A 57,671-nucleotide genomic window follows, 5' to 3' on the forward strand; every position below is an offset into this window, starting at 1 on the left:
ATTTTTCCTTTTTTCGATATTTTTAGCAAAAGACCGCAACACAGCAGGGCAGATCTGTCTGTTCCATCTATTGTGTGCGCCTTATATCATCATGTGTTTTTATGGCGGTATCATTTATGAAATTCGGTTGTATGTGCCTTTGTTCGTAGCTTCACTTGTACTGGCGCGTCTTGAATTTTCGCGTGTATCAATTAATTAATCTATTTTTGAGTTAAAATTTTAAAATTTTATGAGCGAAACTCCGCAGCAATGGACAGAAACTATTGAAGCACGCCATTCACTCTTCGACCTGAAACTTCGTGAAGTATGGCGTTACCGCGACTTGGTCTACATGTTCGTGAAGCGCGATTTTGTGGCCGGATTTAAACAGACCATCCTAGGCCCGCTGTGGTTTTTCATCAACCCGATCCTTACTACCATCGTTTATCTGGTCATCTTCGGAAACATCGCGAACCTCTCTACAGACGGCGTTCCGAAAATTCTTTTCTATCTGGCCGGCGTTACCCTTTGGAATTATTTTTCAAGTTGCCTCACCGGAACTTCAAATGTCTTCACAGGCAATGCGGCAATCTTCGGTAAAGTGTATTTTCCGCGGCTCGTGATGCCGCTCACGATCGTGATCTCCAATCTGATGCGCTTTGGCGTACAGTTTCTGCTGTTTTTAATTGTTTTTATTTATTATTTAATTCAGGGTGAAGTGCAGCCAAATCTTTGGATTTTGGCGACACCTCTCTTAATATTTTTAATGGGTTGCTTCGCACTTGGGATGGGGATGATCTTTTCATCACTCACCACAAAATACCGCGACCTGCAAATGCTTTTAGGCTTCGGCGTAAGTCTTTATATGTACGCGACACCCGTGGTTTACCCGCTTTCAGCACTCTCTGGAGTGTGGAAAAAACTGGCCTACTACAATCCGCTAACCGGAATCTTTGAGTGTTTCAAGTATGGCTGGCTTGGGTCCGGAGATTTTTCACCCGCTCTTTTGGGCATCAGTTCAGCCATTATTTTTGCATTATTAGCTCTCGGGACGGTGGTTTTCAATAAGGTTGAGAAAAGCTTCATGGACACTGTGTAAAGAGCTAGGGAAAAAGTAAAAAGAGTAAAGTATTTGGTTTAAAATTTAAACACATTTGAACCAGCTGCACTACGTTAAATCACAATAGAACTAAAAAAGAATGCTTGCATTAAAAGCTGAAAATATCTCAAAACAATACCGTCTCGGCCAGGTCGGGACCGGCACGCTTTCGCATGACCTCAACCGTTTTTGGCACCAATTGCGGGGCAAGGAAGATCCGTATTTAAAGATTGGCGAGGCCAATGACCGCAGTACAAAGGGCGACTCGGAATATGTGTGGTCGCTGCGCGACATCAATTTTGAGATTGAACAGGGCGACGCTGTCGGCATCATCGGGCGTAACGGTGCGGGAAAATCGACGCTACTGAAACTTTTAAGTAAAGTCACCAAACCTACCACGGGAAAAATATATACAAATGGCCGCATCGCCTCACTACTCGAAGTGGGCACAGGTTTTCACCCCGAAATGACAGGTCGCGAAAACATCTACCTCAACGGCGCCATCCTGGGGATGACCCGAAAGGAAATCATGCGAAAATTCGATGAAATCGTAGATTTTTCAGGTGTTGAAAGGTATATTGACACGCCGGTAAAAAGATACTCTTCCGGAATGTATGTACGCCTGGCATTTGCGGTGGCGGCGCATCTGGAGTCGGAAATCCTGATTGTTGATGAAGTTCTGGCTGTAGGCGATGCCGAATTCCAGAAAAAATGCCTGGGCAAAATGGGCGTTGTGAGTAAGGGCGAAGGTAGGACGGTGCTTTTTGTGAGTCATAATATGGCAGCCGTGAAAAACTTATGTGATACTGGGATACTTTTAAAAAACGGACTCATAAAAACCCATGGGAATATGGATCAAGTCCTGAACACCTATGACTTGGAGTTTGTATCACAAGACAAAATCTTTGAGGTAAAATACGAAATACAACACAATCTGGAAATGCAGCTTCTACATGTAAACCTTGAAAGACCTACTGAACACAGCAGACTGTTTACTGATGATAGTTTAATTTTTAATTTTCAGGTTGATGTAAGAGTCCCGGTGCCTAAGGCCTACATTACTTTAGACATTAAAGATCAGAATGATGAATTGGTTTATTGGACTGCCGATTACCCAACAGAACGCTTTTTAAAAAATACTGCGGGCAAATTTAATTTAAAATGTACCTTGCCGTCATCTTTGTTGACCAGTGGATTTTATACCGCAACATGTGCCATTTACTCACCATATTCAAATAAAGTAATTCATAACGAACCAGAATCTAAAATAAGATTTGAAATTGAAGAGGGCGAAAGTTCGTTTCTTCATCAATTTGGGATTTCGCGCCCTGGAAAAACCGGGATGGAAAGCCGATGGGCAAGCACCGAAATACTATGATATCAATTGTAACAGCTTATTACAACAGAAAAAAACTGTTTAGAAGAACACTGTTAAGTATAAAGCACCAACAGGTGGACTATAGTTTTGAGGTTATTGCTGTAGATGATGGAAGCGATGATGAGGAAAGGCTGGAAGACCTGGTTGTGGAATTTCCATTCTTAAAAGTCATCCGCCTCGAAAAGAATAACAAATGGTATCACAACTCGTGCATACCATTCAACATTGGTTTCAAAGCTGCCAAAGGTGATAAAATAATCATTCAAAACCCTGAATGTCTGCATTTTGGGAATATCTTGGATTATACAGATAACCATTTAGATGAGCAGAATTATTTAAGTTTTGGCTGTTTTTCTTTAGACGAGGATATCACGGAAAATTATGAGAAATTTTCTACAGAATATTTAAATAAAACGATTTCCGAAAATTCGCACACTATAGAAAAAGACGGTGCATTGGGCTGGTACAACCATTCCGTTTACAGACCGAAGGCGTATCATTTTTGTACAGCAATTTCGAAAAAAAATCTACAGCAATTACACGGTTTTGATGAGCGGTTTGCTTTTGGGATTGCGTATGACGATGATGAATTTATCGAAAGAGTGAGACAGAAATTAAGAGTAGACTTTGTGGATCACGTAGTTGCTTTTCATCAAAACCATTACCATCCCTCGTCCACCTCATATCAGAACCGGGCTAACATTGAACTCCTGTATAAAAAAAATGCTTTTCTAGCGAAGAAACGAAATATGCATCTTAACCCAACCAGTTTCTCAAGACATCTTCCTGTTTCGCTAAAGAAACCATTTCTCTACCTAGAGTTAAAAATGGAAAGTTTGATACGAATATTACAAAAAAAATGAAAATTTCTGTCATCGTTCCTTGTTACAATCAGGCGGAGTATTTAGATGAGTGCCTACAATCCGTATTAAATCAAACGGATATGAACTGGGAGTGTATTATTGTAAACGACGGAAGTCTTGATAACACGCATGAAGTCGCAAAAAAATGGCTGGCAAAAGATGATAGATTCAAATATTTTAAAAAAGACAACGGCGGCGTAGCGTCAGCACGGAATTTTGGCATTAGCAAAACAGAGGCTGAATGGATTTTGCCCCTGGATGCAGATGACAAGATTGCAGAAAATTATCTTGAAAAAGCCATCGAAAGTATTAAAAAAGGATATAAAATCATTTATTGTAAGGCCGAGTTTTTTGGGGAAACTACACTTCCTTTCCATCTTAAAAACTATAGCTACAAGCAACTTCTGAAAGAAAATTTAATCTTCGTATCAGCGTTTTTCAGGAAACAAGATTGGGAAAAAGTAAATGGCTATGATGAAACTTTTACTTTTGGATATGAAGACTGGGAATTCTGGATTAAACTATTAAAAGACATACCGGATGAAGAAGTGCTCAGACTAGATTTCACAGGCTTTTTCTACAGAAGAAAGGAAATGTCCCGCGACATCTGGATTAATAAGAACAAACTTGAAAAACAAAGGACGCTTGCTGATATTTACTACAAACACGCAGAAATCTATCATAAGAATTTTGGCGTTTACCATGATTTAATTAACAGCAACGAAGAATTAAGGTACGAACGCGACGAATTAAAGAAGAAAACTGATACGCTGCTGCGAAAAATTCGAAAGAACAGCATTTCAAAATTGCTATTCAAACTGATCGAAAAACTATAATGCTCTCCATCATCATCTCCTCATACCAGCCCCATTACTTCTCTGCGCTTGAAAAAAATATCGCGGAAACAATTGGCGTACCGTATGAGCTGATTAAAATTGACAACCCCGGATTAATGGGTATTTGCGAAGCCTACAACAAAGGAGCGAAACAGGCAAAAAACCCGTTTCTGCTATTTGTACACGAAGATGTGGAGTTTACAACTCACCATTGGGGCGAAAATCTCATCAAGCATCTCAAAAAACCGAACACAGGTGTTGTCGGGCTAGCCGGAAGCGTGTATGTACCGAATGTACCGTTCGCGTGGTGGGATAATTTAAGTGACCGCCGAATACATTTAAAACAGTATCAAGATGAAGAATTTTTGGAGGAGTTCCGGCTTTCCCAGACCGAAAATTGCTACGCTCTTGATGGGGTCTTTCTTGCCTGTCGAACAGATGTCTGGAAACAGATTAAGTTTAGTAAAAAAATTAAAGGTTTCCATGCTTATGATGTGGATTTTTCAGTTAGAGTTAGCTATTTTTATCAGAATATTGTGGTTACAGACATTGCGTTAAAACATTTTTCACTTGGAAAACCAGATACACAGTGGTGGCGCGATATGTTAAAAGTGAGAAAACATTTCAAGAAGCCTCCCAACCAGAAAATTGATAAAAAAAAAGAACTGAGGTATTATGTTTTCTTGAATTCTAATATGTTGAAATTCTATCCGGAAAAAAGGAAACTGGTCTTACTAAAATATTGCAAGCCGCAATATATCGGTTATAAGGCTGCATTAAAAAACTTTGTAGAACTCTTAGCCAAATAATGCTCTCCATCATCATCTCCTCATACCAGCCCCATTACTTTTCTGCGCTTGAAAAAAATATTGCGGAAACCGTTGGCGTACCGTATGAACTGATTAAAGTTGATAACCCTGATCTGATGAGTATTTGCGAGGCCTACAATCTCGGTGCAGCAAAAGCGAGATTTGAGAATATGCTATTTCTACATGAAGATGTAGAATTTCGTACGCAAAACTGGGGCGAAATTGTGGTTAATTATTTAAGGAAAAGAAACATTGGCATAATCGGCGTTCTGGGGAGTGATTATGTGCCGAACGTTCCTTTTGCCTGGTGGAATTTGTTTGAAAACAATTTCAGCCACTACACACAATATGAAAACGGCACTTTAATCGGCGACTATAATCTAACTGAAAATAAAAAAGCATCGGTCATCGACGGTGTTTTCATGGCGGTACGAAAGGAGGTGTTTAACGAATTCCGGTTTAATGACAAAATTTCTGGATTCCATGGCTACGACGTTGTTTTTTCGTTAAATGTTGTAGCTAAGTATCAAAATATCGTAATCTCAAATATAAAAATTGCGCACTTTTCATACGCCGTAAATTCGCTGAACCGCGAGTGGATGGACACGCTGATCCACTCCCGAAAATTTTATTCGGTTCCCCGCGGACAACAAATCAATAAAAAAAAAGAAGTGTTTTCATTTTTGAAGTTTTACGCTTACCTCAAACAATTTAGTTATCCGAAAACAAAAATCATAGTTTATTTGCTTAAATATTCTAAATTTTCCACTTTGGGTTTTCGCGGTCTTTTGAAGTCTTCAAAACTTATATTTAAAGAAATACTTGCCTAATGGTTCAACTCTCCATCATCGTCCTCGCTTACAACCACCAGGATTTCATTGGAAAAAATCTTGACGGAATTTTCATGCAGGACTTCCAGGGAGAAATCGAACTGATCATTTGTAATGACGCGTCCACCGATGATACCGACTCGGTTATCCGCCAGAAAATCGCGGAGGCGCCTGCCAATTTCAATGTTAAATATTTCAGTCATCCGCAAAATATTGGCGCCACACCCAACTTTTATTTTGCTCTAAAACAAGCTACGGGCAAGTATCTCGCGTTCTGTGAAGGTGATGACTACTGGACGGATCCCGAAAAACTTTCTGTACAAACCAGCTTTCTGGATCAGAATCCGAACTGTGCCCTCACTTTTCATCAGGTGACCAACGTTTCGCCACATCCTGAATATGACGGTAAGATTTTCGCGCCTGTGGAAGACCGCGAATATTCAGCAGAGGAAATCTACCGTCACTGGACCATACACACGGCTTCGGTGGTGATGCGGCGCGATGTGTTGGAGTCTGAAGCCTTTAAAAAAACACTTCAGGATCCGAAGTTGCTTTATTTTGACACGATTCTGTTTTTAGCCGCTTCCACCACAGGAAAACTGTACGGAATCAGTCGGACAATGTCAGCTTACCGAAGGCATGAACAGGGAATTTCGTTTGGCTTCAATTTAAATAAAGACTTGGTTCACAATATTTTAGATCAGACCATTGGGAACTACCATCGTGGTAAAATTAAAAGTATTGCAGACTGGCAGATTTTCACGCGCAGCAGAATTGGCTATCAGTCAGCGCTGAAAAACCGCGACTTTACAACCGCTTTCAAGTTTATCATCTGGATTTTAAAAAAATATAAGATCCTGAGAATTTATTTAATGAAGAAATGGCAGCAAAAATAGCTTTTCTCAGCAGCCAGCCGCTAGATGATCGGCGACACTGGTCCGGAACGATGTTCAAGATGTACGAAGCTTTGCAGGAGCAGGGTTTTGAGATTATCTGGGTGCCAACCGCTACATTTTCGGCTTCGGAAGAAAAGGTTTTTTCTTTTATTCAAAAAACGTATGAACGTGTTTTCAGACGCAGGTTCAATACGCACCATTTTGTGTTAAAGGCATTTCTCGCCTCCAAAAAGACTGAAAAAGCACTTCAAAAAATTGATTTTGACCTGCTTTTTTCGCCTACCTATCTCAACGAAATCGCCTTTTTAAAAATCAATAAACCGATCATCTACCTGAATGACGGAACTTTTAATAAACTGATAGGGTACAATCCGGGGTTTATGGGAATAGGCTGGCTCTCCAAAAAAATCACGCGTCTTCTTGAGGAAAAAGCCTTGAAAAATTCAACTCATCTCATTTTTTCTTCGGAATGGGCCGCGGACGATGCGCACAAAACGTACGGAATCCCTACCGAAAAGATTTCCGTCGTTAAGTTTGGCGCCAATCTCGGCGTACCGGAAGTTCCACTGCATGAAAAAAATTATTCCGAACCGCTGAATGTGCTTTTTTCAGGTGTCGGTTGGGAACGTAAAGGTGGAGATATTGCCCTCGAAGCCATCAAAATTCTGCATAAAAAAGGTTATTGTCTGAAATTTAAAATTATGGGCTGCACGCCTGATGTGGATGAAGATTTTGTGGAAATTATTCCGTTTTTAAATAAAAATAAGCCCGAAGAATTAGCTGAAATAGAACGTCATCTTGCCGAAGCACACCTGATGTTCGTGCCGACACGCACCGACTGTTCGCCGATTGCTTTTTGCGAAGCGGCCGGTTTTGCAATTCCTGTCCTGAGCACCAATACAGGCGGTGTTTCGTCCATCGTAGAAGACGGCAGAACTGGTTTTTTGTTACCGGAAAAAGCGTCTGCGCAAGACTATGCCAACCTCATAGAACGCGAAATCCTGCCCAATCCTGACCGCTTGAAACAAATGTCTGAAAACGCGCGCCGAAAATATGACGAAGAACTGAACTGGAAGATTTGGGGTGACAGAATGAAATCGATATTCACCGGAATTTCAGAAAAATATACGCAGATAATTCCTTAGGCCCAGTTTTCGGAAAATCCAAAACCGACTGTAACCATTGAGCTGCGCGATGGAATTGAAATTTCTTGCCGCGGTTTTCTTCGCTTCGCGCGGAATATCATATTTAAGCAATTCACTGAAATACAGCAGTGTCCCTTTCGGATTGTTTTCCATCAGCTTCCTGTAGTTGCTTGATAATCCTTCCGGCTGATACTCGCAGTGGCAAATGACCTCGTCAAAATATAGCATTTTATGATGTTGTGCGATTCTGAACCAAACCATTGATTCAGTTACGAATTTTTCACCCTTAAAAACTGGAAACGGAAAATTTTTAAGAATGTCGGTCCGATAAACTTCTGCAAGGTCAACCGCAATACCATATTGATATCTAATCTGCACTGGCGTGCAGACCTTTTGATCAAAGGGAAGATTGACAGTTTTATTGCCTACAGATTTTTTTCCGCATACACCGGCCAGCCCTGGTTGTAGGTTGCGGCAAAATTTTAAAATGATCGTCAGCGCATCAGCAGGCAGCCAGTCATCGCTGTCAACAATATAGAAAAATTCTCCGCAAGCTTCCTTCACACCCAGATTGATCGCTGCATGCTTACCCTGATTCTGCTGCCAAAAGTACCGGATGGGGAAATGTGCAGTGGAAGCAAACTCAGAAACTACGCTTTTAGTTTCATCGGCCGAACCGTCGTCTGCGATGAGCCATTCAAAATCATGGAAATCGAGTTGCATCAAACTCCCGAAAAGCCGGGGAAGCAAATGTGCACGGTTGTAGGTAGGTGTGAAGATGGTGAATTTCATGTATGTACAAATTTAGTTACTTTTACCCTCTGTATGAAAAAAACTATTCTGTTCGAAGTCGATTTTAAAGACTGGGCTTTTTACTTCATGGTGAAATCATGGTCGCTTAAATTAGCTGATGAGTATGATTGCTACTATGTGTGTAACGAAGCTTACCGCATCAAAGAAGTGAAAAAAAGGGGTTCGGTTCAGATCTTTCTGTGGAACCTGCTTGCGGCGATCCGTCTTTTTTCCCTTAAAATATTCTCGTGCGACAAGCGCAAGGTGCAGTTCATCCATCCGTCCGGCAACTACTCTTTTCCGCGATATACAAAAAACCTAGTCGTTCCCTTCGAAGATGAAAGCCGTGAGATTGAAAAAGTGAACTTTGATTTTTTGGTTTCAATGGCTTATTTTTTCCAATACAGCTCAGACATTCCGTTTAAAGGAACAAAGAATTTAGTTGGTATTTTCAATGACTGCTTTCCGCATCTTGGTCCGGCATACGACATCAAGACAAAAACCGATGTCAACGCGCTATCCCGTGGCGAATTTTTTGAGCGCTATCTGAAACATTATGATTTTTTGCTGCTTGCCAATGATAATCTAATCAATGCGTACAAAGAATACACACATAACTTGGAATTTGCGCTCGGCATTTACAAAGAGGAATGTTTCGGCGTTAAGAAAATAAAAAGTGAAATATTCACATTAGGCTGGACCGGAAACCCCCACCGCCCCGTGAAAGGTTTTTTCGAGGTCATCGAGCCGGCCGTGGAAAAAGTTCTCGCTACTGGACGACAGGTTCGCCTGAAAACTTCGTTTAATGCTTCTTATGAAGAAATGATCGAGTTCTATAATGACGTAGATCTTGCGGTGATAGCGTCAAGTGGTGACGGCGCACCCACGATGTTCTGTGAAGCCTGCCTTTCGCATATCCCTTCTGTTTCTACATTTATTGGTTTACCTTCAATGGTTATTCAGGATGGTGTAAATGGAATCTTCATCAACCGTGATATAGATGAAATGGCCAACGCGATTATTTATCTGTACGATAACCGTGATGTTCTGGAAGCTTTTTCAAAAAGGATAAAGCACGATTATTGCGAAATCATGATCAATGAGAAAAACATCGCAAAGATCCGTAATGTGCTTAAAAAGCTGAGCTGAGAAACAGATTATGTGCTCATCTCTCCCGATTTTCCGGGTAACGGTTCATTTAATGCCAAAGTTTCACAATGTGCTTTTTTCAGGAAATAATTTAATTTTAAAACTCAGATGAATTCATCACCTCTAATGGATCCAAAAGTCTCCATCATTGCAACTTTCTACAACTCAGTTTCATTGGGAAATTTTGTGCACAAGGCAATGGAATCGCTGCTTAGCCAAACTTATACAAACCTTGAATTGATCTGTGTAAATGATGGATCGAAGGATGACACACTCGCACAGCTGAAAACCTATGCAGCAAAAGATCCCAGAATTGTAATCATCGACAAACCGAACGAAGGCACTGCCCAATATGCGAAAGCGGCCGGGCAGGATGCCGCCACTGGTGAACTGATAATGCTTTTTGACCATGATGATCTTTTGTCGCCCAACGCCGTCGCGGAAGCCGTTGACACCTTCCAAAAAAACCCGGAACTGGACATGGTGGGAATGATCGTGAAGACCGTTTATCCGGATGGGAAAATTAAAAATATCCACTCATTGCATTTTTCGCTCCAGAATGAGGCAGATTACAAGCCCCTTCAAATCAGTGGTGAAGACGCTCTTAGACTTACAATCGGGCGTTATGACTTTCATTTCCGTGGTCTGTACCGGCGCGATATCTTTAAAAAAGTTTCATTTCGATTTACGGAAAAACTGCTCAACGCCGACGAGATCGTAGAGCGGCTGATTCTGCAAAATGTTTCCGCCATCGGCTCCTGCAGCGGGATTTACACCCATTTCGTGCACCCGGATTCTTCGGCCAAAGCGTTTAACATAAAGAAAACAGATCTGGTGGCAACAGATATGTACATGCGGCGTTTTGCCAGAAAAAACGGCATTTACAAGGAACGTGAAGCAGTTTTTGAACTGGTTGCCTACAAAAATTTGATCGATGCCATGAAAGCTTTCCGACATTTCCGGAAAAACTTGCCGCCAGAGGAGCGTGAGCGCCAGGAACTGCGGCTACAAAAGGCTTTTAGCGAAATTGAAAGGGCAATACTCTTCAAAAATTTCTCCGGCTTTGTGAAGCGTTTCCATCAGGTTTTACTGTCGAATTTCAATTTGTTCAGCCTGTACTATACTTTCAAAAAATAATCAGCGGTAATACATCCACCGGAAAAGCCGTACGGCGATCTGTGGCGGTAGCATCAGCTTTAGCGACTTTTTTTTCACGGAAGCACTGAAACTGCCACTGAAATAATCGGTAAAACGCAGATTTGGATACTTTTGGTAAAGTTTAAAGCTGTAAAGCCACTCATCGGAGTCCTGTTTCGCCTTCCAGTTCATCACCAGAGTCATCGTTTTATAGTTCACGATATGGGCGCGGATTAGATTCCGGATTTCGTTATCTTTAACGGTTTTTAGTTCAGTGGCGAAATGGCCGATAATCGTAGCCCAGTTATCGAAATGCCGACGGTTTCTGTTGTGAATTACCGATTTTTCGTGCAAAACATAAGTGTATGTCAGCTCTTTGGTGATCGCAATTTTCTTAAGTTTCAGCATCATATGAAACGTCCAGAGTTCGTCCTGCGCATAAAGACCCGGCACAAACCAAATTTCGTTCTGGCGTATAAAATCCGTCAAAATCAGTTTGTTAACAGCATAGGTCACCAGTTCGCCGCGCGCAAATGCCGTCATTACCGCCACATTTCCTTCGATTATTTCGTGCGGAGACGTAAGTGGTATACAGATAGATCTTTGGCCGGTCTGCAGCTGCTGACATTCCAGCTGTGCAACCGTCATTTCAGCCTCGGTTTTCTCCGCGATATCTACCAGAAGTTCGATGCAGTTGGGTTTTAGGTAGTCGTCACTGTCCAGAAAAAAAAGGTATTTACCGGTCGCAGTTTCAATTCCTTTGTTGCGAACTACTGACAGTCCGGAATTCTGGTCTAAATGAGAGATCTGCCAGTTTTGCAGTTGGTGTTTTTGAATAAAATCTTTTGCAATACGCACGCTGTCATCAGGCGTTTGGTCATTGATCAGCGAAACTTCAATATTTTTATAAGTTTGCGTCCGCACAGATTCCAGACATTTTAAAATAAAATCTTCACAACGGAAAACCGGAATCGAAATGGTGACTAATGGAGGCATTTAAAGTGATATTTTGCCAAAAATACTTAAATATATTTTCAAATCATTAGTTTTGTCTGCACCGCAAAGACACTCATGATGGCAAAATCTTTATTTGCAAAAACGGCTTCGAAAATTTACGAAATTCTGCACAGCCTGCTGTCGTTCGCGCAGCGTCAACAGTTTTTGGCCAACGCGCAAAGCCGCGTACACAGAAGTTTCCGGCTGGGCAAACACAACCGGATTACGGTGGATGCAAAAGCTGTTATCGAAATCGCAGAAAATGTCAGTATTAACGAATATAATTTCATCACCGTTAAACCCGGTGCCTCTTTGATCATAGGCAAAGACACCTATATTACGCGGGCGACGATTTCGTGCCTCGACCGCATCGAAATCGGCGAAAACTGCATCCTCGGCGAAGGTCTGAAGATTTTTGATCATAATCACAAATACACTTCTGAACCGTTTTCAGTTTCTAAAACCGAATTCAATACCGCGCCGATTAAAATCGGGAATAATGTGTGGACCGGCGCCAACTGCATCATCCTGAAAGGCGTTACGATTGGTGATAATGTGATTTTGGGCGCGGGTTGCGTGGTTAGAAAAGATGTACCCTCAAACACAAAACTTTTTACAACTCAAATTATGTAACGCAAACTAAATGGAACTAAAACCGTTAATTACGATTATTGTACCCATCTATAATACCGAACAGTTCCTGAACCACTGTATCGAATCTATATACCTACAAACTTATAAAAACTGGGAGTGCCTTCTGATTGATGATTGCAGTACAGACAATTCTGCAAAAATTGCAAAAGAATGGTGCAATACAGACGCACGCTTTAAACTTTTAAGTACCGGCACTAATTCTGGTGTAAGCCGGGCACGGAATTTAGCCATCCGTAACGCAAATGGTGATTTCGTAAATTTTATAGATAGTGATGATTGGGTAGGGCCTACATTTTTGCAGGATTATCTGTATCATACACCATCAAAGTATAAGCTGGTAGTTCAGGACTTAATTAAAAAATTTCCGAATCATATCGAAGAACGGACACAAGGTTATCGTAACGAAACTTTTAATTTACCCCTAGAGTTACAGAAAGTTATTACAGATTACAAAAAAACACAGGGCTATGTATCTAATAAACTTTTTAATCTGCTACTAATCCGCGAAAAAAAACTATACTTTACCGACGGTGTCACTAATGAGGATGAAATATTTTTCCATAATTACCTTATAAATGTTAAAGAAATCGTTTTTCTGCAAACCGCCTCTTATTTTTACAGACAATTACCCAGTTCACTAAGTAAAAGACCTCAGAGCGAACAATTCATCAGGTATCTTTATCATAAAAAAACATTTCTTGATTTTATAATTAAATCTGATACTGTAGAAAAAGAATATGCTATAGATTACAAAAACCAGAAACTATCTGCCATACTTTTACATTGCCTTCAATTGTTGTGGCAAAGCGATGAAAATTTAAACACGAAACGCATTTTGAGAAAGATATATATCATTATGAGACAGAATAAACTGCTGCAAATCTCATTTCCAAAAGCTTCATCAAAAAATAAAATATTGCTTATCTTACTGAAGTTTAAAATTTTTAAAACCGCTAGCCTTTTTCTAACACTGAAAAAAAGTTTATGAAACCGAATATACTTTTTAGTCATGTTGCTTAAGGTAAAACCACCCTTAATTAGCGTGGTGATGTCCGTTTACAACGCCGAAAAATTCCTTCACGAAGCAGTGGAATCCATTCTGCAGCAGACTTATCCGTATTTTGAGTTTATCATAATCGAGGATGCTTCCACCGACGGTACTTTAAGAATTCTGGAGGAGTACGAAAGCGCAGACAAACGGATAATTTTAATTAAAAATAGCCAGAACCGTGGCGCGGCTGGTTTCATTAAAAATTTAAACCGCGGTTTAGAGCAGGCAACAGGCGATTTTATCGCGCGGATGGATGCAGACGATATTTCGGCACTCGACCGTTTCGAAAAACAGGTGAACTATTTATCCGAAAACCCGGATATCTTCATGGTCGGAAGTGATTTGGATGTCATCGATGAGAACGGAATGTCCTTTAAAAAACTGACAGCTCCGCAAAGCGATGCGGAAATCAGGCAAAATATGCTGAAAAACATTTCGCTTTTTCACCCCGTGCTGATGTGGCGGAACGATAAAAAGACCTTCTACCGCGAAAAAATGATCGGTTGCGAAGACTACGACCTCTACTTTAGGCTGATGGCTGAAGGGCATAAATTCGGGAATATCAAAGAGCCGCTTTTGAAATACCGAATTTTAGACTCGTCAATTTCCCGAAAGTCAGAGAAACTGGTACGCTGGATTTTTGTAGAAAAAGCGCGTGCATTTTATCTTGAACGAAAACGGACGGGTGAGGATTCGTATGACACTTTTGAACCTGATGTATTTTTAAATATTTTAGATCCGCAAGCTAAGCAAACTGCGGAAAATCTGTTGTTTGCCGCTAAAACTGCGGTGAAATATCAGGATCGCGAGGGTTTAGCTATTATTTTAAAGAAAGCCGAACGCGACTTCCCGAATGACAAAAGATTCACCCAGTTTCTTTTTCATCAAAAACTGCCGGCAAAATTATCTTCGTTCCTATTCAAAATTTCATCTAATAAAGCACTGTAAATCAAACTCATGGCTTCAAGAAAAATAAAAGTCCTTTTTCGGCACCGCTCTATGGAAATGGGCGGTGTAGAGAAAGTGTTGCTGAGTTTGTTGAATAATCTGGATCGGAAAAAGTTCGATTTCACGGTACTTTTAAGTCTTGATCAGGGCGAATTGCGCAACGAAATTCCGGCACACGTGAAGAAGATTTCCATTGCTCGCGGAAAGGAAGATTTCAGCAAAAATCCTTTTGTCTTTAAAGCGCAACTCGTGCTGCGCCGCCTGAAACTTGAATTTTTAAAAAGATTCCCGCAACTTACCGACCGCTTCCTGCTCAAAGACAAATTTGATGTCGAAATCGCGATGGATTGGCGGGATTTCGGCAAAGTTTTGAATTCTTCCAACAAAAAATCGAGAAAAATCGCGTGGTTTCATTCGGAAATTAACGAAAAGAAAATCGCCGTGCTGGTACCACAGATTATCAGGCAGTTTCCGCAGTTTGACCACATCGTGTACTGTTCAGATAATATTAAAAAGTTGATGCACCGTGAACATCCGGGCCTTCAGTACCCGCCGGAAAGCGTGATAATCAACGCCGTTGCCATTGAAGAAATAAAGCAGAAAGCCGCCGGGCCGCGTCCGGAAATGCCTTCGGCACCGGTTTTCATAGCTGTCGGTCGCCTGCACACGCGCAAAGGTTTCCATAAATTGATGGAGGCGCATGCCAGGTTGATTTCCGAGGGTTTTAAACATTCGGTGATGATAATCGGCGATGGTGAAGAACGCGCGAACCTCCTCCAACAGCAGAAAAAACTCGGCGTAGAAAGAACTTTTTTGCTGGCGGGCAACAAAATGAACCCGTATCCCTACATCAGCAGCGCGAATTTCTTTATTTTACCTTCGGAATCTGAGGCGTGGCCGCTCGTTATCGCGGAGGCGCTCATTCTGCAAAAACCGATCATCGCGACCGATACCGGTGATGTGGGTTTGATGATTGAAAACCGAAAAACCGGCCTGCTTATCAACTGTAACACCGAGGAAATCTACCGCGCGATGAAGGAATTCTTAACGGACGAGAATTTAGTTTTAAATATTAAGCAAAACCTCTTAGCCATTGAAAACCAATTTGATAACCAAGATATTTTTAATGCTGTCGAACAGGTTTTGATCAATCTAACGGATAAAAAATGATATTTTCATACAGAATCATCCTTAAAATCAATACGCTGTGGCGCAGCCTTTACAACCGAGCTTACATTGAAGTCTGCAAGGCGCGCGGCCTGAAAGTAGGAAAGGAAGTTATTTTTGTGGAAGCCCCAAAATTCGGGTCGGAACCTTACCTAATTGAAATCGGTGACCGGTCGAAAATTACCGCCAACTGCACCTTCATCAACCACGATGGCGCGATGTACGTCATCCGTTCGATGGAGAAATATGCGGATGCACGAAATTTCGGCCGTATAAAAATCGGTAAAAACTGCTTTATCGGCAACAACTGCACGATCTTGCCCGGCGTGGAAATGGGCGACAACTGCATTCTGGGCGCAGGTTCTGTCTTAAGTTCTTCGATGCCACCAAATTCTGTTTACGCGGGTGTTCCGGCCAGATTTATCTGCACGGTTGAGGAATATGGCGATAAATCTTTAGCGAACAACACGCTTTATCCAAGGGCGCTTGAAGCCCACCGCCCATCACTGGACGCATATATCAAAGAAAATTTACCTTACACGTATAAATCCGTAAAATAACCTGTGGCGAAAAAGAAAATCCTTATCCGAATCGGTTCGCTGCGGCACGGTGGCGCAGAAAAAGTGCTGGTGACTTTTCTTAAAAATCTGCCGCCTGATAAATATGAGATTGACCTTTTGCTCAATCTTTATTCGGGGAAATATTTGGCTGATGTGCCTGATTTCGTGAATATTCTGCACCTGAACAAAGGCGAAATGATTACCACAAACCGTCCTCAGGATTTGCCGGAAAAACTCTTCCGTAAGTTGTATCAGGGATTTTTAAAAACATTCCCTAAGGTTCTTTATAAAACTATTTTAAAAGGTAAAAAATACGATATCGAGTTCGCGGCGATACACGGGATGCGCGACGAAATCCTCAATTCACCTTTGAAATCTTCAAAAAAAATTGTCTGGATTCATAATGATTTGCGAAAAACGCACTTTCACAAATACGACGATGCAGAAATACGTAAGTTTTTCGGTTTCGATAAAATTCTGGTGATTTCAGATCATATCAAACAGGACTTTGAAAGTGTGGCCGAAAACGATGTTGAAAAGCAGAAAATCTGTCGGATCTACAACCCGCTCGACACATTAGAAATCCTGAAGAAAGCGGCTGAGCCTTTAGAACCCGCCAAAGACAACCTGCCGCTATTCGTTTCTGTTGGTACTGTTTTTCCGCAAAAAGGATTCGACAGGCTTCTGAAAGCTCAGCGGAGATTGCTGGACGAAGGTTTTGGTTTTAAAGTGAAGATCATCGGCGACGGTTACGATTTTGAGAATATCAAAAAACTTAGAAATGACCTTAAATTAGATGATCATGCAGAAATGACAGGCTTTAGCGACAATCCGTATCCGCACATCAAGGCAGCTGATTTTTTTGTGTTAAGCTCCAGGTATGAAGGTTTCCCGACCGTCTTGTTTGAGGCCATTACTTTAAAAAAGAACATCATCGCCACTGATGTTTCGGGCGTTCGAGAAATGCTGTGTGACGGGCAACTCGGACTGATCATGGAAAATTCTGAAGACGGAATTTATACGGGAATGAAAACGGCATTGCTGAATCCTGAAAAATTCCGTGATTATCAACGAAACCTCGGAAACTACGAAATCCCATTCAGTCTGGAAAAATCGGTGGAGAAAATTATCGGAATAATTGATGGTCTTTAAAAAAAATAACTGAAATTTGTACTGATGTCATCACCCACCATCATTCAAAAAGATTTCTACCGGGAGAGCGGGAAAATGCTTTCTGCCACACATATCTGGGCAAAATGCATCAATCCGAACCTGCATTTCATTTATTTGCTGCGCAAATGCCAGCGACACCCAAAAAAATCGTTATTAGGAATGTTTTGGCGGGTCGTCCTGAGACATTATCAAATAAAATATGGTTTCCAGATCTATCCCGAAACGCAGATCGGTGAAGGATTTTATCTCGGGCATTGGGGCGCGGTAGTCATCAATCCGAAAGCGGTCATCGGTAAAAACTGCAATATCGCGCAGGGCGTCACCATCGCGCAGGCCAACCGCGGAAAAAATGAAGGTGTTCCCACGATCGGAAACGAAGTCTGGATCGGGCCCAACGCAGTGTTGGTAGGTAACATTAAAATTGGAAATAACGTGCTGATCGCGCCGAATGCCTATATCAATTTCGATGTTCCTTCAAATTCGGTAGTAATAGGAAACCCAGGTGTCATCACCTCAAATGAAAACGCGACCGCCGGCTACATCAATCATAAAATTTAAGTATCTATCATGTCGAAAAATTACGAAACCATCTTCGAAAACAATAAAAAATGGATTGCCGAAAAACTAAATGCTGATCCCGAATTTTTTGATAAACTCGCGGCTGGGCAAAACCCGGAATATCTGTACATCGGCTGTTCTGACAGCCGGGCAACCGCTGAAGAACTGATGGGCATGGCACCGGGCGAAGTCTTCGTACACCGCAATATCGCCAATGTGGTGAATACGCTGGATATGAACTCTACCGCAGTCATAGAATACGCGGTGGAACATCTGAAAGTGAAACACATCATCGTTTGCGGGCATTACGGCTGCGGTGGCGTAAAGGCCGCGATGACACCCGAGGACCTCGGCATCCTGAATCCGTGGTTAAGGCTCATACGCGATGTTTACCGCATCCACCAAAAAGAACTTGATGCTATTGAGTGTGACCAGCAACGCTACAACCGTCTGGTAGAACTGAATGTACAGGAACAATGTATCAATATCATCAAAATGGCCTGTGTGCAAGAGCGCTATATCCTGGATGATTACCCAATTGTACACGGCTGGGTATTCAATATGAAAACTGGCAAACTCATTGATTTAGAGATTGATTTTGAAGAGATTCTTGCGGATATACAGAAGGTTTACGACCTAACAAACTCTACTTGGGTAATGGGTAAAAAATAATAAGCGCCATTTCAAACAATAGATGCCGCGTATTAATAATTGTTAATATTTAGTCAAAATCTATAATTAGGGTTTGCATTTTTATTCATTCCCCTTATATTTGTAGCTGAAAATTTGTGAAGTGAGATATTTTTGGAACATATTGGTTCTGGCGATTTTTATCAATTTTATGGCTGCACCTACGGTTGCGCTTGCCTTTGGGGTAGAGCTGCCACAGACCAATATGATGATTTCTGAAGAAGAAACCCATAATTCACCAATCACTTTTTCAGAAAAAACACTTCCGGCCACACTGAATGTACATGATTTCCTAAAGTTCTTTCAGTCCTCCGGCAATCAAAAGGCATTTCTTTCCGCTGATGAGCATCTTGCGGCATCACCTTACTCCTCTGTCATTTCCCCTCCTCCAGAAGCTTAATTTTTAACATCATTTCGGGATATTTTGCTCATTTTTTTAATAACTGAGACTGTCCCTCTGTGTAAAAAAAATTAAGTTTTAATATGTATGGTTGATTTTCAACATATTGACAATTAACCACATAACATCATTTCTTTTCTTAAAATGAAACAAAATAAAAATATATTTGAGGGGATTAAAGAGAATTTTCCTTCAGGAGTTGTTGTATTTCTGGTCGCGTTGCCTTTATGTTTGGGGATTGCACTGGCCTCCGGCGCGCCACCACTTTCTGGCGTCATCGCAGGGATCGTGGGCGGCATCGTGATCGGCTCACTATCAAATTCAAACATTTCAGTCTCAGGTCCGGCAGCGGGTTTAGCGGCTATTGTACTGTCTGCCATTACCGAACTCGGCGCGTTCGAGCTTTTTCTTTGCGCTGGTCTTATTGCAGGTTTGTTACAGTTGGCTATGGGTTTTTTCCGTGCGGGCAGCATTTCCAACTACTTCCCAAACAGTGTGATCGAAGGTATGCTGGCGGGTATTGGGGTTATTATCATCCTGAAACAAATTCCGCATGCGCTGGGTTACGACGCGGGTTCTTTCAGCAGCGAACGTGTTTTTGAAAATGGCTTTAGCCTCACAAACATAAGCACTTACATCGGCAATGTAGCTTCGGCGCTTCATCCGGGTGCCATCATCGTTACGGTTATTTCTCTTACGATACTTCTGGCCTGGGACAACATTCCTTCGTTAAAAAAACTGAAACTACTACCTGGCGCTCTGGTAGCGGTAATTGTAGGGATTTTAGTGAATGAATTTTTCAAAATGACCAGTAGTTCATTGGCTATTTCGCCTGAACATTTGGTGACACTCCCGGTACCCACTTCAGCGGCGGAATTTGCAGCGCTTGTCACCATGCCCGATTTTAGCGGGTTTACAAATCCACAGGTATGGATTGTTGGCGCCACCATCGCGGTAGTAGCTTCTATCGAAACGCTATTATGTATTGAAGCGGCCGACAGACTCGACAAGCAGCGCAGGATTACAGACACCAATCTGGAACTTCGCGCACAAGGCATCGGGAACCTGATCAGCTCGCTGATTGGTGGGCTACCGGTAACATCAGTGGTGGTACGTACTTCCGCAAACGCCAATGCAGGCGCTACTTCGAAGGTTTCTGCCATCATCCACGGGGTTTTATTGCTGGTATGTGTATTAAGCATCCCTTTCCTGCTGAATCTCATCCCTCTTGCCACGCTGGCTGCGGTATTACTTTTGGTAGGTTATAAATTGGCAAGTCCGCAGAAGATAAAGCATTTTATGGCGAAAGGTAAATTTCAGTATCTCCCGTTCTTAGCAACCATTTTGGCGGTAGTATTTACAGATTTACTTACCGGCGTTGCCATAGGCATGGCCATTGCCATATTTTTTGTACTACAGGGAAATATGAAACGTGCTTACTACTTCAGCCGTGAGGAACTGGAAGAAGCCGATGAAATAACCCTGAAACTGGCTGAGGAAGTCTCTTTCCTGAATAAAGCCGCGATTAAGAAAACCCTAAAAAACATCCAACCGTTCTCACGTGTGACCATCGACGCGAAATCAACCTCTTACATCACCTCAGACGTACTTGAAATGATACAGGAGTTTGCCAACATCCGTGCAAAAGAGGACAATATAGAGGTACAATTGATTGGTTTCCGTACGAATTATAACGATTACGCGTCCAACCAGCACTCACACATCACCATCGACCACCGTCGTGCGATGTAATACTTAAAACAATTTTAATAAATAAAATAACGCCCACCGTGGCACATAGAAAATACGATGAAAGCACATACTTCTGAAACCCAATCGACCATCACCCCAGAAAAGGCTCTGGAATTTCTGAAAGAAGGAAACCAGCGCTTCGTGAACAACCTTAAGGTAAACCGTAACCTACTAGAGCAAGTAAACGATACGCGTGAAGGCCAATGGCCGTTTGCTGTAATCCTAAGCTGTATCGACAGTCGTACATCCGCTGAACTAATTTTCGATCAGGGTTTAGGTGACATCTTCAGCATCCGGATTGCAGGTAATTTTGTAAACCAAGACATATTGGGTTCCATGGAATTTGGGTGCAATGTAGCCGGCTCCAAACTGGTTGTGGTATTAGGGCACAGCAAATGTGGCGCTTTGAAAGGCGGATTGGACGCACCGAAAATCGAAGGTTTAGGCATGGATAATCTTAACCATCTTATCTATCATTTCGATCCCTGCATACAAGAGGTGATAAAAGATGGGGAAGAACGTTCCTCCAAAAACGAGGATTTACTTGAAAGACTGAATATCTGCAACATACAGCGCACCATCCAAGACATACGCCACCAAAGCTCTACCCTTAACAAGATGGAACAGGAGGGCAAAATTAAGATTGTAGGCGCCAACTACTGTGTAGAAAGCGGCACGGTAACATGGCTGTAATTATTTACCGTTAAAACCTGTCATGGCATTCTGTATGCCTGCAAAAACAAAAGACAAACAGGCTTTAGAAAACTTCTCGATTCTTTCGGGAAGTTTTTCTTTTTCCTCCTCTGTCCATTTGCCGAGTACATAATCCACCTGCTTTCCTTCGGAAAAATCCGCGGAAATACCGAATCTGAGGCGTGGATAGTCCTGTGTCTGCAATTCTTGCTGGATACTTTTAAGACCGTTATGGCCCGCATCGGAACCTTTCATCTTCATCCTTAAAGTGCCAAAAGGCAGCGCAAGATCATCCGTAATCACCATAATATTTTCAAGCGGAATATTTTCTTTCTGCATCCAGAATCTTACGGCTTTCCCGGAGAGGTTCATATATGTATCGGGCTTCAGTACCAATACTTTACGGCCTTTGTATTTACCTTCAGCCAACCACCCGAAATTGGCTGATTTGAAGGGCGCGTCTATTTCCGCCGCAATCTTTTCAGCTACTTTAAAACCGATATTGTGGCGCGTTTCCGCATATTCTTCGCCTTTGTTGCCTAGGCCGATGATAAGATATTTCATGTAAGTTTAATATTGATTGTACGGTAAATAAAGCGAAACAGTATCCCCAAACGCCAGTCCCTCATTTTCAGGCACGTAGAAAAGGGTAACCGTAACTTCTTCATCGCGTACCTCTGTCATGAAATCTTTCAAAATAACAAAGTTCTCTTTCATTAAATCGCTTCATTCAGGTTTTTTCCAAAGATACTTATTTCCCTAAAATCCGCTCCAACACATTGGTTACCTCATCTACGTGCTGCACATTTTCTTTGCGCATCATCAGTTGATTGCCCTCTTTGGATTGTTTCTCCTTTAAAGTGGCTTCGGAGGGATTGGTGGTTAAATAAGCAATGATTTTTTTAAATTTTTCGCTATGATAGAACTTATCTTGTGGATTTGCAGGGAAATAGCCTAGGAAAACGCCGTTTTTCACCACAATTTTCTCGAAACCAATTTCGGCCGCCAGCCACTTCAACTCTACGGATTTCAATAAATTTCTTACTTCCGGAGGCAACTTGCCAAAGCGGTCTATAAGTTCATTTTCAAAGGCTTGCAGTTCGGTTTTACTTTCAGTTTCAGCCAGTTTTTGGTATAGTGATAGGCGCTCTTCTATACTCTGCACATAGGAGTCGGGCAGCATCAGTTCCAAATCCGTATCAATATTGACTTCTTTGTTTGATTTAAAGAGTTTTTTACGGTCGGCTTCATTTTCAAAAAGATTTTCAAATTCCTCTTCGTTCTGTAATTCCTCCAAGGCTTGCTGCATGACTTTCTGGTAAGTATCAAAACCCATTTCGTTGATGAAACCGCTTTGTTCGCCACCCAGCAAATCCCCGGCACCACGTATTTCAAGGTCTTTCATCGCAATCTGAAAACCACTGCCCAAGTCCGAAAACTGCTCTATCGCTTCCAGCCTTTTGCGTGCATCAGAGGTCATCATATCAAATGGTGGTGTAATGAGGTAGCAAAATGCTTTACGGTTGCTACGCCCCACCCGGCCGCGCATCTGGTGCAGGTCTGCCATCCCGAAACGCTGCGCATCATTGATGAACATGGTATTGGCATTCGGTACATCCACGCCACTTTCTACAATGGTGGTCGAGACCAGTACATCGTATTTGCCTTCCATAAAATCCAGTACATTGCGTTCCAACTGTTTGCCATCCATCTGCCCGTGCCCTGTAATCACCTTAGCATCAGGCACTAACCGCTGTATAAGCCCTGCGATATCCTTTAGGTTCTCGATACGGTTATTGATGAAATATACCTGCCCGTCGCGCTGTAATTCGTAAGAAATAGCATCGCGGATGATTTCTTCATTAAAGCCTACAATACTGGTTTCCACGGGTTGACGGTTTGGTGGTGGTGTTTTGATGACCGAAAGGTCACGCGCCGCCATCAGCGAAAACTGCAGTGTTCGCGGAATAGGCGTTGCAGTAAGTGTAAGTGTATCAATATTGCTCTTGAGGGTTTTGAGCTTGTCTTTTACCGAAACACCGAATTTATGCTCTTCATCAATAATCAACAGACCGAGATCTTTGAATGCTATATCTTTCCCTACCAGTTGGTGTGTACCGATTACGATATCAATCTTACCGTTTTTCAGGCCTTCCTTGGTCTCTGCTTTTTGTTTTGCGGTACGGAAACGGTTGAGGTATGAAATCGTTACCGGGAAATCCTTCAGTCTTTCTTTAAAACTTCGGTAATGCTGAAAGGCAAGGATGGTTGTCGGCACCAATATAGCGACTTGCTTACCATCTGTGGCGGCTTTGAAGGCGGCACGTACTGCGATTTCTGTTTTACCGAAACCTACGTCACCACAGATCAGACGATCCATCACGGTATCGTTTTCCATGTCTTTTTTCACATCAAGTGTCGCTTTTTCCTGGTCTGGCGTGTCTTCATATAAGAAACTGGCTTCCAGCTCATTCTGCAAGTAAGAGTCGGGTTTATAAGCGAAACCTTTGGCCGTTTTGCGTTGTGCATAAAGCTTTATCAGATCAAATGCGATTTGTTTTACCTTGGCTTTGGTTTTCTGTTTCAAAGTCTTCCAGGCGGGCGAACCTAATTTGCTAAGGACAATCTCTTTACCGTCGGGTCCGTTGTATTTTGAGATTTTGTGTAAGGAATGAATGCTGACATACAGCAAATCGCCGTTTTTATATACCAGTTTGAAACATTCCTGCACTTTCCCATCATTATTTACTTTTACCAACCCCATGAATTTACCGATACCGTGGTCGATGTGGGTGATGTAGTCGCCCACTTTCATCTGCATCAGGTCTTTCAGCGTCAGTTGTTCGGATTTTGCAAAAGTGTTCTTCGCCTTAAACCTTTGATAACGGTCAAAGATCTGATGGTCGGTATACACTGAGATTTTATGCTCCGCATCGATGAAACCTTCATGCAGCTCGGACCTGAATGACTTGAACGGTATCTTCGAAGCCTGCTCCTCATCGGAAACAGAAAGAATTTCCTCAAAGATAGCTTCCAGACGTTCCTTCTGTTTTTCACCCGAAAAAGAAATCCACAATCCGAAACCGGCTTCGCGCTTTTCACGCAAATCCTCCATCAACAGTTCGAAATTTTTATGGAAACTGGGTTGCTGTGTCTGGCTGAGTTGTATTTCTGTGGCTTTCACATGGTCATTCAACGCATCCAGCGTAAAATCTATATGCTTGAGTTTTGAGAGGTCATTTATAAATTCTTGCTCCGAAACAAAAAGTTCAGCCGGCGTCTGGTGCTTGATGTCTTTGCTGAGTGTATCGAATTTCTGATGCGCCTTTTCAAAGAAAGCGGTGATTTTCTTTAAAGCCAGAAAAGCGTTTTTTGATACGACGAAACTGTCTTTAGGCAAAATTTCAAACAGGGTAACCTTACTGCCAGAGACCGCGAAATTCATGTTCGATACCAACTGAAATTCATCCACCTTGCCGTTGGTAAGCTGCGTTTCTATATTGAAGGTCTTAATACTTTCGATTTCATTCCCGAAAAAATTGATGCGGTAAGGCTCTTCATTGGAATAGGAAAATACATCGACGATGCCGCCGCGCACTGAAAACTCGCCCGGCTCTGACACGAAATCGGTCATCTGAAAGTTAAACTGATGCAGCAATTCTTCAGTAAAATCAAAATCGAGACTTTCCCCAACTTTAATTTTATGTGAAATGGCACTGAAGTCTTCCTTTTTCAAAACTTTTTCGGACAGCCCGGCAAACGGTGCCACTATGACTTTGGGTTTTTTATCCGCGTTCAGTCGGTTAAGCACCTCGGTACGCAGCACCAGATTTGCGTTCTGTGTTTTTTCAATCTGATAAGGGTCCAGGTGCGTCGATGGGAAATACAACACCTGCTCCTTGCCTAGCAGGTCCTCTAGCTCGGCGGTCACATAAAGTGCTTCTTCCTTATCCTCGATCAGGAAAAGTATGCTTTTTTGTTGAGTAAGAAAAAGTTCAGCGGCGAATATGGAGGGTGATGAGCCGGCAAAACCCTTTACGGTAACACGCTGTGAGGTTCGTAGATTTTCAAAGATTTCTTTCCCGAATTCTTTCTGAAGCATTTCCGGGAGAAAAGCATCGCGGATTGATTTTAACTGCATAAAATTAATATAAGGCCGTTTTTGGTGTCGCATGAACGGCAAAAACGATTCCGGAAAGTATCCGGAACCGTGAAAGTACTGGCAAATGTAAGGTTTATTTCGAAAACCACTGCCAATCAACCAATTATTAAAAGCTAAATTATTAGCGGAACAATTACGAAAAGTAAAATATAATATGAGATGTTATAAAAATAAGTTAAAATAAAACAGCAATATTTAGCTGGCACCGAATTTGAAAACCGAACCTCATCATTCAAAAAATTTAAAAATGAAAGAACTGATCAAAGAAAACCGTTTTTACGGATATGGGAAAATTGCCCGTGTGCTGGGAGCCTTACTTTTAATCTTCTCATTCGCTACACTGATATCCTGCGACCGCGACGACGACCCCTCGGATAACGACTTTTTTGCAGGGACGTATAGAGGAACGTTAACTTTTGCCGAGGGCACCAAAGAGGTGAATACAAGTAACGGGAGCGTCTTCGTAACGAAAATTGGCAGTGCTACGAAATATAATTTCCGATTCTCGGACGGAATCCCGGATATTAACGGGCTTGAGTTTCAAAAAGAAGGCGACAATACAATGACGATGGTAGGTTCTACAGGTGCATCCTACATCAGAATCACCAATAATAACCTGACGGTGCTCTATAGCCACAACGGAAAGACATGGACTGCAAACGCCACCAGATAAGCCTAATCAATGCTAGATAAAAAAATGACTGCCTCCTTTTTACGTGAGGCAGTTTTTTGTATTTCAGCAAAATACATCCGCAATAGAAAAGGCTTTTGGTTAGTTTTAACATTAATCCTTTCGGTGTTAGGTTATAGGAACGACGCTAAGGAAATCTAGAAATACAGCGGTATTATACTCGCAATTTTCTTGCTAAGCCTGGCGGCAGGCTATCGCTTTCAGTTTTAACCATTATTTGTCCTAAAATCTGCTAAATTTGCCTTATGATACAATTCATCAAGAAAAAAATTGCCTTTGCCTGGGCAAAAAAACACGTACGGGAAACCGAGAAATTCAAGACAAATGCAGTTGAAGACCAACAACGCTTATTGCTGTCACTCGTGAAAAATGCGGAGAAGACCCTATTCGGCCGTGAGCATCACTTTGAGGAGATTAACACCGTTCAGACCTTCCAGCGAAACGTACAGATCACTGATTATGAGGACATAAAGCCTTATATTGAAAAAATAAAAAAAGGACAGCGAAATATCCTGTGGACTGGCACACCCGAATATTTTGCAAAAACATCCGGCACAACATCCGGCTCCAAATACATCCCGATTTCTAAGGAAGGAATGCCTTACCAAATCGCTGCCGCGCAAAGCGCGATCTTTCATTACATCCAGCAGAAAAACAATGCGGATTTTGTGGCCGGTAAAATGATTTTCCTACAGGGTAGCCCCGAACTTGAAGAGATAAACGGCATTAAGACCGGCAGACTCTCGGGCATTGTCGCACATCACATCCCTAATTATCTTCAGAAAAACCGCTTGCCAAGCCTTAAAACCAATTTAATTGAAGACTGGGAAACCAAGGTGGATGAAATCGTAAAAGAAACCGAGAAGCAGAACATGACATTGATCTCAGGGATACCACCGTGGCTCATCATGTACTTTGAAAAACTGATCGAGCGCAACAGTAAGAAAATCACCGAATTATTCCCAAATCTGCAACTCATCATTACTGGCGGCGTCAATTTCGAGCCTTACCGCGAGAAGATGAACGAACTTTTGGGAAAGCCTGTCGATACTATACAAACGTTTCCGGCGAGTGAGGGCTTTTTTGCGTTTCAGGATGATTATACAAAAGACGGCCTATTACTTTTAACCAATCACGGTATTTTTTATGAGTTTGTCCCGCTAGAAGAATTTGGGAAGCCAAACGCACGCAGACTTACTCTGAAGGACATCGAACTTCAAAAGGATTACGCTTTGATCTTAACCACTAATTCGGGGCTTTGGGCTTATTCTATCGGTGACGTGGTTCGGTTCATCTCTAAAGCGCCTTACCGGGTGTTGGTTTCGGGACGTACCAAACATTACACCTCGGCATTTGGCGAACACGTGATTGCCTTTGAAGTAGAAGAGGCAATGAAAGCGACCGTGGAAAAGTACCCGGCACAAATTACAGAATTTCATCTGGCACCACAGGTAAATCCCGCAGAGGGCCTGCCTTACCATGAATGGTTCATTGAGTTTGAAAAAGAGCCTGAAGACCTGGCAAAATTCAGTGAGAATCTTGATAAGGAAATGCGGCAGCGCAACACATACTATGATGATTTGATTGCAGGAAACATCCTAAAACCTCTGGTTATAAGCAGATTACAGAAAAACACCTTCCATGAGTATGCAAAATCGGAGGGTAAATTAGGCGGACAAAACAAAATCCCACGTTTGGCAAATGACAGGAAAATTGGTAATTTTCTTACAAATTTTGTAGTAAAGTATTAAATCTATACATTTACTGAAACTAATTAACCTTTTAGCCATGAAACATCTTTATTTGTTAGGGACGGTTTTTGCGCTGTCCTTAGCCCACGCTCAAACGGGGAATTTCTACAAAAACCCCAAGTTAGTCAGTAATTTGCCGTATGAAACTACCGCAAAAGCCGATGTAATATTTCAGCAATTTCCTATCTATTCTGACAATATTATATCTACCGCCGACCAAGGAAATAATTTAGTTATTGCAGCAGATGATTTCCAACTCAGCGAAAGAACAAAGATTGACAAATTTATCTTCTTTGTAGAACAGTATGATGGTAATTTAACCAATCTTTTTTTAGGCAGCAGACTCTATATTTTTGAGGACAACAACGGATTTCCCTCAGCAACACCTAGTAATGCCGGAAATGCAGTAGCTGTCATCAATATTGTTAATAATCCTGCTGCATCCAGTATTTCAACGACCGGAAGTCCCACAGTCTTTGAAATTACAGTTAACATCTCTACAGCATTAGGCTCTGATTTATTTCTTGAGGCTGACAAACGATATTGGGTAGCCTTTGCACCACGTGTAAACTTCTCCACGCCAATTGGGACGGACTTGGATGAAGTTTCCTACTGGATTAATGGGAATGGTCAATATGCAGTTCCGGTGGTGATAGATGAAGCCAATCTAAGCGGTTCAGGATTTACAAACTGGACTACGATTGAATCCATTTGGGGAGAACCTTTTGAAGGTCTCGCTTTTAGAATTACCGGTGAAACTGCGCTTGGCACAAAAGACGTTTATTCTAATCTAAAAAAGGTATCCGTTTACCCGAACCCGGCCACAAACGTGATTAACTTAAAACCCAACAGCAAACAGACAATCACGAAAACACAAATTTTCGATATGAACGGAAAATTGGTGTTAAGCACTGCAGACAGTTCGATTAACATAGAAAAACTTCCGAAAGCAGTGTATCTCGTCAAAGTATTTTCCGGAAACGAACTCATCGAAACTACAAAAATTATTAAAAGATAATCCTCATTGCATTTCTAAAGTCTGCTTCGGCAGGCTTTTTTTATGACAAAAAATTTAATTTGAAACTGATTTTAAACCCACCACGGAGGCAATCAGCGTGAATACAAAAAACATTCGCCAGAACGTAGCAGGCTCGTTGAAGATAAAGATACCGGCCACTACACCACCTACCGCCCCAATGCCAGTCCACACGGCATAGGCAGTCCCCACAGGGATCGGGCTGCTGCCAACCGAAATAGCTTTGTAGAGCAGGAACATACTCATAAAAAGCGACAGCGCGAAACCACACCACCAAAAGTAACTTTCTCGGCCTGTAGTTTCCTGCGCCTTACCGAGACACGTGGCAAAGGCAGTCTCGAATAAACCGCCCAAGATGAGTAATATCCAGTTCATGATTCAAAGATAATTCTTTTCACAGATACTGAAAAATATCATGCGAGCCAAGCCATATTCTAGATTTCAAAATCTACATTTGCTCCATGATTTCACTACAGCCATTACAAACTTTGAAAATCCCAGAATTCAGAAACCTGATGACGGGGCGTTTCTTTCTGGTCCTCTCTTTCCGAATGCTGGCTACCCTTATGGGTTGGTGGATCTACCAGTTAACCAAAGACCCTTTTGCTATCGGATTGATTGGCTTGTCGGAGGTGATCCCGGCAGTATCCACCGCACTGTACGCAGGCCATGTCATCGATAATACTGAGAAGAAAAAACTGTTGCTGATTTGTAATTATATGTATGTCTTCCTCATTGGTCTTTTAGTAATCCCGGCATTCTTCGGGCACCGGCTGCTGCATCTCAGTAACTTGCAGATCTCATATTTCATCTATGCCATCATATTTTTCACCGGTTTTTGCCGCGCATTTCTGGGACCCATCATCCCGTCCATGATTCCTAAGATCGTCACCCGCGAAACACTACCAAACGCTGTTACCATCAACCAAGCCACTTTCCTTACTGCTTCAGTATGCGGACACGCGCTGGGCGGATTTCTCATTCACTGGTTTGGTATTCCCGGCACCATCGTAGCGGTTATTGGCGTAATGATCTTTGCCTCCCTATTCTTTTGGACGCTGAACCGCCACCCTTCAGAAATCATTTCACGCGAAACGGGCGTCGTACAAAGCATGCGCGAAGGAATTTCTTACATCTATAAAACCAAGGAAATCCTGGGCGCTTTATGCCTTGACATGTTTGCGGTGCTGTTTGGCGGCGCCGTAGCCATGATACCGGTCTTTGCGACAGATATCCTCAAAGTCGGCTCCGAGGGTTTTGGCCTGCTCAATGCCGCTTCAGACATCGGTGCCATGTGTATCATCGCGTTCCTGGCATTTGTCCCTTTAAAGAAAAACCAAGGCAAGATCCTGTTATTGGCAGTTGCTGGCTTTGGCCTGTGCATCATCGCGTTCGGCTTCTCGTCTTGGTATTGGGTTTCCTTCGTGTTTTTAATGCTCAGTGGGATGCTCGATGGGATTTCGGTAGTCATCCGCGGCACCATCGTACAGCTGAAAACCCCCGATCACCTGCGTGGTAGAGTACTGAGCGTAAACTCCATCTTCATAATGTCGAGCAATGAAATGGGCCAGTTCGAGAGTGGTCTTGCGGCCAAACTGCTTGGGCCAGTACGTTCCGTTATATTCGGTGGCAGCATGACGGTTCTCATCGCACTTTTGGTGGCCACTACCAACCCAAAACTCCGCAGAATGCACTATTGATTTAGGAGCATCTAGGGACATATCTTTTTGCAGGGCCGGACCGGCTTTACGTTACAATCTTTGTTGTAGGGCCGCCTCTGCGAGGCGGCCCTACAACAAAGGATTTCCACTGCAATCCGGGCTATAACAACCAACCGAAGCATTATCACGGCATACAGAGTTATTAACATAATAACTATTTATCAATCAAACGAGTAAGCAATTTCAGCACGCGATTGTTGGTTATTAAATTCCATGAAATTTTAAAAACACCTATCTTTGCCCTATGACACAGAAGGACACTTTATCATCACTGATTCATGGGAATTTTGCCCGGGAACTTTCTATTTCCGATGGTAAAATGCCACCTAATGCAGTAGATTTCGAGAAACTGGTGATCGGGACCTTCCTGATTGACAAAAAAGGACTTGATTATTCAATCGACCTGCTTACCGCAGAGGTTTTTTACGACCCGCGCCATCAGGAGATCTTCCGTGCTATCCTCAAACTGTATGAAGGCAACCATCCTGTGGACCTAATGACAGTAATACAGGAACTCAAGAAAACCGAGAAACTAAGTTTCGCAGGGGGCGATCATTATATTATTGATCTTACCATGGGCGTATCATCCAGCGCGCATATCGAGTATCACGTACGTGTCATCCTCGAAAAATATATTTTACGTAGCCTAATAAATGTTTCAGCCAACGTTATCGACAGTTCTTATAAAGAATCTACGGATGTTTTCGAACTTCTCGACAAAGCGGAACAGTCTTTCTTTGAAATCACCAACGGAACTATTAAAAAAGGGTTCGACAGTGCCAACACACTTGTAAAACAAGCCATTGAAACCATAAAATCCCTTAAGGATAAGGAAGGGATTTCCGGTGTACCCTCGGGCTTCCGTGATATTGATAAAGAAACCGGTGGCTGGCAAAACTCCGACCTCATCATTATTGCTGCGCGCCCGGCGATGGGTAAAACCGCCTTCCTGCTGTCCATGGCCAGGAACATTGCAGTACAGCACCAGATTCCGCTGGCTTTATTTTCACTCGAAATGGCTTCGGTACAGCTAATCACCCGTATGATCGCTTCAGAAACGGGTATTTCTTCAGAGAAACTCCGGAAAGGCCAGATGAGCGATGAAGAATGGCAGCGCCTGTTCTCTAATGTTTCCGCGCTAGAGAATGCTCCGCTTTATATTGATGAAACGCCATCACTCTCCGTATTCGACTTTCGGGCGAAATGTCGCCGACTGGTGATGCAGCATGGCGTGAAAATCATCATGGTGGATTACCTACAGCTGATGACGGCAAATTCTGGTAAAGGAGGCGGAAACCGCGAGCAGGAAATCGCCACCATTTCCCGTTCCCTAAAAGCCATCGCAAAAGAACTTAACGTACCGGTGATTGCGCTGTCGCAGCTTTCGCGAAGTGTGGAGACGCGCCCAGGCAAACGCCCGCAACTCTCTGACCTGCGGGAATCTGGTGCGATCGAGCAGGATGCCGACATTGTATCTTTTATCTTCCGTCCCGAGTATTATAAAATCACCACCTGGGACAACGATGAGGATGGTGCGGAAACTTCCACCGAAAACCAGGCAGAGCTGATTATCGCAAAACACCGTAACGGTGCTACCGCAGATGTACGGATGTCGTTCTTTAAAAATATCGCAAAATTTGCCGACCTCGATCTGTATGGCAATGGTTATGAGATGCCAAATTTTGCACAGACTGACACGCCAGGCGGCTTCGAAAAGATAAAAGCGACAATTGATCCCGGTGCGGCCTTCGACCTGCCTACCAACCAGCATCTTTCCGGCTCGTCCATGAATGACCTGGATGACGATGACGATTTCGAATTCTAACACATGAGTTTACGGATTGACATTTATACCGACGGGGCCTGCAGCGGCAATCCGGGTAAGGGCGGCTACGGCATTGTGATGAAAGTCCCCGAGAAAAACTACGAGCGGCGATTCTCCAAAGGGTTTCGACTTACCACGAATAACCGTATGGAGCTGCTGGCCGTCATCGTCGCGTTGGAAAAACTGAAGTCCCCGGACAATGACATCCATGTATTTACCGATAGCAAATATGTGGTTGACGCTATTACTCAGAAATGGATCTATGGTTGGGTTCGCAAAGGATTTAAAAATGTAAAAAACCCTGATCTTTGGCAGCGTATGATCCCATTACTCAAACTTCACCAGCCTACGTTCCATTGGGTGAAAGGGCACGCCGGCCATCTGGAGAATGAAATCTGCGACCAGCTCGCCGTGAAAGCCGCACAGTCTGCACAACTTGACACTGATGTATATTTTGAGAACCTGAAAAACGGGAAACTTTTTGGTGAGAACGGCGCACAGTAACAACCGTGTTTAAAACTTACTTTTCCTATCTTTGTTTGATGAACTACCTGGAAGCACTTCAAAAAAGATATTCAGTAAAAAAATTCGACAGCACTAAAAAGGTGGACAGCGAAGTCCTGACAAGGATTCTACAGGCAGGGAAACTCTCTGCCAGCTCACTGGGCCTGCAACCATACCGCCTTCTGATTATCGAAAGCACTGAAATGAAACAGAAACTCATTTCCGCGTATCATAACCCTTCGCAAATCTCCACCTGTTCGCATCTTGTTGTCCTCATCTCTAAAAAAAACATTGATGAAAGATATGTGGACGGGTATTTCCGGCACATCTCTGAAGTCCGGGAGGTAGGGATAGAAAGCCTTTCCCTTTTCCGAAAAAACATTGATGGCTATACGCAAAACCCCAATCAGCAAGCCATTGAAAGCTGGGCCGAAAAGCAAAGCTATATCGTGCTTGGCAATCTGATGTTTGCCGCGGCGCTGGAGCAAGTAGATACCTGCCCGATGGAAGGCTTCAAAAAGAAAGAAATCGAAGAAATATTAGAAATAGATACTGATAAAGAAGGCGTTACCGTAACACTGGCCCTGGGATACCGCGCAGAAGACGATGCTTTTCAGCACCTGAAAAAAGTACGCAAGCCAGAGGAAAAACTATTTAAGTTTATTTGATTATGATTAAAGCAGACGTACTGGTTATCGGTTCCGGAATTTCGGGACTTTCTTATGCCATAAAAATTTCAGAAAAAGATCCCGCTGCCAAAATCATCATCGTTACAAAATCGGATGAAGATGAAAGCAACACCAAATACGCACAGGGCGGCCTGGCGGTGGTGACGGACTTCGATAAAGACGACTTCCAGAAACATATTGATGATACCATGCGCGCCGGCGATGGCGAAAACAAACTTGAAGTCGTAGAAATGGTGATTACGGAAGGGCCAGCACGTTTCCAAGAATTGGTAGATTGGGGAACCCGTTTCGATACCGAAAAAGACGGCGATTTCAAACTCGGCCGTGAGGGCGGACACACCGAGAACCGCATTGTCCATCATAAAGACATTACCGGTGCCGAGATCGAGCGTGCCCTGCTGGAAACTGTGCGCAAGATGCCCCAGATTGAGATCCTCGATCATCATTACGTCATTGACCTCATTACGCAGCATCACGTCCCCGGAAAACAATTAAATACCGAAGACATCCATTGTTACGGCGCCTATATCCTGGATGAGGACCATAAGAAAATAAAGAAAATCACCGCAAAAATCACCTTGGTGGCTACAGGTGGCGCAGGCCATGTATATAAAAACACCACCAACCCGGTGATTGCCACCGGCGATGGCATTGCCTTTGTGCACCGTGCGCGTGGCAAGGTATCCAACATGCAGTATTATCAGTTCCACCCAACCGCGCTATACTCCAAGCGAGATGGCATGTTGTTCCTGATTTCCGAAGCGGTACGCGGCGACGGGGCAAAACTGCGGACTAAAAACGGTGAGAAATTCATGCATAAATACGATGAACGAGAGGAACTGGCTTCCCGGGACATCGTAGCACGCGCCATTGACAATGAACTGAAAATTTCTGGTGATGAATATGTCGGACTCGACTGTCGGGAGATGGATCAGCAAAAGTTCCGTGAGCATTTCCCAAATATCTACCAAAAATGCCTCGATGAGGGTATTGACCCATTTAAACAGCTGATTCCGGTGGTGCCTGCATGCCATTATCTGATGGGCGGGATTGAGACTGACATGAACGGGCAAAGCTCTATCAAAAACCTGTTCGCGGTGGGCGAATGTACCAATTCCGGCCTTCACGGGGCCAATCGCCTTGCTTCAAACTCATTACTGGAAGGACTGGTTTTTGGACACAACGCGGCGATAAAGACCGTAGAACTTTTAAGCATAAACGACTTTAATTTCGATGATTTGAAAGCCGTGCCGGAATGGAATGAAGAAGGCATGAAAATGATGGACGAAATGGTACTTGTTTCTTATCTTCGGCGGCAGCTACAGGAAATGATGAGCGATTTGGTGAGCATCGTACGTAGTGACAAACGCCTGAAACTGGCACAAAAAAAACAACGCGAAATCTATGAAGCTGTGACGGAACTCTACAATTATTCCGTGCTTTCACCACAACTATCAGAACTCCGCAATCTGGTGAACGTTTCTTATTTGATTATTAAGCATTCGCTTGAAATGAAAGAAAACAAAGGCGCATTTTTCAATAAAGACCTGCAGTGACATGAGTTTTTCCCCCATTATTTCGGCCAAGGAACTATCAGCCATCCTCTTTCAGGAAAATCTTATCCTTATTGACGCTGGTAGCGGGACACTTGCTTATGAAAGATATCTGAAAGAACATATTGCCAGTGCCATTTATGTAGATTTGAACGAGGATTTAGCGGCAGTGCCTGAAGATGCGAGTGAAGGCGGGCGACATCCTTTACCTTCACCAAAACAATTCGCAGCGCTTCTGCAGCGTTTAGGCATATCCGAAAAGTCGCGTATTATCGTGTACGATGACAAAAACGGCTCGAACGCGGCAGCCCGATTCTGGTGGATGGTACGTGCTGCGGGGTTGCGGCAGATACAGGTTTTGGATGGCGGACTGCAAGCAGCAAAAGAAGCGCAATTGCCGATTACAGACACCATCACGACTCCACAAAAAACCGAACTGATTGATTTCGCCACATGGCAACTGTCCACAGCGGATCTTCAGCTGATGACACAATTTAGTCCTGATAACCAATCACTTATCATCGACGTACGCGAACCCGAACGTTACCGTGGGATATCAGAGCCTATTGACCTTATAGCGGGCCACATCCCTGGCGCCATCAATATCCCTTTCAAAGACAACCTTCAGCAAGACGGTACATTTAAAAACCCGGGGCAACTCCGCGTTATGTATGAGCCAATCCTAGCTTCCACACCTTCCGAAAAAGCAGTGGTACACTGCGGATCCGGCGTTACGGCCTGCCATACGCTACTAGCGATAGATTATGCTGGGCTGCCGCTTCCGAAACTTTATGTAGGTTCCTGGAGCGAGTGGAGCCGAAACGACTTACCCATCACTACCGACCTACCTCATTAATACCTTTAAATCATCATATGAAACGACCTGCATACGTTACCGACAAAGCCTTGAAACATTTCATCAAGAATGCGCTTGAAGAAGATATACACGAAGGGGACCACACGACATTGGCCACCATCCCCGAAGACCTGGAACAGAAAGCCAAGCTTTTAGTGAAAGAAGACTGCATCCTGGCCGGTGTAGAACTGGCAGAAATCATCTTCAACCATTTTGATAAAAACCTGAAGACCGAGATTTTTCTTAAAGATGGGCAAACAGCTAAAAAAGGCGATGTTGCCTTTCACGTAAGCGGCAGCGCGCGCTCCATTCTATCCACCGAAAGACTTGTATTGAACTGTATGCAGCGCATGAGCGGCATCGCTACCATGACACATGAGTGGGACGCGCGCTTGCTGGGAACCAAAACCCGGCTGTTAGACACCCGCAAGACGACACCAAACTTCAGGATGTGTGAAAAATGGGCCGTGGCCATCGGTGGTGGCACCAATCACAGATATGGTTTGTACGATATGATAATGTTGAAAGATAATCACATTGATTATAACGGCAGCATTACGAATGCGGTGAAAATGGCCAAAGAGTACATTAAAGCCAACAAAAAGAAGCTGAAAATAGAAGTTGAAACACGAAACCTGCAGGAAGTGGAGGAAGCTCTGGAATCAGGTGCTGATCGTATTATGCTGGATAATATGGATAGCCAGACCATGAAAAAAGCAGTAAAACTGATTGGCGGTAAATGCGAGAGTGAAGCTTCAGGCGGAATCACGCGCGACATGTTGAAAGAAGTTGCTGCTACAGGTGTTGATTTTATATCTGCTGGCGCTTTAACCCACTCTGCAGCGAATATTGACCTCAGTCTTAAGGCGGTAAAACAATTGTCAAATTAATGGTTTTATAGGAATTATTACACATAGTACGCAAAGAATAATATATTTTAAAAACATACAGAGTGAAAATTTAAGACGCTGTATCCCTGTTGGATACAGCGTTTTTTAACAAAATTTTAAAATATAACACATTCGTAATAAAAGTTCCAATTTTTTTAACGATTTTTGCGCCATAAAATCTAATTTAAATTTTTAATAAAAAAAGATGAATTTCAAACCTTTGAAGAAATCAATGCTAACAGTGGTAATAACACTGTCAACAGCGAGTGTTTATTATGCACAGACCGCGCAGGATACTGTAAGCAGAGAAAAAGACATTGAACAAGTTGTTTTAACAGGCGTTGCCGACATTGCAAAAGACAGAAAAACACCAGTTGCTGTTTCAACTATTAAAGAAGCACAGATTGTGGACAAACTTGGAAATCAAGAATTTCCAGAAATTCTTAATACCACTCCTTCTGTTTATGCTACAAAAAGCGGAGGTGGTTTTGGAGATTCTAGAATAAATGTAAGAGGTTTTGATCAAAGAAATACCGCAGTAATGATTAATGGGGTGCCAGTAAACGATATGGAAACAGGTGCAGTTTACTGGTCAAATTGGGCAGGACTTTCGGATGTGACATCTGCAATGCAGGTTCAAAGAGGACTAGGCTCTTCTAAACTGGCTATTGCGTCTGTGGGTGGTACAATTAACGTTCTTACCAGAGCTGCAGACAAAAAAAGGCAAGGAAATGTAACTCTAGGTGTTGGAAATGACGGCTATCACAAAACACTATTTTCTTACAATACTGGTAAAAGCGAATCAGGCTGGGCTACTTCATTTTTAATGAGTCGAACAGCAGGTTCTATGTACGCTGATGGAACTGAATTTGAAGGTTATAATTATTATTTAGCCGTAGGATACAGTCCTTCTGAAAAACATGATTTACAATTTACCATAACAGGAGCACCACAGTGGCACCATCAAAGATCTTTTCAATCTACAATTTTCGACCACATAAAATATGGTGGTACGGAGGACGAACCAAATAGAAAATATAACCAAAATTGGGGTTGGCTAAATGGTGAAGAATATTCGATGACCCGCAATTATTACCATAAACCAGTGATGTCTTTAAACTGGGATTGGAAAATAACTGATGTAACTATCCTAAATACTGCAGCTTATGCTTCGTTTGGAAGAGGTGGTGGCACAGGAGATGCGGGTAGAATCAATGGTAAATTTTATAACCAATTACCAAGAACTGCGGAAGGACTTGTAAGATTTGATGATATCGTTAGGTGGAATCAAGGGAACGCTGTACCAGATTTTGGGGCAGTAAACAAAACGCCTTACCTAGCAAACAGCAGTAACGGTATCATTAGAAGATCATCCATCAATTCACATAACTGGTTAGGTATCATTACAAGTTTAAATCATAAATTCAACGACAACCTAAGTGCAACTATTGGTTTTGACGGAAGAACTTATGAAGGTATCCACTATAGAATCGCGACTGATTTCTTAGGAAACAATTCTTACACGGATAATAGTAACATTAATAACAGACCAAATATTATTACCAATACTTTTGCTGCCAACCCAGACTGGAATCCTTTTGGAGGTAAAACCAATGATATTAAGGACCAGTTGGCTTATAGTAATGATGGTATTGTAAATTGGCTTGGTGGTTTTGGTCAACTCGAGTATACGAATGATGCTTTATCAGTTTTTGTACAAGGGTCGATTTCTAATCAGAATTTTCAGCGAATAGATTATATGTTGTATGCTCCAGACCAGCAAGAGAGTGAAAAAGTAGATCTAGTTGGCTTTAATGTAAAAGGTGGAGCTAATTATAACATTAATGAAAATCACAACATATTTGTTAATGGTGGATATTATGAGCGCCAACCTAACTTCGGTGCAGTCTATTTAAACAACAGAAATGATGTAAACCCTTCACTAACCAATGAAAAAGTAACCTCATTTGAGTTAGGTTATGGTTTCAGATCAAGCGTTTTCAATGCTAACATTAACCTTTATAATACTTCTTGGGATGATATCTACAGAAGACTCACAACAAGAGGAAAGCTTAATGGCGTAGACGTAACCGGAGTTGCGAACGTTTTAGGGATAAAAGAAATTCACAGAGGTATTGAACTTGACTTTAATGTCAAACCTATTCAGACACTAACCATTAATGGAATGTTTTCTTTAGGTGATTGGTTCTTTGAAGGAAGTCCAACAGCATCTTTTGTTGAAGATCAAACTAATACGGTAATACAAGAAGGAACTCTTGCACTTGATGGCCTAAAAGTGGGAGATGCTGCCCAACTTACTGCGGCTTTAGGCGCTGATGTTAAAATAACTGATTGGTTAAACTTTGATGCACAATACCGATATGCAGACAAACTTTATTCCGCTTTCGAACCTTCTTCACGCCTAGTAACCGTTGCTAAACCTAATCCTGCAGACCCTGCGGTAGAACTTCCATCTTTTGGATTGCTTGATCTGGGTGCAGGTGCAAAATGGAGTCTTAACAGCACTCAATCGTTAAAACTCAGAATAAATGTAAACAACGTATTTGATAAAGTTTATATAGCTGAATCCAGAACAAATAAAGCAGCCGATGCTAATACAGCTAATAACTGGAATGGGATTAATAAAGCAAATGAAGTATTCTTCGGATTCGGAAGAACATGGAATGCATCAATATCTTTTATGTTCTAAAAACTAATAATCAATCCCAATAATAGTCGGGATTATGTATTTAGAAAAAATTGATATCTGGAATCTGTGATAAATGCTCACATTAAGATATAATCCCGGCAACTCGCCGGGATTTTTTTTTATCTTTGCCTTTAATTTAAAAATGTATTATGGATTTTAACATTATGCTTCAGGCACATCGTGGTTTTGCTTATCTTATTTTATTACTGGCAGCAGTATTCATAGTGGCATTGTTGGTGACCATGTTTGGTTATTCAGGTAAAATATCAAAGCTCCTGAGAAAATCTACCTTATTTACGATGATTTTCTTCCATCTGCAAGCGCTTATCGGACTTGTAATGCTGTTCTTTTTCTCCCCAGGCTTTAAAGCAGCCACCGAAGCCGGTACTTTAATGAGCGACGCTACCGCCAGAAATACCTATGTGGAACATCCTTTCGCGATGATCGTTTCCGCAGTACTGTTGACCATCCTGAACAAGAAATTCAAGACAAACGATAAACTTCAGATGAGCTGGGTAATCATGGGGTTTGTAGCGCTGGCACTGATGCTGTGGGCATTCCAGTGGAGTCGCCTCTTCGGTATTTAATGTAAACAAGATATAGCAAGAATTTTAATGAAAGTAGCAGTAATTGGCGCTACCGGTATGGTAGGCCAGGTGATGTTGAAGGTATTGGAGGAAAGAAATTTCCCGGTAACAGAGCTTATTCCCGTAGCTTCAGAAAAATCGGCAGGCAAGAAAATCACTTTCAAAGGAACGGAATATCCGATTGTGATGATGAACGAGGCGATTGAAAAGAAACCGCATATCGCACTATTCACCGCAGGTGGAGACACCTCACTGAAATTCGCGCCAAAGTTTGCTGAAGCAGGAACTACCGTGATCGATAATTCCTCGGCGTTCCGTATGCAAGACGATAAGAAACTTGTCGTTCCAGAGATTAACGCGAACCTGCTTACCACTTCCGACAAGATCATCGCGAACCCCAACTGCTCTACCATTCAGTTGGTGATGGTGCTGCATCCTTTAAATTTAAAATACAACCTAAAGCGTGTCATTGTTTCAACGTATCAGTCGGTAACCGGTACCGGGAAAAACGCCGTAGATCAGTTGAATGCCGAAATCGCAGGGGAAAGCAACATCTCAAAAGTCTATCCCTATGAGATCTTCAAAAATGCATTACCACAGTGCGATGTCTTCGCTGAGGATGATTACACCAAAGAAGAAATCAAACTGATGACCGAGCCGAAGAAAATCCTGGGTGATGACACCTTCAGTTTATCGGCTACCGCAGTGCGCGTCCCGGTACAGGGCGGTCATTCTGAAAGTGTGAACATTGAGTTCGAAAACGATTTTGATTTAGATGATGTTCGTGCCCTACTTGCCGATACGCCTGGCGTAACGGTGCTGGATGATGTAGAAAATAAAATTTACCCTATGCCGCTGTATTCCGAAGGTAAGGATGAGGTGTTTGTAGGACGCATCAGAAGAGACCGCTCACAGCCCAACACCTTGAATATGTGGATTGTCGCTGACAACCTTCGCAAAGGCGCCGCCACCAACGCGGTGCAGATCGCTGAATATCTGACAGAAAATAAATTGATATAGACCAGGATGCTCACGAAAGTGGGCATTTTTCATTTATTAGAAGCCTCAAACAATTATAACTCGTGTAATAAAACCCTTAATGTCAGAAATCAAGAAATCCCCTAACAATAGCCTGTCTTTCCAGCGGAAAGTAGCGATACTTGGGATTGTACTCTTCGTGGGGAAACTCGTGGCATGGCAGCTAACCAATTCTGATGCGGTTTTCAGTGATGCGATGGAAAGCATTGTTAATATTATCGCGGCCTTTTTAGGTCTCTATTCGTTGTACGTTGCGGCAAAACCGAAAGATACCGATCATCCTTACGGGCACGGAAAAGCTGAATTCATCACTTCCGGTGTGGAAGGAGTACTGATTATTGCAGCAGGGATCATCATCATCGTACAGGCTGCGGACTCACTGTTGCATGGTAATGTTCCGCAAAAACTGGACTGGGGAATACTAATCGTCGCGGCGACTGCCATCATCAACTTTATGATGGGATACCTTTCGTACCAAAAAGGGATTAAGGAAAACTCGCTGGTGCTGCAAAGTTCGGGTAAACATTTACAGAGTGATACTTTAACCACACTTGGCGTCATCATCAGCATGATTCTGGTATATTTCACCAACCAATACTGGATTGATGCTGCCGTAGCGCTGCTATTCGGCGGTTACATCATTTTCATAGGTTATAAAATCCTTCGGAAAGCCCTAAGTGGCATAATGGATGAAGCGGATATGGAAATGCTCGACCAAATGTCTGTCGTACTGAATGAGAACAGAAAACCCGAATGGATTGATATCCATAACGTGCGGATCCAACAACATGGCAGCGTATTACATATCGATGCGCACCTTACGTTGCCTTGGTATTTCGAGCTTCGTACCGCGCATGAAGAGATGGAGAATGTGTATCGATTATTGGGGAAGTATACCGAGCGCGAGGTAGAATTTAATTTTCATCTTGATGATTGCAAACCTTTTTCGTGCGAAATTTGCCAGTTGTTCGAATGTACCGTGCGGCAAAGAACATTTAAAAGAAAAATTGAATGGAATGAACATACCATTACGCAGGTGAACAAACATGAACTGGGTACAGATTAACGGGCGCGCAGAAGCAGTTTCCGGTAATAAAAAAGCGGAACAATAAGCAGCAAAATAAGCGGCTGAATCACAAACCTCCGCATATAAAACGAAAACAGGTAGCCGACCTCGAAATTGGTATATACACAATAAAGGTAAAGCGGGAAAGTGATGAGAAACACCATCACCATCAGCGCGGCTGCTTGTACTGTCCAGGCACGGTTCATGAAAAGTAACTGTACCAATGCTACCGAAACCAACAGATTCAGTATAAATCTAAAAAAATGACTCGCCACTAAGGGTAGCCATTCAAAAGACGGAAATATTTCATTTTTATCAGCCGCCTTGAAATATTTCAGGAAAGGGTCGTAAAACAACTGTTCCTCCGCCATGCGAATGCCCACCAGCGCCGAAAGCAGCACCAGAAATATAATAACTTTATATATTCTCATCAGCATCAGTCTTCAGTGCAAAAAGTTTAATCCAAATCAGCCACAATATCACCACACTGCCATAAATAACCGCGGGGAAAAGATAATCGTGCCCAATTTTCGAATACGCTGGCCATTCTACCAACAGTATATTCAGTCCGGCAATCCGCAATACATTGATGAGGTGTAGAAACACCAGCCCAAGACCAGCAAATACAAAAGTCTTGGCACCCTGATAAAACGCCATGATAAATGCGGCAAACAATACCATCACCGACACGGCATTGCAACCTTCCACCATCCTGGAAACATACTTGCCGCTAACATAGAACCACGATGTTTCCTGTTCGGGCTGGCCCGGCACCAAGTGTGAGGGGTACTGTAGCAAATCCTGCATAAATAACGCTTGCTTTGCTACCCAGACAGAAAAAGGATCGAGCCCGGCTTTGCTATATTGATTCAGATACAGTTGATAGGCAAAGACCAATACAACATATATCAGCATGAATCGCAGCAAAATTTTCAATACAGGCTTAAAGTCAGTAAACATACAGCAAATATACAGCTTTAACACCTACGAAATCATTATATTTGTAGGCTATGAATGGCGCAAAGGCAAAGCAATTTTTCGAGACTTTCACGGGGGAACCCGCTTCAGATTTTACTTTACTGGCACAAAGCGGTTCTGCACGCCGGAACTATCTTGCTACAATAGCCGAAAAAAAATTCATCGTCACGGAAAATGCCAACGTACTCGAAAACGAAAGTTTCTTCTATTTCACCGAACTGTTTGCAGCCTTTTCATTAAACACTCCTAAAATCTACAGCATTTCTACCGATAGAACAACCTATGTTCAGGAATATCTTGGCACCCAAACCCTGTCGGAAATCATTGCTGAGGAAGGCCTTACGGACCGAACTAAATCACTCGTGCAGCAAAGTCTGGAAAAATTACATCTGCTTCAGGTAAAGACGCATCAAAAGGTCGATTTCTCAAAGACATTTGAATATGAAACCTACGACCAACTTCCCATCACCAATGATTTGTTCTATTTTAAAAGTTTCATTGCCGATGTGTTGGAGGTGCCTTATCACAAAGCATCGTTATTGAAAGAATTTAACACGCTTACCGCACTCTTAGGGAACTTGTCTCCACGCGGCCTGATGATCCGGGATTTTCAGGCACGCAACATTATGGTGAATGATGAAAATAAATGCTTTTTCATTGATTATCAATCTGCTATGGAAGGTCCGTTGATGTATGATGTGGTATCTTTCCTTTATCAGGCCAAAGCCAATTTCCCGGAAATATTTAAGGAAGAAATGCTGGCGTACTATTTCTCGCTTTGGGACGAAAAAACCGCGCATGAACTAAAGAATTCGTTGGAGCCACTACAGTTGATCCGCTTTCTTCAGGTATTGGGCGCCTACGGGTTCCGTGGTCTTATACAGCGGAAAAGTCATTTTATGGAAAGTCTTGGTTCCGGCATTAAAAACCTTATACATTTCTCAGAAAAATGGGAACACATGAAGGATTTCCCAGAATTGCAGAAAATGATAGCGAACCTGACAACCACAGAGACACAACACAAAATTAAATTACTAATGACTTCATAAGTTTATATTAAATCTATTCATACATGAGTTTAACAATCGACATACACAGTTTTTCTTACAAAAAAGGCGGCATCCCGAAAGACACGAGTGGCAACGGCGGCGGCTTCACTTTTGACTGCCGCGGAATCCTGAATCCCGGACGTATCGAAACATATAAAGCACAAACCGGCTGCGACCTTCCGGTGCAGGAGTTCCTTGAAAGCCAGACCGAGATGCCCCGTTTTCTGGAACTGGTGAAAGATATCGTTTCCATTAACATCGAAAATTATCTGGGACGTGGTTTTGAAAACCTTCAGATCAATTTTGGCTGTACCGGCGGGCAACACCGTTCCGTTTACTGTGCTGAGAAGACCGCAGCCTACATCCGCGAGACATATCCTGAAACGACTGTGCATCTTCACCATGATGAGCAGCCACAACTCAACCGCGCATTTGCATAAACCAAGCGTATGAAAGCCCTGATACTTGCAGCCGGTAAAGGCACCCGCCTTGCGCCATTTACCGACCATCACCCGAAAGCACTTGCCAAAGTAAACGGGATCCCCCTGCTCGAAAGGAACATCCGTTACTTGCAGCATTATGGCATCAATGATTTCGTGATCAACATCCATCATTTTGGGCAGCAAATTGTAGATTTCCTTAGAAAGCATGATGATTTCGGGGCCCGTATAGAAATTTCAGATGAAAAGGATGAATTGCTTGAAACCGGTGGCGGACTGATATTTGCAAGGAAATTCCTGGATCATGGGGAGGATTTCTTGATGATGAATGCCGATATATTGACGGATTTAAATATTTCGGATTTCATAGCGGCGCATCAGGAAAAAAAAGATTTTATTACTTTAGCGGTCTCCGACCGGAAAAGTTCACGGAAACTGCTGTTTAATGAAAGCATGATGCTGCGTGGCTGGCTAAACTCAACCACGGGCGAAGAAAGGCTCACAGAAGCCAAAGACAAACTTATACCGCTGTCATTCAGTGGGATACATTGTGTGAACCCCGGGATATTCCATCAGATAAAACGAATCGGAAAATTCTCCATCATGGACGAATATCTGGATATGATGCAAACCAACCTTATACGTGGTTATGAGCATCAGGCGCTTCTGATAGATGTCGGCAGGCCAGAATCGGTTTTACAGGCAGAACAATATTTTAAATAAGACCAGTTATGAGCAAGATAAAAAGAGGGAAAGGCACTACCAAAGCAGCCGCAGGAAACGAGTTCGAGATTGACCAAAGGGTACAGCATTCTTTTAGCGAAAAAACCTGGGACGCTACGATTACCAAAGACAGCTGGATGGTCTTCAAAATCATGGCAGAATTTGTAGATGGGTATGAAAAACTTGCAAAAATTGGCCCATGTGTGTCTATTTTCGGCTCTGCAAGGTTAGCGCCAGACAATCCGTATTATGAAATGGCGGTTGATATCGCCCAAAAAATTACAGAAATTGGCTTCGGTGTGATTACCGGTGGCGGCCCCGGCATTATGGAAGCCGGAAACAAAGGTGCCCGAAACGGCGGTGGAAAATCTATCGGCCTGAACATCGAGCTGCCCTTCGAGCAACACTTCAATCCTTATATCGATAAACCATATAGCATGGATTTCGATTACTTCTTCGTGCGCAAAGTGATGTTCGTAAAGTATTCTCAAGGATTCATCGTCATGCCAGGCGGTTTTGGTACGCTGGATGAACTTACCGAAGCCTTAACATTAATACAGACCAACAAAATCGGAAAATTCCCCATCGTCCTCGTAGGTTCGGAATTTTGGAGTGGATTATTAGAGTGGTTCCAGAAGACTTTGCTTAAAAACGGCCTCATTTCTGAGGACGACCTCAAGCTCTACCGCATTGTAGATACCGCCGATGACGCGGTGGCCCATATCAAGGCTTTCTACGATAAATACACGGTAAACGTTAACTTTTAATTGGCATTATATTTGAGCAACCTTTGAGAGATGAATACGAAAATGAAAAAACTTCTACATATTACCGGGTTCTTTGCGTTGATGATGTTGATGGGTTTTACAGCCGCAGATTTTTACTCCTCGATGACAAAGATCGACTATGTAGAAGGCAGTCGCACATTGAAACTTACCACTAAAATGAACACGCAGCATATTTCTGACGCTATTAAAATCAACCCAAATACCGCAGGTTTTGAAGCCGAAGTAAAAAAATATGTAAACAATAATTTCGATCTCTTCGTGAACGGAAGTGCAAAAACCCTCACCTTCACAGGCAGCCAAGTAAATGGCGAATCGACCTGGGTGTACTTTGAGGCCGGTGGCGTAAGCCAAATAAGTTCACTAAGGATTAAAAACACCATTCTTCTAAGCACTTTTCCAAGACAAATCAATATCGTGAATGTAGCTTATAAAGGCAGCCAGAAAACAATGAATTTCCAGAGAGGCAAAGAAGTAAACGAAGCCAGTTTTTAAGTCAGTTATTGCTTAAAAAGTCATATAGAAGTCACAGAAATGTGGCTTTTTTTTGTGCCTGATAAATGAATCCCAAACGGATGATGCAACAATTATTTAAGAAAGAATCTTTAGTTAAAGTTTTTCCTCTTGCAATATAAGTTCTTAATATATAGTGAATGACTGAGAGAGACCTTACTATATCAAATAAAAAAAGACTGCATTGCTGCAGCCTTTCGGTTAGTATGGTGGCGGGATTATTTGGTTCCCGTAATCTTCACGTTATCTACCTCCCACGTGGTGGATGCAGTTGCCGTAGAAGTATATTTAAACGCTATTCTAATGGTTTTATTAGCAAAAGCGCTGAAATCTATTCTACCTGAAGTCGCAAAAGCAAAACCGCCTAATTGGGTGTCTAACGGAGCGTCGATCTTAGTCCATGTAGTTGTAGCTGGATCTCCGGTGAAGTTCTCAGTCACGAACACTTCCAATGGTGGTCCTGCAACAGAAGCACGTCCATCAGAATCGAACGAAAAGCCATAAGACTTATAACCGGTGAGCTTGATCTCGTTAGATACCAACCAGTCTTCGTTTGCAGCGTTTCCGCCGTTCATTACCGCGTAATAGTTGGTCCCTGTACCTTGGTTAGAGCGTGTCCAAACCTGCGGACCACCTTTATCATATGCAGTGAAGCTGTTGGTTAAGCTTGTTTGGAAAGTCTCCAAGAAAATCGTCGTTGGCGGAACGGAGCCGTCGCAACGGTTGCCATCCAAATCAGCATGAATCTGTTTCGGAATCCAAAGTTGGTAAACACCATTGAATATAGACAGGATGGCATATACATCGCCTTTACCGCCATCAACCTCAGCACCAGCGAATGTCGCACGGTTACTGGTTCGCAGGATAATGGTATTACCTTCACAGTCTTCGAGCGTTCTGTTGGTTACAGATGATCCAGCGTAAGGTTGTCCTAAGTCGGCATCAATAAACTGTACGTCTTTAATCTTAATCCATCTACCGACATCTGCAGTAGTAAGCTGCTTGATGGTACGTTCTGTAGCGATTACCGGTGTGATACCTGTTTTAGCATCAAAGAAATGTTTGAACACATCCGCTTCAACGATTTGACCTACGTTACCGTTAAATGGTTGTCCGATTTGAATTTCACCATTTACAGCTCCTACATAAAGGTCTTTCAGTTTGATGTAAACCTCAGTGCCTACTTTGAACCTGGCGTCCTGATATAGATTTGTCTTATTAATGTTTACACGGATACCGCCTGTAGCGTCTTCTACATAGATATATTTGAAGAGGTTGCCAGTTTCATCATTGGCTGTTACTTTTCCTTTAAGAAGGAAGTTTCCAGTGATTTGATTTAAAGGTGCAGATGTTGCTAGCTGCTTCACTTCTGCCACTGTTTTCGCGGTGTAATCAGAAGGGTTCAGCGCGCATGGGTCTGAAGCGATCTTATCCAGACGTGGGAAACGCTTCATATCCCTTAAATCCTCAACTCTGTTGATGTATAGCTGGTAAGATTGATTAAACTTACTGAAAATCCCAATGAAATTACCGTTACCCGCAGGCAGAGTTTGGTTGGCAAAGCTTGCGAAACCACTGTTACGAACGATTGCTGTACCTAAATACTGCTTGTTATTTCCGTTCCAGCCCTGCCCAATTTGTCTGTCAACCGTTACCCCATCCGGCGCAAAAGAAGAACAAAGCGCGAGGCTGGTAAACTCTGCATCTTCCACTTCAATCAATGCACCCAAAAGGTCTTGGTTGGCGGTCATGTCGGTAATTTTAAGTTTCTTAGGCACCATTTTCACGGCCGGTTTACAAGAACGGAAGATTTTCTGTGGCAGCATCTTCTCCGGAATTCTGGATACCGCATCTACACCCTGCGCGATTGCAGTAGCGTCTTCTACCCCTAACTGTACCAATCCGCCATAAGTACCTAAAGCAAGGCCGCTCAGTTTGATGTAAATTTTAGATCCCTGTGGATACTTTGTATAAGTGCTTACGGCATCTACACTGATGGTAAACCCTTGTGTAGGATTCACAGGATCATCCTGAATATAGATCGTTTTATAAATATTGCCAGAAGCATCAGTGGAGGATACATAACCTTCCATCACCGCGGTAGATCCCTCAGGGAATACGTAACGTGTAGTCCCGTGCAGCGCCTTCACTTCCTTTATGGTAAGTGTAGCAGTAAGATCCTGACACTGGTAGGCATCCAGATTAGGAGCATCATATTTATCATCTTGCACGCAGCCCGTCATGAGCAACGACGCGAAGGCGATAAACAGCATTTTAAAATATGAACTGTATTTTTTCATTTTTATATTTTTAAATAATTAAAACCTTAAATAAACGTTGGCGAAAAACGTTGTCCCCCTGTCATACCAAAGTTTAGGGCCAAAGTATGGCGTATCTCTTTGTGCTTCTGCAAGTGCCTCTGGGAAGTTTACGGCTCTGCCCTGCTCGAAGCCACCGGTTACATAATCTCTGTTATTCAGGATGTTGTTTACACTTACGCTTACACCCATCCTGTATTTACCGAATACAAATGTTTTACCTGCGTTGGCATTAAGCATGAACTGGTCGTCAAATTTCTTTTGTGACGTAATTTCCGCGATAACTTCTGGGGTTGCACCTGGGTAGTTATCACCGGTTTGTGGATTGGTGTACAACGCCGCTGTTTTATTAAGCGCAGAGAAATCCAGATACTGATCCTGCAGATAATTGGCAGTAGCGCCTACCCACCAGTAGTTGGCAGAGTTATAACGTAACCCTACGGAATATGCCTTTTGCGGGGTGCCTGCCACTTTATAGTCTTTCAGGTTTGCAGTTCCCCACTCTCTGATCCCGAAATCGTCATCAAAGGTTTTTACCAAAGGATTATTTTCAATTCTGTAGTCACCATAACTGGCAACCGCTGTCGCGTTAAGTGTAGTAGTAATTTTTACATCAGCACCCAACTCCAGACCTTTATAAGATTTATTAACACCGCTAAGCACTTCCGCAACCAATGCGTTACCTTCATCTACGGCCGCACTCGAAATATCCGCATAGTATCTGGAGATTTCAGTAGCGTTGTTCACAGTGGTATAATAACCGCTTAGTCTTAACTTAAGCACCTGACCTCTGTGAATGAAGTTAAGGTCGTTAGAGTTAACAACCTGGTTTTTAACATCAGGCGTAATCATGTTGGTAACACGCGGGCTGATGAAAATTTCGTTAAGTGTTGGCGCCAGGCTGAAGAATGTACCGTTATAAGCGATGAAGTTTTTACCATCAATTTTATAAAGCACACGTCCTTTTATACCAGCATCGAATGCGGTGAACAGGTCGCTCTTACCTTTGCTGTCTGCATATAGGTGATGCCTGAATTTACCGTCACGCTGAGACTCAGAGTAAGAGGCCACAACGGAAGCCGCGATCGTCCATTTTGGTAAATCAAGCTCTGTGGAAGCGTTAAATGTATATTGATTTCTTAGTAAATCGTAAGAATACTGAGTTCTGTCGCCTTCCCCAACTCTTGTATACGGATTGTCAAGGTCATACGGCTGATCGTTACCGAAAGCGTTCAGGTTGTTTGCGTAAAAAGCACCCAAAAGGTCTTTTACCTCACGGAAGTTATCAGATTTCAGGTTCTGGTAATTGAAATTAAGGTTCAGTTTCCAGTTTTCATCAAGTTTAGTATCGAAGTGCGATGCGAAATTGAAGGTTTTGTCTTCATTTACATCTTCCACTACAGTATATACAGCGCCTTGCTCGTTACCATTCACATCGAAACGGTTCAGGTAGTTGGCCTGGTAAAGGCTTTCCCAATCAATCTGCGACTGTTGGCGGAACTCATCTTCGGTATAAATGCCGTAGCTTGGCAGTTTTCTGTAATAAGTAGGATTCGGATCTGCGGCGTGGAACCAATCCAGGCGACTTCTTCCATCTCTACCGAACTGATAGGATACTGTGTTGATCCAGTTGCTTTTCTCACCTATTTTCAGGTAATCGGTCAGCATAAACATAGGTTCAAAAACTTTTCGGATTCTGGAGTTTCTTTTCTCCCCATCTTGCCAACCCCAGTAGGAGTTGTAGTTTTTGCCCATGATATCATACGCTTCCTGCGTGTTTGGGGAGTTGTTGGCACGGTATGTTGGTGAGCCAAACGCGGTAAGGTTGAGCGCGTGGCGGCTGCTAAACTGCTTCTCAATCGCACCGAAGAATGCGTAGGCATCTTGATAAGTCCCTTCAATCACCCCTTCTTCTGCCCATCTGCGGCTTCCGGAGAAGGTAAATGCCCAACCGTTCTTAGAAAGTCCGCTGGAGTATGTGGCCATCGCTCTGTGGAAATAACTTCTGTTCGTGAAGGAATAGGCAAGCGAGGTTTGCTTTCTGTAGCTGGAAGCACGGGTGTTATAGTACACCACGCCACCGAGGTTACCAAAAGCATATTCTGACGGGGTGATATTATCTACAGATTCGTAAGGGTAACGGGTGACATCATTAAGGCCGCCCCAGTTACTGAAGTCTACTTTACCATCATCGTTTTTCGACATGGAAACCCCATTGAACAATACATCCTCGAAACGGTTTTCTACGCCTCTTGGCCGAAACCAATACGCACCAAGCTCAAATGCGGAAACGTTTTGGAAGACATCTCGCCCAGAACTCAAAAGCCCTACTGTCGGCTGCATGGAGGAGCCACTTTCATCAGAATCGTTGGCAGCGTCATCAATCACCACAATCCCTGCATTGGGAAGAATTGCTGTGGCAAGGCTAATGACACCTAAGTCTTTTCTTTTCTCATCAGCAGTTACTTCAAATTCAATGATTTTGGTTTCAAAACTCTGTTTAGAGACGTTGATCTGATAACGGCCCGGCATAAGGTCCACGAACTGAAAGTAACCAATTTTATCAGCCGTCACATCGTCAGCAGACTGTACAAGATCAATCTCTGCTCTCTCAACTGGTTTCCCCTCCTGATCTTTTACGTACGCATACACGGTAGTCTGTGCGAAATAATAAGAAGCCGGAAGCAATGTAAACAATGAGATTAAGGATAACTTTTTTATCATAACAAATTATTTAGATCCCCTTATTGACTATTTTTAAGGGGCAACAAATTTAAGACTTATTTTGGTTAAGTTAAAGATTTTTAACACTTTGTTCCCAAGCATGAGTATTATCATCTGTGGAAATCATAAAAGCTGTATTTGTGATAAATTTCAGCCGTCAGCGTCTATAATTTAAAGTTGTGCTTTATAAATAATTAGTAATTTTACATCCTCAAAAATTTTTATATCCATAAAATGAAAAAACACCTTATTTTAATCGCAGTTTTTTGTTTCGGAATGGCTTTTTCCCAAACCCAGGTACAGAGAGCTGCGGTCGCATTTTTTAACGTTGAAAACCTTTGGGACACTGTGCCTTCAGCAGATTATATCGACGGGACTAAAGACTTTAAAAATCCCGCTTTTCACCGCAGCGTACCATTAGATTCGCTAAAGTTCCTAGAGACGACCGAAGTATATAAAGGAGAATGGAGCAACGAACTGCTGGTAGGTAAAAAAGTAGTACGCTACCAAATCCTGGCGGACGATTTCACAGAAAAAAGCGCAAAAAACTGGAACACCGAAAAGTACAATAAAAAACTCGCCAACGTAAGCCGCGTACTGTCTGAACTTGGCAGACAATACACCAATGATAACCCCGCTGTTATTGGCTTGGTAGAAATCGAAAACCGACAGGTGCTTGAAGACCTCATCAAGCAGCCAGCACTTGCCAAAAGCAACTACGGCATCGTACACCACAATTCCTATGATGCCCGTGGGGTAGATGTGGCCTTAATTTATCAAAAAGGCAGATTTGTAGTAACCGACCATTATGAAAAAGAAGTTAAGGTATATAATGATGAAGGCTACCGCAGTTATACCCGTGGCGTACTTGTAGTAAAAGGTCTGCTGGACGGAGAAAAAACGGCGTTTTTCGTCAATCACTGGCCATCAAGAAGTGGTGGCGAAGCACGCTCTTACCCACGCCGTGCTACTGCCGCAACTGTACTGAAAACTGAAATGGACCGCCTGCGTGCTGAAGAACCGGGGATCAAGCTAATCGCAATGGGCGACTTTAATGATGACCCTGTAAGCCCAAGCATCAGAAAGATCTGGGGAACAGTAGGCGAACCAGAGCAGCTGACAGAAAAAACGCCCTACTATAACCTGATGACCAAAATGTACAAAGCAGGTGTGGCTTCACTCGGTTACAGAGATGCACCAAACCTTTTCGACCAGATTATAGTATCAAAAAACCTGTATTCTCCTGAAAAACTCACCCCATCTTACTCCATCTACAAAACAGAGATTCATGCACCCGCTTACCTGAAGAACAGCGAGGGCCAATGGAAGGGTTATCCCCTGAGATCATGGGACGGCGACCGTTTCACCGGTGGATACAGCGACCACTTTCCGGCAGTAACCATCCTACAGAAAGCGCTGAGCAAAAAATAACATCCATCGCCGTAATTATACGAAGCCGAAGTCTTACACTTCGGCTTTTTATTTGATATCTTTATAAAAAAATATGATGAAAAATATCTGCCTGATCCTTTTAGCACTGTTCTTAATACAGTGTACATCAGCAAACTCCGCAAACAACACCACCAAAACAGAAATTAAACCAGAAAAAAGCAGCGAAGATGGCGAGTGGGATCTCGTTGTGATCGATTCTCAGTTCGATTACTTTCTAAATGCCTACGCCAAACCCATTACCATGTATTCTGAACCAATGCTGAAAACCAGAAACACCATGCTGGTATCTGAATGGAATTCTTACTATCTCTCTGGGCGGCACCGCAATGTCATTGAATCGATGATTGAATATGACCCCAATGAAAACTACGGGATAAACTTTGAGTATAAGCTCTACCAAGTCTTCGCGTATGTTCAGTGGCGGTACGGCCTGAGGCTGAACGGCCTCAGCGGTTCGGAAGTGCGCTAAGACAGGAAAAGGTTCAGAATGTTTTCTGAACCTTTTCCCTATAAATATGAAAATGATGTTACTTGCTATATTTCTCTTCTACTTTGTCCCAGTTAATCACATCAAAAAATGCTGTAATGTAATCTGGTCTTCTGTTTTGGTAATTCAGGTAATAGGCGTGCTCCCAAACATCAAGGCCTAAGATGGGCGTTCCTTCGCAGCCTGCACCTGGCATCAGTGGATTATCCTGGTTTGGGGTAGAACATACCTCCAGGCTCCCATCTTCTTTTTTACAAAGCCAAGCCCAACCAGAACCGAAACGGGTTTTTGCAGCTTCCGTAAAGTCATTTTTAAACTTATCAAGACTACCGTAGTTTTCAAGTGCTGCTTTTACGCTTCCCACAGGCTCCTTGCTACCGCCTGGTGTAAGTATTTCCCAGAAAAGTGTATGGTTATAATGCCCGCCACCATTGTTACGGATGGCTGGTTTTTCTGCCGCAGTTCTACAGATTTCCTCAATACTTTTGCCTTCAAGGTCTGTACCTTCAATCGCTTTATTAAGATTATCGATATACGTCTGATGATGTTTTGTATGGTGAATCTCCATGGTTTTAGCATCAATGGAAGGCTCTAGCGCATCGTAAGCATAGCCCAACTGAGGTAATTCGAATGCCATTATTTTAATTTTTTAAGGTTAATATTCAAATTTAAACATTATAAACACGGAGTACAAAAATGATACCCTACTTTAATAAATCTTTAACATTCCGCTAAATGAAGAAACCGCTCTTTCAAGCGGTTTCTTTAATGATGTTATCGGTTCATACTCATCAGGAACTCTTCATTACTCATGGTTCCTTTGATGGTTTTGTTCACAAATTCCATTGCTTCCACAGGGTTCATGTCCGCAAGATACTTCCGAAGGATCCACATGCGCTGCTGGGTAATTTCATCATGCAGCAGATCATCGCGTCGTGTGCTTGATGCCACCAGATCAATGGCTGGGTAAATTCTTTTGTTGGCAATCTTACGGTCGAGCTGCAACTCCATATTTCCGGTACCTTTAAACTCTTCAAAGATGACCTCGTCCATCTTAGAGCCGGTATCAATCAGTGCAGTGGCGATAATGGTAAGGGAACCGCCACCCTCGATATTACGGGCTGCCCCGAAAAACCTTTTGGGTTTATGCAGCGCATTGGCATCTACCCCACCGGAAAGAATTTTCCCTGAAGCTGGGGTAACCGTGTTATACGCTCTGGCAAGGCGTGTGATGGAATCGAGCAGAATCACTACATCATGTCCACATTCCACCATTCTCTGTGCTTTTGAAAGAACGAGATTGGCGACTTTCACGTGTTTTTCCGCAGGTTCATCAAAGGTGGAAGCAATCACTTCCGCATTCACACTGCGCTCCATATCCGTTACTTCCTCCGGGCGTTCATCAATAAGCAATATCATCATGTACGCTTCAGGATGGTTCGCGGATATTGAGTTCGCGATGTCCTTCAGCAACATGGTCTTACCGGTTTTAGGTTGTGCCACGATCATGGCACGCTGCCCTTTCCCGATTGGGGTAAAAAGGTCTACAATCCTGGTAGAGCGTGTGGAGTTTTGCCCGGTAAGATTGAATTTTTCTTCAGGAAACAGCGGTGTCAGAAACTCAAACGCGACACGGTCTTTAATAAACTCTAGTTCACGGCCGTTGACTTCCGTAGGCTTCAGCAGTGAAAAATATTTCTCGCCTTCTTTTGGCAAGCGCACGATGCCTTTTACCGTATCGCCGGTTTTCAGGCCGTAATTCCTGATCTGGTTGGTCGATACATATACATCATCGGGAGAAGATATGTATGAAAAATCCGGAGATCGAAGGAAACCGTAGTTATCGGGAAGGATTTCCAGCACGCCTTCAATGGTTACCATACCGTCGAAATTGAAGTCTTTTTTAGGAACTTCCTCTGTACTTTCGGCATTTTGTTGATTGCGGTTCTGGTTCTGGTGTTGACGGTTCTGGTTTTTCTGGTTCGGGTGCTGTGGCTTATTGTTACCGTTGCCTTGGCCGTTATTTTGGTTATTATTGCCGTTACCGTTATTATTTGTGTGCCCGTTACCGTTGTTCTGGTTTTGGTTGGTTTGTGCTTTCTTAGGTTGCTCGGTATTAGGTTCTGCTTCGGCCGGCGTGGTGATGGTTTCGTTTTCTGCAGCTTCAGCAGCGGGAGTTTCCGTTTTCGGTGTTCGCTGTCTTTTTTTCTTTGCGGGTGCCTTGGGCGTTTGCTCAGCAGGATTTTCTGCTTTGTCTGTAGCCAATTCTTCAGCTACGATTTCTACAGGAGACTCGGGTAGGTTTTCTGTGGGATTTGCGGTAACCTCCGCAGATGGTTCAGTTGGTAGTTCTTCAGTCTTCACTGATTTTTTACGGGTACTGGTTTTGCGTGTTTTTTTTGCGGGAGTTTCAGTAGGTTCTGTATTGCCGGTGTCTTCGGTTGTATTGAAATAATCTTTGGCAATTTTGGTATTAGAAGCCTGAAAATCGAGTATGGCAAAAATCTTATCGCTGTCCGTGCTGTTTTTGGCTACTTTCACCCCTAGATCCGTGATGATTCTGGCCAATTCCGCTTCGGATTTCGAGCGTAATGTCTCAAGATTGAACATAAATATTATGTAAAAAGTATTTTATAAGTAAGTGTAGGTAAGAAAGTTAAGTCGGGCGACTTTTCTTAATCAGATGATTTATACTGCAAATCTACAGTTATTTTTTATTAATGCAAAAAATTATTGTTATTTTTGCGTCTGTGATTTTTTAAAGAGATGCTGCAGCGTATACAAACCATTTGGATATTTCTGGCCATTTTAGGTGCCATTTTTCTGTTCATCACAGGGCAGGATTTTTCGGTGTTTGGGCCGGTGCCCTTCATATCGGTGGTTTGCGTGGCTTTAATTCTATTTGGCTTCATCAGCATCCTGAGTTATAAGGACCGTAAGAGACAAATTCTGCTGAATAAGATCAGCATTTTTATAAACGCTTTGTTGCTCGGTTTATTGGCGTACTGGCTACTCACATTATCTGGAGGAAACAAGTTTCCTGAGAAAGGTATTGAGCCGCTTTTCCCGTTCCTCTCCATCATCTGTCTGCTTTTTGCCAACAGTGCGATCCGGAGAGACGACAGGCTCGTAAAATCTGTGGACAGACTCCGCTAAACGTACAACGTTTTTTTTTGAGTGAAACAGTTCTTTCGGGAACTGTTTTTTTTATTTGCTTCCGCCGAATGTCTATCTTTAGCAAAAAATTATTGATGAATAAATTCTATTACGCATTTGCACTGTTTCTAGCAGTATATGCCCCCGCGCAGAAAGTTGAGGAACAACGGGTTAAGACCATGCTCTCCGCATTAGCGGCAGATGACATGATGGGCCGCGAAATTGGTACGCCACAGAACGATTCCGCGGCAGTGTATATTGCACGCCGATTTCAGGAAAACAAACTGAAATACTGTACGGGCGATTCTTACCTTATACCGTTCGAGTATAAAGGGAAAACCGCCTATAACGTGTGCGCCGTAAAACCCGGAAAGTCTGAAAAAACATTGGCTTATACCGCGCATTTCGACCA

Annotated in this window: 57 protein-coding genes (2 of these 57 cut by a window edge); 45 read left to right on the top strand and 12 right to left on the bottom strand. The window is 42.7% G+C overall.

Annotation, left to right across the window (positions count from 1 at the left end; genetic code table 11):
- From CO230_RS10790 to CO230_RS10830, 9 genes are all read left to right on the top strand, one after another.
- Positions 1-199, top strand: the 3' portion of a protein-coding gene (locus CO230_RS10790; RefSeq protein ID WP_162990029.1) for a hypothetical protein. Its footprint begins 785 nt before the window's first position; the window shows 199 of its 984 coding nt (coding positions 786-984); the start codon falls outside the window, past its left edge; the stop codon is at positions 197-199.
- A 30-nt stretch (positions 200-229) separates the two neighbouring features.
- A complete protein-coding gene (locus tag CO230_RS10795; protein ID WP_122028603.1) occupies positions 230-1,078 on the top strand; it encodes an ABC transporter permease in 849 nt (282 codons plus the stop codon).
- A 100-nt stretch (positions 1,079-1,178) separates the two neighbouring features.
- The gene (locus tag CO230_RS12490; RefSeq protein WP_228438139.1) at positions 1,179-2,456 is read left to right on the top strand and encodes a polysaccharide ABC transporter ATP-binding protein; all 1,278 of its coding nucleotides are present in this window, start codon (positions 1,179-1,181) and stop codon (positions 2,454-2,456) included.
- Complete coding sequence (locus CO230_RS10805) at positions 2,453-3,319, top strand: glycosyltransferase family 2 protein (protein ID WP_162990030.1); 867 nt, start codon at positions 2,453-2,455, stop codon at positions 3,317-3,319. The genes CO230_RS12490 and CO230_RS10805 overlap by 4 nt, the downstream gene beginning before the upstream one ends.
- Positions 3,316-4,155, top strand: a complete 840-nt coding sequence (locus CO230_RS10810) for a glycosyltransferase family 2 protein (protein ID WP_122028605.1) — start codon at positions 3,316-3,318, stop codon at positions 4,153-4,155. The genes CO230_RS10805 and CO230_RS10810 overlap by 4 nt, the downstream gene beginning before the upstream one ends.
- Positions 4,155-4,964 carry a glycosyltransferase gene (locus CO230_RS10815; RefSeq protein WP_122028606.1) on the top strand — a complete coding sequence of 270 codons (810 nt, stop codon included), beginning with the start codon at positions 4,155-4,157 and terminating at the stop codon, positions 4,962-4,964. Before CO230_RS10810 ends, CO230_RS10815 begins: the two co-directional genes overlap by 1 nt.
- Positions 4,964-5,794, top strand: a complete 831-nt coding sequence (locus CO230_RS10820; RefSeq protein ID WP_122028607.1) for a glycosyltransferase — start codon at positions 4,964-4,966, stop codon at positions 5,792-5,794. Before CO230_RS10815 ends, CO230_RS10820 begins: the two co-directional genes overlap by 1 nt.
- Positions 5,794-6,690, top strand: coding sequence for a glycosyltransferase family 2 protein (locus tag CO230_RS10825; RefSeq protein ID WP_122028608.1), 897 nt, complete (start codon positions 5,794-5,796; stop codon positions 6,688-6,690). The genes CO230_RS10820 and CO230_RS10825 overlap by 1 nt, the downstream gene beginning before the upstream one ends.
- Complete coding sequence (locus tag CO230_RS10830; RefSeq protein ID WP_122028609.1) at positions 6,675-7,835, top strand: glycosyltransferase family 4 protein; 1,161 nt, start codon at positions 6,675-6,677, stop codon at positions 7,833-7,835. The genes CO230_RS10825 and CO230_RS10830 overlap by 16 nt, the downstream gene beginning before the upstream one ends.
- On the opposite strand, the gene CO230_RS10835 is transcribed toward CO230_RS10830, so the two are convergent.
- Positions 7,806-8,627 carry a glycosyltransferase family 2 protein gene (locus CO230_RS10835; RefSeq protein WP_122028965.1) on the bottom strand — a complete coding sequence of 274 codons (822 nt, stop codon included), beginning with the start codon at positions 8,625-8,627 and terminating at the stop codon, positions 7,806-7,808. The genes CO230_RS10830 and CO230_RS10835 overlap by 30 nt on opposite strands.
- Before the next feature lie 33 nt (positions 8,628-8,660).
- Between CO230_RS10835 and CO230_RS10840 the strand changes: the two genes are divergently transcribed.
- Together CO230_RS10840 and CO230_RS10845 are read left to right on the top strand one after the other, a co-directional pair.
- Positions 8,661-9,776, top strand: a complete 1,116-nt coding sequence (locus CO230_RS10840; protein WP_162990031.1) for a glycosyltransferase — start codon at positions 8,661-8,663, stop codon at positions 9,774-9,776.
- 108 nt (positions 9,777-9,884) lie between these two features.
- Positions 9,885-10,913: a glycosyltransferase family 2 protein gene (locus tag CO230_RS10845; RefSeq protein ID WP_122028611.1), complete on the top strand. Its 1,029-nt coding sequence runs from the start codon at positions 9,885-9,887 to the stop codon at positions 10,911-10,913.
- Here the strand turns inward: CO230_RS10845 and CO230_RS10850 are convergent, their stop codons facing one another.
- A complete protein-coding gene (locus CO230_RS10850) occupies positions 10,914-11,909 on the bottom strand; it encodes a glycosyltransferase (RefSeq protein WP_122028612.1) in 996 nt (331 codons plus the stop codon). It lies immediately after the preceding gene.
- 78 nt (positions 11,910-11,987) lie between these two features.
- Here CO230_RS10850 and CO230_RS10855 point away from each other — a divergent pair, with 78 nt between their 5' ends.
- The 11 genes from CO230_RS10855 (at position 11,988) to CO230_RS10905 (ending at position 21,555) form a co-directional block, all read left to right on the top strand.
- On the top strand, positions 11,988-12,542 hold the full coding sequence (locus tag CO230_RS10855; RefSeq protein WP_228438140.1) for an acyltransferase: 555 nt from the start codon (positions 11,988-11,990) through the stop codon (positions 12,540-12,542).
- 10 nt (positions 12,543-12,552) lie between these two features.
- Complete coding sequence (locus tag CO230_RS10860; RefSeq protein ID WP_122028614.1) at positions 12,553-13,551, top strand: glycosyltransferase family 2 protein; 999 nt, start codon at positions 12,553-12,555, stop codon at positions 13,549-13,551.
- A gap of 21 nt (positions 13,552-13,572) precedes the next feature.
- Complete coding sequence (locus tag CO230_RS10865) at positions 13,573-14,562, top strand: glycosyltransferase (protein ID WP_122028615.1); 990 nt, start codon at positions 13,573-13,575, stop codon at positions 14,560-14,562.
- 9 nt (positions 14,563-14,571) lie between these two features.
- Entirely contained in the window at positions 14,572-15,732 is a 1,161-nt protein-coding gene (locus tag CO230_RS10870) for a glycosyltransferase (RefSeq protein WP_122028616.1), read from the top strand.
- Positions 15,729-16,289, top strand: coding sequence for an acyltransferase (locus CO230_RS10875; protein ID WP_122028617.1), 561 nt, complete (start codon positions 15,729-15,731; stop codon positions 16,287-16,289). The genes CO230_RS10870 and CO230_RS10875 overlap by 4 nt, the downstream gene beginning before the upstream one ends.
- 3 nt (positions 16,290-16,292) lie before the next feature.
- Positions 16,293-17,441 (top strand): glycosyltransferase, encoded by a 1,149-nt coding sequence (locus CO230_RS10880; RefSeq protein WP_122028618.1) that lies wholly within the window; start codon positions 16,293-16,295, stop codon positions 17,439-17,441.
- Positions 17,442-17,465: 24 nt separating this feature from the next.
- Entirely contained in the window at positions 17,466-18,020 is a 555-nt protein-coding gene (locus tag CO230_RS10885) for a serine acetyltransferase (protein ID WP_122028619.1), read from the top strand.
- Between the two features lie 9 nt (positions 18,021-18,029).
- On the top strand, positions 18,030-18,692 hold the full coding sequence (locus tag CO230_RS10890; RefSeq protein ID WP_122028620.1) for a carbonic anhydrase: 663 nt from the start codon (positions 18,030-18,032) through the stop codon (positions 18,690-18,692).
- A gap of 121 nt (positions 18,693-18,813) precedes the next feature.
- Positions 18,814-19,110: a hypothetical protein gene (locus tag CO230_RS10895; RefSeq protein WP_228438141.1), complete on the top strand. Its 297-nt coding sequence runs from the start codon at positions 18,814-18,816 to the stop codon at positions 19,108-19,110.
- A gap of 144 nt (positions 19,111-19,254) precedes the next feature.
- The gene (locus CO230_RS10900; RefSeq protein ID WP_122028621.1) at positions 19,255-20,862 is read left to right on the top strand and encodes a SulP family inorganic anion transporter; all 1,608 of its coding nucleotides are present in this window, start codon (positions 19,255-19,257) and stop codon (positions 20,860-20,862) included.
- A 57-nt stretch (positions 20,863-20,919) separates the two neighbouring features.
- Positions 20,920-21,555, top strand: coding sequence for a carbonic anhydrase (locus tag CO230_RS10905; RefSeq protein WP_122028622.1), 636 nt, complete (start codon positions 20,920-20,922; stop codon positions 21,553-21,555).
- Here the strand turns inward: CO230_RS10905 and pth are convergent, their stop codons facing one another.
- The 3 genes from pth to mfd are packed head-to-tail and all read right to left on the bottom strand — an operon-like array spanning position 21,556 to position 25,696.
- Complete coding sequence (pth, locus tag CO230_RS10910) at positions 21,556-22,119, bottom strand: aminoacyl-tRNA hydrolase (RefSeq protein WP_122028623.1); 564 nt, start codon at positions 22,117-22,119, stop codon at positions 21,556-21,558.
- Between the two features lie 6 nt (positions 22,120-22,125).
- The gene (locus CO230_RS12240) at positions 22,126-22,272 is read right to left on the bottom strand and encodes a hypothetical protein (protein ID WP_162990032.1); all 147 of its coding nucleotides are present in this window, start codon (positions 22,270-22,272) and stop codon (positions 22,126-22,128) included.
- A 34-nt stretch (positions 22,273-22,306) separates the two neighbouring features.
- The gene (mfd, locus tag CO230_RS10915; protein WP_122028967.1) at positions 22,307-25,696 is read right to left on the bottom strand and encodes a transcription-repair coupling factor; all 3,390 of its coding nucleotides are present in this window, start codon (positions 25,694-25,696) and stop codon (positions 22,307-22,309) included.
- Between the two features lie 268 nt (positions 25,697-25,964).
- Between mfd and CO230_RS10920 the strand changes: the two genes are divergently transcribed.
- From CO230_RS10920 to CO230_RS10930, 3 genes are all read left to right on the top strand, one after another.
- Positions 25,965-26,390 carry a hypothetical protein gene (locus CO230_RS10920; protein ID WP_228438142.1) on the top strand — a complete coding sequence of 142 codons (426 nt, stop codon included), beginning with the start codon at positions 25,965-25,967 and terminating at the stop codon, positions 26,388-26,390.
- A 263-nt stretch (positions 26,391-26,653) separates the two neighbouring features.
- Entirely contained in the window at positions 26,654-28,159 is a 1,506-nt protein-coding gene (locus CO230_RS10925; protein ID WP_122028624.1) for a GH3 auxin-responsive promoter family protein, read from the top strand.
- A gap of 37 nt (positions 28,160-28,196) precedes the next feature.
- The gene (locus CO230_RS10930; protein ID WP_122028625.1) at positions 28,197-29,177 is read left to right on the top strand and encodes a T9SS type A sorting domain-containing protein; all 981 of its coding nucleotides are present in this window, start codon (positions 28,197-28,199) and stop codon (positions 29,175-29,177) included.
- 54 nt (positions 29,178-29,231) lie between these two features.
- On the opposite strand, the gene CO230_RS10935 is transcribed toward CO230_RS10930, so the two are convergent.
- Positions 29,232-29,570 (bottom strand): DMT family transporter, encoded by a 339-nt coding sequence (locus CO230_RS10935; protein WP_122028626.1) that lies wholly within the window; start codon positions 29,568-29,570, stop codon positions 29,232-29,234.
- 86 nt (positions 29,571-29,656) lie between these two features.
- Here CO230_RS10935 and CO230_RS10940 point away from each other — a divergent pair, with 86 nt between their 5' ends.
- From CO230_RS10940 to CO230_RS10990, 11 genes are all read left to right on the top strand, one after another.
- A complete protein-coding gene (locus CO230_RS10940) occupies positions 29,657-30,895 on the top strand; it encodes an MFS transporter (RefSeq protein ID WP_122028627.1) in 1,239 nt (412 codons plus the stop codon).
- 265 nt (positions 30,896-31,160) lie between these two features.
- Entirely contained in the window at positions 31,161-32,741 is a 1,581-nt protein-coding gene (gene dnaB / locus CO230_RS10945; protein WP_122028628.1) for a replicative DNA helicase, read from the top strand.
- A 3-nt stretch (positions 32,742-32,744) separates the two neighbouring features.
- Positions 32,745-33,245 (top strand): ribonuclease HI, encoded by a 501-nt coding sequence (rnhA, locus tag CO230_RS10950; RefSeq protein ID WP_122028629.1) that lies wholly within the window; start codon positions 32,745-32,747, stop codon positions 33,243-33,245.
- Between the two features lie 38 nt (positions 33,246-33,283).
- The gene (locus tag CO230_RS10955) at positions 33,284-33,913 is read left to right on the top strand and encodes an NAD(P)H-dependent oxidoreductase (protein WP_122028630.1); all 630 of its coding nucleotides are present in this window, start codon (positions 33,284-33,286) and stop codon (positions 33,911-33,913) included.
- A gap of 2 nt (positions 33,914-33,915) precedes the next feature.
- Positions 33,916-35,490, top strand: a complete 1,575-nt coding sequence (nadB, locus tag CO230_RS10960; protein WP_122028631.1) for an L-aspartate oxidase — start codon at positions 33,916-33,918, stop codon at positions 35,488-35,490.
- Between the two features lies 1 nt (position 35,491).
- Entirely contained in the window at positions 35,492-36,343 is an 852-nt protein-coding gene (locus tag CO230_RS10965) for a sulfurtransferase (RefSeq protein WP_122028632.1), read from the top strand.
- A gap of 17 nt (positions 36,344-36,360) precedes the next feature.
- Complete coding sequence (nadC, locus tag CO230_RS10970) at positions 36,361-37,233, top strand: carboxylating nicotinate-nucleotide diphosphorylase (protein ID WP_122028633.1); 873 nt, start codon at positions 36,361-36,363, stop codon at positions 37,231-37,233.
- Positions 37,234-37,438: 205 nt separating this feature from the next.
- Positions 37,439-39,943 (top strand): TonB-dependent receptor, encoded by a 2,505-nt coding sequence (locus tag CO230_RS10975; RefSeq protein WP_122028634.1) that lies wholly within the window; start codon positions 37,439-37,441, stop codon positions 39,941-39,943.
- A gap of 149 nt (positions 39,944-40,092) precedes the next feature.
- A complete protein-coding gene (locus CO230_RS10980) occupies positions 40,093-40,530 on the top strand; it encodes a hypothetical protein (protein WP_122028635.1) in 438 nt (145 codons plus the stop codon).
- 27 nt (positions 40,531-40,557) lie between these two features.
- Complete coding sequence (locus CO230_RS10985; protein WP_122028636.1) at positions 40,558-41,550, top strand: aspartate-semialdehyde dehydrogenase; 993 nt, start codon at positions 40,558-40,560, stop codon at positions 41,548-41,550.
- Positions 41,551-41,629: 79 nt separating this feature from the next.
- Positions 41,630-42,634 carry a cation diffusion facilitator family transporter gene (locus tag CO230_RS10990; RefSeq protein WP_122028637.1) on the top strand — a complete coding sequence of 335 codons (1,005 nt, stop codon included), beginning with the start codon at positions 41,630-41,632 and terminating at the stop codon, positions 42,632-42,634.
- On the opposite strand, the gene CO230_RS10995 is transcribed toward CO230_RS10990, so the two are convergent.
- Both CO230_RS10995 and xrtF read right to left on the bottom strand, forming a co-directional pair.
- On the bottom strand, positions 42,631-43,065 hold the full coding sequence (locus CO230_RS10995) for an exosortase F system-associated membrane protein (protein WP_122028638.1): 435 nt from the start codon (positions 43,063-43,065) through the stop codon (positions 42,631-42,633). The two genes, CO230_RS10990 and CO230_RS10995, sit on opposite strands and share 4 nt — an antisense overlap.
- A complete protein-coding gene (gene xrtF / locus CO230_RS11000) occupies positions 43,052-43,594 on the bottom strand; it encodes an exosortase family protein XrtF (protein ID WP_122028639.1) in 543 nt (180 codons plus the stop codon). The genes CO230_RS10995 and xrtF overlap by 14 nt, the downstream gene beginning before the upstream one ends.
- A 50-nt stretch (positions 43,595-43,644) precedes the next feature.
- On the opposite strand from xrtF, the gene CO230_RS11005 reads away from it, so the two are divergent.
- Genes CO230_RS11005 through CO230_RS11025 form a run of 5 tightly spaced genes read left to right on the top strand, consistent with a single transcriptional unit; the run spans position 43,645 to position 47,104 of the window.
- Positions 43,645-44,661 carry an aminoglycoside phosphotransferase family protein gene (locus CO230_RS11005; protein ID WP_122028640.1) on the top strand — a complete coding sequence of 339 codons (1,017 nt, stop codon included), beginning with the start codon at positions 43,645-43,647 and terminating at the stop codon, positions 44,659-44,661.
- Positions 44,662-44,684: 23 nt separating this feature from the next.
- The gene (locus CO230_RS11010; RefSeq protein WP_122028641.1) at positions 44,685-45,101 is read left to right on the top strand and encodes an RNase adapter RapZ; all 417 of its coding nucleotides are present in this window, start codon (positions 44,685-44,687) and stop codon (positions 45,099-45,101) included.
- A gap of 9 nt (positions 45,102-45,110) precedes the next feature.
- Positions 45,111-45,824 carry an NDP-sugar synthase gene (locus CO230_RS11015; RefSeq protein WP_122028642.1) on the top strand — a complete coding sequence of 238 codons (714 nt, stop codon included), beginning with the start codon at positions 45,111-45,113 and terminating at the stop codon, positions 45,822-45,824.
- A gap of 8 nt (positions 45,825-45,832) precedes the next feature.
- Positions 45,833-46,591, top strand: coding sequence for a TIGR00730 family Rossman fold protein (locus tag CO230_RS11020; protein WP_122028643.1), 759 nt, complete (start codon positions 45,833-45,835; stop codon positions 46,589-46,591).
- A gap of 42 nt (positions 46,592-46,633) precedes the next feature.
- The gene (locus CO230_RS11025) at positions 46,634-47,104 is read left to right on the top strand and encodes a DUF6702 family protein (RefSeq protein WP_122028969.1); all 471 of its coding nucleotides are present in this window, start codon (positions 46,634-46,636) and stop codon (positions 47,102-47,104) included.
- Positions 47,105-47,340: 236 nt separating this feature from the next.
- Here CO230_RS11025 and CO230_RS11030 read toward each other — a convergent pair whose 3' ends face one another.
- Complete coding sequence (locus CO230_RS11030; RefSeq protein ID WP_122028644.1) at positions 47,341-49,422, bottom strand: DUF5689 domain-containing protein; 2,082 nt, start codon at positions 49,420-49,422, stop codon at positions 47,341-47,343.
- Positions 49,423-49,440: 18 nt separating this feature from the next.
- A complete protein-coding gene (locus CO230_RS11035; RefSeq protein ID WP_122028645.1) occupies positions 49,441-52,164 on the bottom strand; it encodes a carboxypeptidase-like regulatory domain-containing protein in 2,724 nt (907 codons plus the stop codon).
- A gap of 234 nt (positions 52,165-52,398) precedes the next feature.
- Here CO230_RS11035 and CO230_RS11040 point away from each other — a divergent pair, with 234 nt between their 5' ends.
- The gene (locus CO230_RS11040; protein ID WP_122028646.1) at positions 52,399-53,595 is read left to right on the top strand and encodes an endonuclease/exonuclease/phosphatase family protein; all 1,197 of its coding nucleotides are present in this window, start codon (positions 52,399-52,401) and stop codon (positions 53,593-53,595) included.
- A 73-nt stretch (positions 53,596-53,668) separates the two neighbouring features.
- The gene (locus CO230_RS11045) at positions 53,669-54,085 is read left to right on the top strand and encodes a DUF6146 family protein (RefSeq protein WP_228438143.1); all 417 of its coding nucleotides are present in this window, start codon (positions 53,669-53,671) and stop codon (positions 54,083-54,085) included.
- Positions 54,086-54,143: 58 nt separating this feature from the next.
- Here the strand turns inward: CO230_RS11045 and CO230_RS11050 are convergent, their stop codons facing one another.
- Both CO230_RS11050 and rho read right to left on the bottom strand, forming a co-directional pair.
- Positions 54,144-54,740, bottom strand: coding sequence for a superoxide dismutase (locus CO230_RS11050; protein WP_122028647.1), 597 nt, complete (start codon positions 54,738-54,740; stop codon positions 54,144-54,146).
- Between the two features lie 137 nt (positions 54,741-54,877).
- Positions 54,878-56,713, bottom strand: coding sequence for a transcription termination factor Rho (gene rho, locus CO230_RS11055; RefSeq protein ID WP_122028648.1), 1,836 nt, complete (start codon positions 56,711-56,713; stop codon positions 54,878-54,880).
- 156 nt (positions 56,714-56,869) lie between these two features.
- Here rho and CO230_RS11060 point away from each other — a divergent pair, with 156 nt between their 5' ends.
- Entirely contained in the window at positions 56,870-57,259 is a 390-nt protein-coding gene (locus CO230_RS11060) for a DUF4293 family protein (RefSeq protein WP_122028649.1), read from the top strand.
- Positions 57,260-57,354: 95 nt separating this feature from the next.
- On the top strand, positions 57,355-57,671 hold the 5' portion of the coding sequence (locus CO230_RS11065; RefSeq protein ID WP_122028971.1) for a M28 family metallopeptidase. The gene runs 610 nt beyond the window's last position; the window shows 317 of its 927 coding nt (coding positions 1-317); the start codon lies at positions 57,355-57,357; its stop codon lies beyond the right edge, outside the window.

The organism is Chryseobacterium sp. 6424, assembly GCF_003692615.1.
Lineage (GTDB): Bacteria > Bacteroidota > Bacteroidia > Flavobacteriales > Weeksellaceae > Kaistella.

Coding starts and splice junctions, on each gene's coding strand:
- CO230_RS10795 (WP_122028603.1), top strand. CDS start 230: ATGAGCGAAACTCCGCAGCAATGGACAGAAACTATTGAAGCACGCCAT.
- CO230_RS12490 (WP_228438139.1), top strand. CDS start 1,179: ATGCTTGCATTAAAAGCTGAAAATATCTCAAAACAATACCGTCTCGGC.
- CO230_RS10805 (WP_162990030.1), top strand. CDS start 2,453: ATGATATCAATTGTAACAGCTTATTACAACAGAAAAAAACTGTTTAGA.
- CO230_RS10810 (WP_122028605.1), top strand. CDS start 3,316: ATGAAAATTTCTGTCATCGTTCCTTGTTACAATCAGGCGGAGTATTTA.
- CO230_RS10815 (WP_122028606.1), top strand. CDS start 4,155: ATGCTCTCCATCATCATCTCCTCATACCAGCCCCATTACTTCTCTGCG.
- CO230_RS10820 (WP_122028607.1), top strand. CDS start 4,964: ATGCTCTCCATCATCATCTCCTCATACCAGCCCCATTACTTTTCTGCG.
- CO230_RS10825 (WP_122028608.1), top strand. CDS start 5,794: ATGGTTCAACTCTCCATCATCGTCCTCGCTTACAACCACCAGGATTTC.
- CO230_RS10830 (WP_122028609.1), top strand. CDS start 6,675: ATGGCAGCAAAAATAGCTTTTCTCAGCAGCCAGCCGCTAGATGATCGG.
- CO230_RS10835 (WP_122028965.1), bottom strand. CDS start 8,627: ATGAAATTCACCATCTTCACACCTACCTACAACCGTGCACATTTGCTT.
- CO230_RS10840 (WP_162990031.1), top strand. CDS start 8,661: ATGAAAAAAACTATTCTGTTCGAAGTCGATTTTAAAGACTGGGCTTTT.
- CO230_RS10845 (WP_122028611.1), top strand. CDS start 9,885: ATGAATTCATCACCTCTAATGGATCCAAAAGTCTCCATCATTGCAACT.
- CO230_RS10850 (WP_122028612.1), bottom strand. CDS start 11,909: ATGCCTCCATTAGTCACCATTTCGATTCCGGTTTTCCGTTGTGAAGAT.
- CO230_RS10855 (WP_228438140.1), top strand. CDS start 11,988: ATGGCAAAATCTTTATTTGCAAAAACGGCTTCGAAAATTTACGAAATT.
- CO230_RS10860 (WP_122028614.1), top strand. CDS start 12,553: ATGGAACTAAAACCGTTAATTACGATTATTGTACCCATCTATAATACC.
- CO230_RS10865 (WP_122028615.1), top strand. CDS start 13,573: ATGTTGCTTAAGGTAAAACCACCCTTAATTAGCGTGGTGATGTCCGTT.
- CO230_RS10870 (WP_122028616.1), top strand. CDS start 14,572: ATGGCTTCAAGAAAAATAAAAGTCCTTTTTCGGCACCGCTCTATGGAA.
- CO230_RS10875 (WP_122028617.1), top strand. CDS start 15,729: ATGATATTTTCATACAGAATCATCCTTAAAATCAATACGCTGTGGCGC.
- CO230_RS10885 (WP_122028619.1), top strand. CDS start 17,466: ATGTCATCACCCACCATCATTCAAAAAGATTTCTACCGGGAGAGCGGG.
- CO230_RS10890 (WP_122028620.1), top strand. CDS start 18,030: ATGTCGAAAAATTACGAAACCATCTTCGAAAACAATAAAAAATGGATT.
- CO230_RS10900 (WP_122028621.1), top strand. CDS start 19,255: ATGAAACAAAATAAAAATATATTTGAGGGGATTAAAGAGAATTTTCCT.
- CO230_RS10905 (WP_122028622.1), top strand. CDS start 20,920: ATGAAAGCACATACTTCTGAAACCCAATCGACCATCACCCCAGAAAAG.
- pth (WP_122028623.1), bottom strand. CDS start 22,119: ATGAAATATCTTATCATCGGCCTAGGCAACAAAGGCGAAGAATATGCG.
- CO230_RS12240 (WP_162990032.1), bottom strand. CDS start 22,272: ATGAAAGAGAACTTTGTTATTTTGAAAGATTTCATGACAGAGGTACGC.
- mfd (WP_122028967.1), bottom strand. CDS start 25,696: ATGCAGTTAAAATCAATCCGCGATGCTTTTCTCCCGGAAATGCTTCAG.
- CO230_RS10920 (WP_228438142.1), top strand. CDS start 25,965: ATGAAAGAACTGATCAAAGAAAACCGTTTTTACGGATATGGGAAAATT.
- CO230_RS10925 (WP_122028624.1), top strand. CDS start 26,654: ATGATACAATTCATCAAGAAAAAAATTGCCTTTGCCTGGGCAAAAAAA.
- CO230_RS10930 (WP_122028625.1), top strand. CDS start 28,197: ATGAAACATCTTTATTTGTTAGGGACGGTTTTTGCGCTGTCCTTAGCC.
- CO230_RS10935 (WP_122028626.1), bottom strand. CDS start 29,570: ATGAACTGGATATTACTCATCTTGGGCGGTTTATTCGAGACTGCCTTT.
- CO230_RS10940 (WP_122028627.1), top strand. CDS start 29,657: ATGATTTCACTACAGCCATTACAAACTTTGAAAATCCCAGAATTCAGA.
- dnaB (WP_122028628.1), top strand. CDS start 31,161: ATGACACAGAAGGACACTTTATCATCACTGATTCATGGGAATTTTGCC.
- rnhA (WP_122028629.1), top strand. CDS start 32,745: ATGAGTTTACGGATTGACATTTATACCGACGGGGCCTGCAGCGGCAAT.
- CO230_RS10955 (WP_122028630.1), top strand. CDS start 33,284: ATGAACTACCTGGAAGCACTTCAAAAAAGATATTCAGTAAAAAAATTC.
- nadB (WP_122028631.1), top strand. CDS start 33,916: ATGATTAAAGCAGACGTACTGGTTATCGGTTCCGGAATTTCGGGACTT.
- CO230_RS10965 (WP_122028632.1), top strand. CDS start 35,492: ATGAGTTTTTCCCCCATTATTTCGGCCAAGGAACTATCAGCCATCCTC.
- nadC (WP_122028633.1), top strand. CDS start 36,361: ATGAAACGACCTGCATACGTTACCGACAAAGCCTTGAAACATTTCATC.
- CO230_RS10975 (WP_122028634.1), top strand. CDS start 37,439: ATGAATTTCAAACCTTTGAAGAAATCAATGCTAACAGTGGTAATAACA.
- CO230_RS10980 (WP_122028635.1), top strand. CDS start 40,093: ATGGATTTTAACATTATGCTTCAGGCACATCGTGGTTTTGCTTATCTT.
- CO230_RS10985 (WP_122028636.1), top strand. CDS start 40,558: ATGAAAGTAGCAGTAATTGGCGCTACCGGTATGGTAGGCCAGGTGATG.
- CO230_RS10990 (WP_122028637.1), top strand. CDS start 41,630: ATGTCAGAAATCAAGAAATCCCCTAACAATAGCCTGTCTTTCCAGCGG.
- CO230_RS10995 (WP_122028638.1), bottom strand. CDS start 43,065: ATGAGAATATATAAAGTTATTATATTTCTGGTGCTGCTTTCGGCGCTG.
- xrtF (WP_122028639.1), bottom strand. CDS start 43,594: ATGTTTACTGACTTTAAGCCTGTATTGAAAATTTTGCTGCGATTCATG.
- CO230_RS11005 (WP_122028640.1), top strand. CDS start 43,645: ATGAATGGCGCAAAGGCAAAGCAATTTTTCGAGACTTTCACGGGGGAA.
- CO230_RS11010 (WP_122028641.1), top strand. CDS start 44,685: ATGAGTTTAACAATCGACATACACAGTTTTTCTTACAAAAAAGGCGGC.
- CO230_RS11015 (WP_122028642.1), top strand. CDS start 45,111: ATGAAAGCCCTGATACTTGCAGCCGGTAAAGGCACCCGCCTTGCGCCA.
- CO230_RS11020 (WP_122028643.1), top strand. CDS start 45,833: ATGAGCAAGATAAAAAGAGGGAAAGGCACTACCAAAGCAGCCGCAGGA.
- CO230_RS11025 (WP_122028969.1), top strand. CDS start 46,634: ATGAAAAAACTTCTACATATTACCGGGTTCTTTGCGTTGATGATGTTG.
- CO230_RS11030 (WP_122028644.1), bottom strand. CDS start 49,422: ATGAAAAAATACAGTTCATATTTTAAAATGCTGTTTATCGCCTTCGCG.
- CO230_RS11035 (WP_122028645.1), bottom strand. CDS start 52,164: ATGATAAAAAAGTTATCCTTAATCTCATTGTTTACATTGCTTCCGGCT.
- CO230_RS11040 (WP_122028646.1), top strand. CDS start 52,399: ATGAAAAAACACCTTATTTTAATCGCAGTTTTTTGTTTCGGAATGGCT.
- CO230_RS11045 (WP_228438143.1), top strand. CDS start 53,669: ATGATGAAAAATATCTGCCTGATCCTTTTAGCACTGTTCTTAATACAG.
- CO230_RS11050 (WP_122028647.1), bottom strand. CDS start 54,740: ATGGCATTCGAATTACCTCAGTTGGGCTATGCTTACGATGCGCTAGAG.
- rho (WP_122028648.1), bottom strand. CDS start 56,713: ATGTTCAATCTTGAGACATTACGCTCGAAATCCGAAGCGGAATTGGCC.
- CO230_RS11060 (WP_122028649.1), top strand. CDS start 56,870: ATGCTGCAGCGTATACAAACCATTTGGATATTTCTGGCCATTTTAGGT.